Genomic DNA, 56,559 nt, shown 5'->3' on the forward strand with positions numbered 1-56,559 from the left:
CGAGACCCGAAACCACCCCGTTTTACCCCAGATCAGAGCCGTATTCCAATCTCCCGGAATGACGCAGCGAGAGACGCGCGTCATCCCGAAACACGTATAGTGAATAGAGGTAACAATGTAGTAAGGTAACCACTATGGAACCCCTTTTCGTCGACCGCCTCCTCCAGATCACCGATCTGTTTCAGAAGGACATGGCCCGTGCGTTCGCCGGCACAGACCTCACACCGACTCGCGTGCACCTTCTCTGGGTCCTGCAGCACACCGGTCCGTCGACCCAGCAGACGCTCGCCGCGCTCTGCGAGGTGACGCCTCGCAACATCACCGCTCTCGTGGACGCACTCGAGGGCTCCGGCCACGTCCGTCGCACCCCGCATCCCTCCGATCGCCGTGCCGTGCTGGTCGAGCTCACTCCGGCCGCAGTCGAGACCATGGCCCGGATGCAGGAGGAGCACGCCCAGCTCAACGAGACACTGACGAATGCGATCGCCCCCGACGACCGCGCCGCGGTCGAGCGCGGCCTGACAGCCGTCGCCGCACATCTCGAAAACCTCGTCACCTCCGCAGCGAGCGCACAAGGACAGACCCAGACACAAGCACAGGCACAGGCACAGGCACAGGCACAGGACGGCACTCCATGACCGAGCAGCTGCGCGACAACACGACCGGCACCCCGACGCCGCTCGCGCGCGTCCTCAACTTCCTCCATCGCGCATGGATCGCCGAGCTCCGCGTCTACTCGAGCATCGCGCGGGCGATCGCCCGACGTCCGGCGGTCCCACAGGGCAGCACCGGCATCGGCTACCACCGCCCCGTGCTCACCATTCTGTTCATCTTCATCGGGCTCTCCGCAGTCGAGATCCCGATCCTTGACCTGATCGTGCACCGCTGGCCGGCCGTGCGCATCACGCTTCTCATCCTCGGCATCTGGGGAGTCACCTGGATGGTCGGCCTGCTCTGCGCGATGCTCATGCGTCCGCACACGGTGGGGCCCGACGGCATCCGCGTGCGCAGCGGTCTCGAGCTCGACGTGCCGGTCAGCTGGGCCGACGTCGCGTCGATCGCGATCAACCGCCGGGTCGATGAACCCAAGCAGCCGCGGGTCACCGGCTCGGAGTACGCCGAGCGGATGCAGGACGAGACCAACATCGAGATCGAGCTCGAACGCCCGGTCGCGATCCGGCTCCCCGGTCTCACTCCGAAGGGTGGGACGCACCAAGTCGACCGCATCAGGCTCTGGGCCGACGACCCGCGGGCCTTCCTCGACGCCGCTCGGCCGTTCCTCATGGCAGTCTGAGACGGAAGCCTGCGGTGAGTCGACCGCACTCAGATGACCGGGGGACGAGATGGCTGAACCGATGCCGATGAGGACTGTCGCCAGATCTCCCCGCATCGTCGACGGCTCACGGCTCGTGCATCCGAGCGGCCGCTTTCCGACTGCGGCCCTGGTACTCCTCGGCCTCCTCGCGCTTCTGCCCCTGCTGCTCGCTGTGGTCGACGACCGGTCGGGCTTCCGGCTCGTCATGCTGTCACTCGCTCTCTACGCGGGGATGCTGGTCGTCGCCCTCTCCCTCTGGTCGCGATCGCTGCGCGAGCGCCTCATCCGACTCGCGACGACAGGCCCACTGCGCTTCACGCCTCCCGTCCGCGTCCGCGTCGCCCTCTGGCTCGTCCCCACGATCGGGATGCTCCCCGCCGTCGCGAACCTTCTCGTCCAGACGCTCGGCCTCCCGACGATGGGCGGCCGACTGCTCGAGTGGGGGCCGTACGCCCTCGGCCTCGTGTCTCTCGTCGGGCTCGGACGGGAGCTCGCCGCGCTCCGCACCCCGCTCGGTCTGCTCGTCGACGAACGGGGTCTGCGCGGTGTGCGCGGGTCGGCGTCGATCGAGGCGTCGTGGGACGAGATCGGCACCGTCGACGTCGTCGGACCGCACGGCCCGAAACTGGCGATCTCGATCGTCGGTCAGACGCCCGTGATCATCGACGCGCATCGTCTCGGCTCGGATCCGGCATCGGTCGTGAGGGTCCTCGCCTTCTTCCGCGACCATCCGGACCGCAGGCACGTCTTGTCAGACGGCACGACGGCCATGCAGACCGTCAGCGGCGAACTGCAGCCCTGACGCCGGGCCCGGGCGGATCCTGATCAGTCCAGCCCGCGCTCCGCGAGCCACTGCTTCGCGACGAGCACGGGTGCGCGCACGAGCCACGCATCCGCGATGATCTCCGCGAGCCGATCCCTCTCGACGGTGTCGAGCTGCACGAGCAGCCCCGGGTACCCGTCGAAATGAGGGATGGAGAACAACCCATCGGGCTCCGCAGCGAGCAGCGCCGCCTTCTCCTCCAGGCTCGCCACCCGCACGCCGAGCACCAGACCTTCGGGCCATTCGAGACCGAGGTCGGCGAGCTGGCGGAGGTCCATCTTGCTCGGCCCCCGGATCCACGCGATCTGCCCGCTCGGCAGGCGCCACGACGGCTCGCCGGTGTGACCGCCGAGGCGCTCGGTCACACCGGGGAGCGCGAGCGCGATCTCGCGCACGTCGTCGAGGGTGACCATTCGCCTATAGTCCTCCCTGCACAGCGGCCGCCACAATGGCCTGCGTCACGCCGACTGCCACGCGCGGGGTCGGAAGAACATACCCGCTCGGCGATTCCGATGCACTCAGCGCACGACGCGCAGCGTCCGCACTTCGAACGGCCGCAGGCGCAGCTCTCCACCCACGCGCCCATCGTCGAGCGCATCCTCGATCAGCGACACCTCGCGGATCTCACGGTGCTCGAAATCGGCCGCGATCGAACCCACCGCACGCCGCCCGAGTGCCTCATACAGCCGAACGATCACATCGCCGGATCCGTCATCCGCGAGCTTCACCCCCGAGACCACGATGCCCTCGCCCGTGACTGTCACGAGAGATTCGACCTCGCGGGCGCCGCGCACGAGCGTCGCCGGACTGTTGAGCGCGATCCCCTCGGCGGTCGCGATCGCTGCGTCCGCGCCGACGACGAAGCCGATCTCGATCTGGTGGTGCCCGTGATCGGTGTCGGGATCGGGGAATCGCGGCGCGCGCAGCAGCGAGAGCCGCACGGTCGTCGAGACCGCGTCATCCGACACCTCGCGCGACGTGTCATAGCCGTAGATCGAGTCGTTCACGAGCGCGACGCCGAAGTCCTGCTCGCGCACCAGCACGAAGCGGTGCATCGAGGTCTCGAACTTCGCCGCCTCCCAGCTGGTGTTCGTGTGCGTCGCCCGCGACTGGTAGCCGAACTGCGTCTCGGCCTCGGTGTGCGTGGCCTGGATGTCGAGTGGGAACGCGAGCTTGAGCAGCTTCTCGGTCTCGTGCCAGTCGATGTCGCACCGCAACGCAACCGTGCGCTGACCGGGCGCGAGGGTGATGGTCTGCTCGATCGTCGATTCGGAGAACGACCGGGTGACGGTGACGCTGGCTAGGTCATCGACGACGGATGCCGAGATCGAGTCGACCGCGGTGAGGTCGTCGACGCTGTTGCGGTAGTACTTGTCGATGTCCCACGCGTCCCACATGTTGGGGAAGTCCTGGTGCAGCTGGAACAGGTTCGCCGCGCGCCCCTCGGCCACAGCCTCTCGACCGGATGCCTTGTCGATCGCCGAGACGATCAGCCCTTCCGCAGACACCAGCACCGAGACGAGCTCGTTCTCGAGGCGCCAACCGCCGTTCTCGCCCGAGAGCAGGACGGATGCCGGGGCTGGCGCCTCGACGAACGCGGCACCCAGAGCGCGACCGCCTCCGACTGAGGTCGGCACGAACCGCAGCTCGCGCTCTCCCTCACCGGCGAGCGAACGACGGGCGGCGTCGGCGAGATCCTGCGCATCCGAGAGCACACCCGAGAGCACCTCGACGGCTTCACGATGCACCCACGCTATGGATGTTCCAGGCAGGATGTCGTGGAACTCATGCAGCAGCACGGTCTCCCACAGGCGGTCGAACTCGGCTTTCGGGTACGCGGCGCCGGTGCGCACGGCATCCGTCGCCGCCCACAGCTCGGCCTCGACGAGGGCGTGCTCCGACCAGCGGTGCAGCGCCTTCGTGGCGTGCTGGCTGGTCAGGGTTCCGCGGTGCAGCTCGAGATACAGCTCGCCGACCCAGACCGCCGGATTCGAGATCTCGGCGCGAGCGGCCTCGAAGAAGTCATCGGGGTGCTCCCACTCGACGCGCGGGCTGCCCTCGAGGTTCTGCAGGCGCTTGGCCTTGCCCGTCATCTCGCGGGTGGTGCCGCCACCGCCGTCGCCGTAGCCGACCGGGGCGATCGACCGCGAGCTGACGCGGTTCTCCTTGAACTGCCTCGATGCCTTCGCGAGCTCCTCTCCGCTGAGCTGAGAGTTGTAGGTGTCCATCGAGGGGAAGTGCGTGAAGACGCGGGAGCCGTCGATCCCCTCCCATAGGAAGCTGTGGTGCGGGAACACGTTCTGCTGATTCCACGAGATCTTCTGCGTGAAGAACCACTCGAATCCCGCGCGGCGCATGAGCTGCGGCAGGGCCGGCGAGTAGCCGAAGCTGTCGGGCAGCCAGACGCCCTTCGAGCGGATGCCGAACTCGCGCTCGAAGAACCGCTGACCGTACGAGAACTGCCTCACGAGCGATTCACCCGACGGCATCACGGTGTCGGATTCGACCCACATGCCGCCGAGCGGCAGGAAGCGCCCGTCGGCCACGGCGGCCTTGACGCGCTCCCACACCTCGGGGCGGTGCTCCTTGAGCCACGCATACTGCTGCGCGCTGGACATGCCGTAACGGAACTCCGGCTGCTCCTCGATCAACGTCGTCATCGACGACGTCGTGCGGGCGACCTTGCGGATCGTCTCGCGCAGAGGCCACAGCCAGGCCGAGTCGATGTGCGCGTGCCCGACGGCCGAGATGCGATGGGCACTCGCCTCGGCCGGGGTCGCGAGCGCGGGGGCAAGCACCGCACGGGCGCCGGATGCCGTCGCCGCGACGTGCTGCAGATCGAGCACGTCGAGGGCGTCGTCCATCGCCTGCAGGATGCGCATGCGACGAGGAGAGGTCTCCGGCAGCTCGGCCTGCAGCTCGAACAGCACCTCGAGGTCGAGGGACAGCTCGTACACCTCGGTCTCGAACACCGCGAGGTCGAGGCGTCGAAGGCGGTACAGCGGCTCTCGCGACGAGGTGCGGATGTCGCCCTCCTGCGTCGGCGCGAACGACGGGAAGTCGAGGATCAGCGGGTTGGCTGCGGCCTCGAGGTAGAAGACGACGGCCTCGTCGCCTGCGGCGGCATCCGCGATGGCGATCCACTGGTTGCGAGGGTTGATGCTCTTGATCGGCGTGCCGTCGGGGCGGTAGGCAAGCGCCTCGCACTGGAAGCCGGGCATGTGATCGCTGAAGCCGAGATCGATCAGAGCCTCGACCCGGCGGCCCGCCCACTCGGCGGGAACACGCCCCGAGAGCCGGAACCACGTCGTCGACCATGCCGGACCCCACATGCTCGGGACGGCCGCGGGCGAGAAGTCGAGCGTGAGTCCTGCACTCGGGCTGATCGGCTCCCCCGGCAGCTCGTTGACCTCCACCTGCAGCGGCACGGATGCCGAGTGGATCGCCGGGCGGATGCGCTCATCGAGCACCCGTCTGACGCGGCCTACGGTGAGCGAGGTTCCATCATGCATGCGGTGTTCTCCATCGAAGCCGGGTTTCTCAGCCTAATTTACTAAAGCGGTATAGCTGCGAGAGCCGAATCACGTTAGAGTCTGTGCACCGACCCTCCGAAAGGACAGCGATGCCCTCCTCTGACGCCCCTCTTCGCTTCGGCGCCAACTACACGCCCCGCTCGCAGTGGATGCACGCGTGGATGCCGCTCGACCTCGACGAGGTGCGCCGGGACTTCGCCGCCCTCGCCGAGCTGGGTCTCGATCATCTGCGGATCTTCCCGCTGTGGACGGTGCTGCAGCCGAACCGCACCCTGATCCGCGCCGAGGCGGTCGACGACGTGCGTGCGGTGGTCGACGTCGCCGCGGAGTTCGGGCTCGATGCGAGCGTCGACGTGATCCAGGGGCACCTGTCGAGCTTCGACTTCATCCCGTCGTGGCTGTTCACGTGGCACGACAAGAACATGTTCACCCACCCCGATGCCCTGAGCGGCCAGGCCGAACTCGTCACGCGTCTGGGCGAGCGGCTGGGCGACGCCGACAACTTCCTCGGTTTCACGCTCGGCAACGAGACGAACCAGTTCTCGGCGCGGACCCACCCCTCCCCCTGGCCGGTCACCGAGGCCGAGGCCGCGAACTGGATCACCACGCTCCTCGATGCCGCGCACAGCTCGGCACCGAGGCAGCAGCACGTGCACAGCGAGTACGACGCGGCCTGGTACATGGACGGCCACGGGTTCACCCCGGCGCTCGCCTCGCGCCTCGGCGACATCACGACCGTGCACTCGTGGATCTTCAACGGCACTGCTCAGAAGTACGGCGGCCGCTCCGTCGCATCCGATCGCCACGCCGAGTACATGATCGAGCTCGCCCGCGCCTTCACCACGGAACCGGGAAAGCCGATCTGGCTGCAGGAGGTCGGCGCCCCCTCGAACTGCCTGACGCCGGAGCAGACCCCCGACTTCCTCGAGGCCACCCTGCGCTCGGTCGTGCGCACCGACGACCTCTGGGGTGTCACGTGGTGGTGCTCTCACGATGTGAGCCGCAGTCTCGCGGACTTCCCCGAACTCGAGTACACCCTGGGCCTGGTCGACCAGAACGGCGAGGCGAAGCCGATCGGACGCAGGTTCGCCGAGCTGATCCCCGAACTGCGGGAACGACGCGAGACGCCGACGCGCACCCTCGGGATCGTCGTCGAGGTCGACGAGTCCGAGACTCCCGTCAGCCGCGGCGCGATGAGCCCCGGGGGCTCGATCTTCCAGGCCTGGGTCGATGCGTGCGAGGCCGGAGCCGACCCCGCGTTCATCACCTCGAAGGATGCCGCAGATCCGTCGGCGCTCGCGGCGCGCGGCATCACCGAAGTCGTCCGTCCGACCGTCGAGCCCTGGTCGTACGAGTCGCAGAACACGGTGGTCGAGCACCGGGCAGAGTAGCCGGGAACCGCAGGCGCGGGCGCGGTCTCAGCGAAGCAGCCGGGCCTCAGCGAACCAGCCGGGCCTCAGCGAACCAGCCGGGCCTCAGCGAACCAGCCGCACCTCATCGAACGAGCGACGTGCTCTCGCGCACTGTCAGCACAGGCACCGAGCCGCTGCGGTCCGGCAGCGGCGCGGGCGCGGCGATCTGCTCGATCAGGAAGTTCGCGGCATCCGCTCCGAGTCCGAAGGTGTCTCTCGTCATGGCCGTGATCGACGGATGCACGAGTGCGGCCACCGTCGAATCGTCGAACGACGCGATCGACAGATCGGCGGGCACGGCGATGCGGCGCTCCTGCGCGGCGCGGAGGCCCGCGATGGCCATCACATCGCTGTCGAAGACGACGGCACTCGGCGACGCCTCGTCCGCGAGCATCCGGACGAGAGCGGCGGACGCCGCGGCCGGTGACGAGTCGGTCGGGATCACCGCACCGGCTATTCCCCGGGCGGCCAGCTGCGACAGAGCCTCGGAGCGCAGCCTGGTGTGCTGGAATTCGGCCGGGCCCGAGACGTAGGCGATACGGCGATGGCCGAGATCGACGAGGTGCGCGAACAGCGTGTGCGCGACTCGCCGGTCGTCGACCTGCAGAGTCGCAGGATGTCCGGGCTCGGAACGGACGCTGCCGATCACGATGGCGGGTAGGCCGAGATCGCGCAGCACCGGCATCCGCGGATCATCGTCACGGGGATCGATCACGACCACCCCGTCGACCTGGTGCGAGCTGCGCCAGCGCCGATAGGTCGCGATCTCGTCGTCGATCGACGGCACGAGCACCGTCTGCAGCGCGAGACGATGCGGCGCGAGTGCCGACTGCACGCCGGCCATCAGATCGGTGAAGAAGGCTTCGGCGCCCAGCGTGCGGGCGGGCCGGTTCACCGCGAATCCGATGACCCCGGCACGCGCACCCGCCAGCGCCCGGGCCGTGAAGCTCGGCAGCCAATCGTGCTGCGCAGCGACCTCGAGGATGCGGGCGCGCGTCTCGGCACTCACCCCCGGGCGACCGTTCAGAGCGAACGAGACCGCACCGGGCGAGACCCCGGCGAGCCGCGCGATGTCGTTGATCGTCACGCGTCTCGCCGGGCTCATCCCCTCACTGTAATGATCCGCAGGCCCGAAGCCCGCAGCCCCCTCGCTCAGATCGCGACGTCTCCGACCAGGTTGACCTTGATCCCCATGCCGGCGAACATCGCCGCCTTCGCGATGAGGGCCTTGTCGGCCGTCTCGGCATCCGGCGCGTAGACGAGTTGCGCGTGGTTGGCCTTGTGACGGGCCATGAACTGATCGCGCGAGACACCGTGCAGCACCACGTGGGCGATCGGCCACTCGGGGTTCGTCGCGTCCTTGCGCCGCTGGGTCTCCTCGGCCGGCAGCTCGACGACCGAGGCTCGGAAGATGTCGGCCTGCAGGATGCCGTCGGCGATGAACACGCGCGACAGCACGATCTCTCCCGGCTTCGAGACGCCGTTGATCGTGGCGCCGCCCGCGGGGAAGAAGACATGACCCTGACGCCATCCCTCGGCGTTCTGCCACCCGCCGAGGTGCGACGCGGGCACCGAGCCCGAGATCTCGTAGACCCAGACGAACTGCCCGTCGAAGTCCTCGCCCCAGCGCACGTCGTGCAGCGTGTTGTCGGGCACGAGCCCCATCGCGCGCCACACCCGGTCGGTGACGAGCGCGTCGACCGCGACTCCCTCGTCGGCCTCGTTGAAGTGCGGGAAGGCGCGACCCTCGTGCAGCACCCGCGAGCCGTCGCGTGAGGTCACCGGAGGACGCTCGGTCGAGTTCAGGATTCCCTCGGCGAGGTCGGAGGCCGGCACGAGGTCCTTCAGACCCTGCTGATACTGGATGCCGACCGCATCGAGCCCGAAGTCGTCGGCGATGCGGAGTGCGGCGATGTACATCTTGAGCTGCCACTGCACCTGCTCGCGCGTCAGCTCGGTCTCGGCGTCCTCGCCGTACCGGAACGTCATGCCCGCATCCGTGAGCCAGGTGTAGGCGGCATCCGCCTCGTCATCGGTGACGTTCAACATCTCTGCGTAGAGCGCCGACTGCGAGAGACGCTCCTTGTAGATGCCCGTGCGGTTCAGCAGCTCGTCGTCGAAGATCGCGTTGTACATGCCCATGCAGCCCTCGTCGAAGACGCCGATGATGGCCTTCTCAGCGAGCAGCTCTGCGGCGAGCGCCTCTCCCAGCGCCTTCTCGGGGCTGTCCGGCAGCTCGGGCAGCGGACGCACGTGGGACGCGTCGTGCGTGATCGATCCTGTCTCGGTCCACTCCTTGATGCCGCTCTTGAACCACTCGTCGGTGAAGTCGACCGACCAGATCGTGGCGTACGGCTTGTCCATCTTGGTGAGGCCGGCGTTCAGGCCGAGCAGTCCGACGAGTCCCGGCCAGTCGCCGGCGAAGTTCGCGACCGTCAGGATCGGGCCCTCGTGCGTGCGGAGCCCCGCGAGCACGTGGTGCGAGTACTGCCAGACGGCCTCTGCGACGATGAGCGGAGCGTCCGTGGGGATGTGGGTGAAGACCTCGAGACCCATGCGCTGGCTCGAGATGAAGCCGTGCCCGGTCGCGGGGTCGACGTCGTTGGCGCGGATGACGGTCCAGCCGAGATCTTGGAAGACGCCGGTGACACCCGCCTCGAGTTCCACCTGCACGGGCCAGCCGCCGGTGTTCGCCGCTTCGCGCAGGTCGCCGGAGGCGATCAGATACGCGGTCTTCGGCGCGGCTGCAGGTCGGGATGCCGGTGTGGGCAGGGTGTAGGTGGTCATGATGCCTCTCCGATGGTGCTGGTGGTGCTGGTCGGTCGAATGGTCTGGGAGTCTCCGAACGGGAAGCTCTGCGTCTCTCCGGCTCGGAGGCGGATGCCGCGGCCGATGCTGCGCTCACGCAGCCGCAGGTCGTCGAGGTCGAGAGCGCCGCCGTCGAGATGCAGCGTCAGCGTCTCATCGTCGATCTCGACCCGACCCCAGCCGGCCCCCGTCGTGAACAGGCTTCGGAAGGGCCCGTCGGTCGCGGGTGCGAAGGCCAGTGTCGCGGCAGGCGCATCCCACTGCGCTCCGCTCGCGCCGAGCAGCAGCGCCCACGATGCGAGCGAGCGGGCGTAGTGGTTGCCGCACTCGATCTCGTTCCACGGGCTGCGGTGGGTGCCGTCGTAGCGCGAGCGCAGTGCCCGTTCGATGCGCAGCGCCTCGTCGACCCGTCCGGCGAACAGCAGCGACGCGGCGACCTGGTGCTCGATCCCGGTCCAGACCTCGTCGGAGTAGACGAACGGGATCGCCGGGCGCCCCCCACGCGGCCAGGAGGCGAGCAGCAGCCCGCCCTCACCGTTGAGGGCGTACACGCGCTGGGTGCTCTCGTGCGCGGTGAGATCGTCGCGGAAGTTGTGCGCGACGACCGCTGCGAGAGCCGACTCGATACGCTCCGGGCGCAGGATGCTGCCCAGGCCGTTCACGGAGGCGTGGAACTGACCGAGAAGCTGATCCGACAGCACTCCGTCGCCGTACTGGTAGCGATGAGAATCCGGGTCGTCGATCACCTGTCGGTAGTACTCGCCGTTCCAGAGCGTCTCGTCCATCGCGGCGGATACGTGGTCGGCGCGCAGCGCCCAGGCCGCGGCGCGCTCCGTCTCGCCGAGGTGCCGGGCCATCCTGACGCCTGCGCGGAGCGCCGCCAGGTACACGCCGTTCGCGAGCGGCTCCGCCCCGTGGAATTCGATGTCGTAGGTGTTGTGCATCTCTCCGTCGAGCAGGCCGTCGCCGTCGCGGTCCCACTCACGGATCGCGTAGTCCAGAGTGCGGGATGCCGCCGGCCACAGCTCACGCAGGAACCCGTCGTCCCCGCTGAACCGCCACTCGCGGTGCAGGCGCAGCAGTGTGCCGAGCTGTCCGTCGACCGCGGGCCCCATGAACCACGAGGGTCCACCGAAGACTCGGTTTCCGCGGAACTTCTGCGCACCGGATTCGTCGGTCTCGAGCAGGTACTCCACGCGGCGGGCGCTGCGCTCCAACGCGGGGAAGAGCCAGGCGAGCGTCTGAGCGTAGGACCAGACGTGCGTGCATGTTCCCTCGCAGGAGCCGCCGTGGTCGAAGGACCCCTCCCACGCGGCGAACACCGGGCCCTCTCCCAGTTCGGCGTTCGGCGACTCGAGGACGAAGCCCGTGGTGGATCGCGCAGCCGCGATGTTGGCCCCGATCGCATCGGCGAGGACCGGGTCGAGGCTTCCCCCGTAGAGTGCCTCGACGAAGGCATCCGTCGTGGCCTCGAGACCCGTGAGGTTCGCGTGCAGGTGTGTCGCCGCCGCCCAGGCGTCCGGCCAGAGGGTCGCGTAGTGGTTCTTCACGATGTCGTCGCCGGGCGGATCCGCGAACACGATGTGCCCGTGCCACCCGCGGCGACGGTTCGGGAAGCTCCAGGACAGCACGAACTCGAAGTCGCGGCTCTCGCCAGGCGCCAGAGTGTGCCCGATGCCGAGAGACCCTGTGCGCAGGCGAGGCAGCTTCGCGAGCATCTGCTCCTCGGTCAGGGGCGCGGCATCCGGGTCGGCGTCGAGTTCGGCGAACAGGCCGCGCGGCCGGTCTTCGAGCGTGAGGCGCGGTTCTGCCTGCAGCAGTCCGTCGTCGGTGAGGTCGTTCCAGAACAGTCGCGCGCCGTCCGGCCAGTAGCTGGTGACCCATTGCGGCTTGGCCGTCGTCGCGGGATCGGTCGTGGTGAGGCTGAGCGTTCCGTGCCCCGGGTCGTCGTCCGGCAGGTCGATGCCGAAGTCGAGGCCCCGCACATCCCCGTCCTCACGCCAGCGCACGTTCTGCGTGGCGCGCATGCCCCAGGGCGCATCGGGACCCGGCGTCCCTCGTCCCGCCGTGTGCGAGACGCTGCCGACCACGGTGACGGCCACGTTCTCGTCGCCCGGGTTCGTGACGCGATAGCGGAGCACCGCAGCGGGGATGCCGGAGGCGTCGGCGTCCAGAGGCACCAGGGGCGTGAACGCGCGCAGAGAGACGTCGACCGGGAGCACCGCGTCCGTGAAGTCGATGTCCACGACGGGGTACTCGCCGTGCAGTGTCGCGGCGTCGAGGCGCGGGAGCCCGGCGAGCTGATCGAACGCATAGCCGGCATCCGCATCATGCCGCCCAGTGAGCCGCGCCTCCAGCACGCGCGTGACGGCGGGCTCGCCCTCGGGCGCGGCATGTATCGCGAAGAACGAGTGCGGGTTGCGCCTGCCTTTGTCCGGCAGGTTCTCGAGCTCCCAGTCGCGCAGTTCGCCGCGGGCGCCCACCGAGACGTTGCCGGTGCCTATCCCCCCGAGCGGGAAGGCGGTCGCCTGGGAGGTGTGCGGGATGCCCGGTGCCCGACGGGTCATGCCGATGCTCCCGCCCGCGTCACCGCGACGTCCGCCCCGAAGGTGCAGCACATGGCGTCCTCCTTGAAACCGATGCCCGTGATTCTGAAATCTCTCGCAACTGTACGCGAAATCGATTTCAGCGCGCAAGAAGATGACGCGACGATTCCCGCACGACCCCCATGGGCCGCGGAATATCGTCAGACCCTGACGACGCTCGCCGGTTGGATCTCGTTGCGCAGGACCACCGTGCGCGAGGGCTGGGAGTCGCCGCCGATGCGTTCCAGCAGCATCCGCGCCGCGGTCACTCCCATGTGCCGCGCGGGCAGTCGCACCACCGTCACCGCAGTCGGTGACAGCGTGGTGAAGGGCAGCGATCCGATCACGGCGACACCGATCTGCGGCGGGGTCAGGCCGTGCTCCGTCAGCACCTGGATCGCGCCGACGCCGATGAGGTTGTTGCCCGCGACCACCGCATCCGGCGGCTCGGGGAGGGCGAGAAGCTCCTCCATCGCCTCGCGCCCGCCGTCGACGCGGAACGTGGCGAAGCGCTCGAGCTCGTCGAGATCGAGGCCCGGCTGTGCCGCACCGAGCGCCGCCCGCCAACCGGCGGCTCGCTCGGCCGCCGTGTCGATGTGCTCGGGTCCGCCGATGTACGCGATGCGTCGATATCCGGCGCCGAGCAGGTCTTTCGCAGCCGATGTGCCCGCCGCCCTGTTCGCCATGACGACGCCGTCGATGTCGTAGGTCGTGCTGCGGTCCACCGCGACGACGGGCCGACCGGTCGAGAGGATGCTGTCGAGGTTCGACGTCTCGTCGGCGGTCGCGATGATGATGCCCGACATGTGCTCGGCGATCGCGATGCGCAGATACGTCGCCTCCTTCTCGACCTGAGCGTCCGAGTTGCACAGGACGACCGAGTAGCCGGCTTCCGATGCGACGTCCTCGACGCCGCGGGCCATCTCCGTGAAGTACGGGTTCTCGATGTCGGGGATGACGAGCGCGATGACCTCGGAGCTCTGGCGACGGAGCGTCCTGGCCGTCCGATTCGGCGTGAAGTTCAGCGTCGCCGCAGCGGCGCGCACCGCGGCGACCTTGTCTTCAGAGACGCTCGTGCCGTTGAAGACGCGCGACACCGTGGCGGGAGAGACCTTCGCCAGCTCCGCGACGTCGTAGATCGTGGCCATTCGAACCTCACTGCTTCGTCCGGCAACGCCGGATCTGAAGCAACAGTATCGCGCACGCATCCCGTCTATGGCGTTCTCTTCTGAAATCGATTACATTGGCGGCCATGACTTCTGCTCCCTCCGATCTCGCAAACCTCGCAGCGCTGCGAAGCGTGCAGACGCGCTCCATCTCTCCCGAGAACTTCGACGGATCCGCTGGGGGCGGAGGCCGGGCGACCGAGGGCACGGGCGCCACGTGCGCACGAGACCTCGGCCCCGGCTGGAAGATCTCCCCCAGCGTCGACGTCAAAGCCGGCGAGACCTTCGACCTCGCGAACATCGGAGGCGCGGGCAAGATCACGCACATCTGGATCACCACGCACACCGACAACTGGCGCACCCTGCTGCTGCGCGCGTACTGGGACGGAGCCGAAGAGCCGGCCGTCGAGGTGCCGTACGGCGACTTCTTCTGCAACGGGTGGGGCGTCTTCGCCCAGGTGAACTCGCAGACGATCGCGGCGAATCCGCACGGCGGCTTCAATTCGTACTGGCCGATGCCGTTCAAGGACGGCGCACGGCTGACGATCGAGAACACCTCTGTCGTGGACGTGCGGATCTACTTCCAGGTGACCTACGAGATCGGCGGCGACTACTCGAACGACGCGTACTTCCACGCCCAGTGGCGGCGCTCGAACCCGCTCGAGGATCTGACACCGCATGTGATCCTCGAGGGCATCGAGGGCCAGGGCCAGTACGTCGGCACCTACATCGCCTGGGGCGTCAACTCCAACGGCTGGTGGGGCGAGGGCGAGATCAAGTTCTATCTCGACGACGACACCGATCACCCGACGATCTGCGGTACCGGCACGGAGGACTACTTCGGCGGAGCCTGGAACTTCGACATCCCCGGAGAGGGATACACCGCGTTCTCGACCCCGTACCTGGGAATGCCGCAGGTCATCAGGCCTGACGGCCTGTACGTGAGCCAGCAGCGCTTCGGCATGTACCGCTGGCATCTGCTCGACCCGATCCACTTCGCGACCGGCATCCCGAAGGTCGACATCCAGGCTCTCGGATGGCGGAGCGGTTGGCGCTACCTGCCGCTGCGCGACGACATCGCCTCGACCGCTCTGTTCTACCTCGATCGGCCCACTGCCCGGCGCCCCCGGACTCCCTCGCCCGACGACCTGGAGGTCCACCTAGGCACCGCTCCGGTGCCTGACCTCGGGGCCACTCCTCCGAGATGATCGACGTCCTCGTCGTCGGGGCCGGATTCGGCCGCGACTTCGTGCCGCTCTATGCGCTGCATCCCGAGGTCCACCGCGTCGGCCTCGTCGAGCCCGACGCGCGGCGCAGGGAGACGGTGTCGGCCGAGCTCGGCGTGGACGCCGAGCACTCGTCGCTCGACGAGGCGCTCGCAGGCGGGCTCTGGGATGCGGTGCACCTGCTGTCCCCCGTGCGCTTCCACGTCGAGCAGACCCTGCAGGTGCTCGCTTCCGGCCGATCCTGCGCGAGTGCGGTACCGATGGCGACGACCCTCGACGACATCGCCCGCGTGATCGATGCGGCGTCCGCCTCCGCCGGCCGCTACATGATGATGGAGACGGCGCTGTACCAGCGGGAGTACCTGCACGCGCTGCACCTGCGCGAGACCGGCGCTCTCGGACGGCTCACGTATCTCAGCGGCGCGCATATGCAGGATCTCGACGGATTCGCCCCGTACTGGATGGGCTACGCGCCGATGGAGTACGCGACGCACATCGTCGCTCCGCTGCTCGGCATCGCCGGCGTCACGGCCCGCTGCGTCCGCTGCCTCGGCTCGGGCGCGCTGCAGGATTCTCACCGCGGCGCGAACGGCAATCTTTTCCCTCTCGAATCTGCGCTCTTCACCCTGTCCGGCCGCGAGCCGCTTGTGGCGCAGGTCACGGTGTCGTTCTTCGAGAATGCGCGCTCCTACACCGAGGGTTTCAACGTCTACGGCGAGCGCGGCGCACTGGAGTGGCCGTCGATCGAGGGCGGTCCGGTCGTGATGCACGCCGCCGGCCCCTCGGATGGCGCAGCGCATGGCCGACCGATCACGCGTGCGGAGATCTCACCGCCCGACCGGTACGGCACGATGCCCGAGGCCCTTCGCCCACATACGAGGCGGCATCTCTATCGCCCACCCGACGGTCGCCCCGCGGTCCAACTGCACGCGTGGCACGGCGGATCGCATCCGCATCTCGTCCACGAGTTCGTGTCCGCGGTCGCTCACGGCCGCCCGCCGAGCATCGACTCCCGCCGCGCGGCCACCATCACCGCGCCGGGCGTCGTCGCGCATCTCTCGGCGCTGCGCGGCGGCGCGGAACTGTCGATCCCGCAGTACTGATCCGCCGCGCAGCACCGACGCCCTATTTGAGACCCGCCATCTTGATGTTGCCGATGATCTGGCGCTGGAAGATCAGGAACAGGATCATCACGGGTGCGGCGGCGAGCACCGAACCGGCCATGAGCAGCCCGAGCTCGGTGGTGCGTTCAGACCGGAACGTCGCCAGGTACTGCTGCACGACGAATCGCTCGGGTGTGGTGATCGTGAGGATCGGCCAGACGTACGAGTTCCAGTACGCGAGGAACGCGGTGATCCCCATCACCACGAAGGGCGGCTTGGACAGCGGCAGGAAGATCCGGACGAAGATCGCGAAGCGGCCGCATCCGTCGAGCATCGCAGCCTCTTCGAGGCTCGCGGGGATGTTCAGGTAGAACTGGCGGATGAAGAACACGGTCCCCGCGCTCGCAGCCCCGGGGAGCACGAGCACGGCGAGGGTGTCGAGCATCGACAGCCTCGTCACGACGATGAAGCTCGTGAGCAGGATCGTCATCCCCGGGATGAACATCGTGGTGATCACGATCACCCAGAGCGTGCGCTGGAAGCGGAAGTCGAGTCGCGCGAAGGCATAGGCCGCGAGCGAGTTGACGGTGAGGGTGAGCAGGGTGAAGAGCACGGCGCCGCCGAAGGTCCACAGCATCGTGCGTGTGAACGTCGGATCGGCGAGGATCTGCGCGTAGTTCTCCCACTTCCACACCTCGGGGAAGAACTGGAACGGTGTCTGGATCACCTCGGTCTTCGACTTGAACCCGGCGATCACCATCCAGGCCAGGGGGAAGAGTGCGGCGACGAGGAAGACGGCGCCGGCGATGAACTTGCCGACCACGGTCATCCATGAGCCGGGGGTGCGCGGAAGGCGAGCGCGGCGCGACGGCTCCTTGCCGGCGAGCACGATCGTGCGCGTGGTGTCTGCGGGCATGACGGCGACCATCTCAGTCCACCAGCCTCTCGGAGTTGACGAACTTGAAGACGATGGCCGAGACCGAGCCCAGCACCACGAACATCACCAGCGCCGCGGCGATCGAGTAGCCGACGTTGATGTCGTTCCGGAAGTGATTGAAGATGAACAGGTTGGGCAGGGTGGTGGAGTCCAAGGGGCCGCCGCCCGTCATCACGAGAGGCAGCTCGAACTGCTGGATGGCCGCGACGAATCCGGTGATCAGCAGGTAGAGCAGGATGTTCTTCATCTGCGGCAGCGTGATGTACGCCGTCTTCTGCCACCAGTTGGCACCCTCCATGGCGGCGGCCTCGTAGAACTCGGTGGGGATGTCGACCATCGCGGCCACCATGATCAGCGACGTGAGTCCCATCCCGAGCCAGATCGCGGGGATGGCGATCGCGAGCAGCGCCCACTTCGGGTCGCCGATCCAGGCCACCGGATCGATTCCGAACGACCCGAGCACCCAGTTGAGCAGTCCGCCGGAGTAGTCGTACATCAGCACGAAGATGATCGACGTGATCACAGAAGAGATGATCGTGGGGATGTAGATGCTGACCTTGAGGATGCCCGCGAACCGTCGCGAGACGCTGACGACGAGACTGGCGAAGAGGAACGCCAGAAGGAGCATCGGGGGCACCGTCATCAGGACGAACATGAATCCGCGTCCGACCGAGGCCCAGAACAGCGGGTCGTTCAGCACCGCGATGAAGTTGCGGAGCCCGACGAACTCGGGCTCCTTGTAGAAGCTCCAGTTCTGGAAGGCGAGGAACCCCGCATAGATCGCCGGCCATATCACGAAGATCGTGAGCAGGGCGACGAGCGGGAGGAGGAGGAGGTAGGCGACCTTCGTGTCGCGGTGTCGGCGGTTGCTCGCTCTCACCCGCGCGGCGGGTGGGCGCTCGGTGACTGCACTGACCATCGTGGGATCCCGTTTCTGTCGTCAGCGGACGCTGACCGGGGCGGGCGGACGATACGCCGCCCGCCCCGGTGCACCTGCTACTTGCTCGGCGCCTTGTCGGCCAGGCCCTCGCGGTCGATGACCGTCTGGATCGCCTTGTTCGCCGTGTCGATCGCAGCGTCGGGAGACGCGGAGCCCTTCATCACGGATTCGAACGCCGTGCCTACGGCGAGGGAGACGTCCCAGGGGTAGGTCGGCTCGGGGATCGCGTTCGGTGCGATGTCGTCGACGATGACCTTCGACCAGGGCGCGTCTGCGGCAGCCGGGTCGGCGGCCACAGCATCCTGCACGGACTGGCGAACCGGAGCCTTGGTGAACTGGGTGTCGACGAAGAACGGCACCAGGTTCTCAGGATCCCCGGCGATCGCCCAGGACAGGAACGTCCCCGCGGCCTCAGCGTTCTTGGTCTTGGCGTCGACGACCCACTTGAAGTTGCCGAGTGTGGTCGCGGTACGACCGTCGGCTTCGGCGGAGTTCACCATCGGTCCGATACCGGTCAGTCCGAGCACGTCCGGGTAGTCCGAGCCGATCTCCGACAGCATCCAGGATCCGGAGACCTTGAAGGCGACCTTCTGCTCGCCGAAGTCCTTGCCTCCGCCGTAGTCGGCGAGAGGCTGCTTGGGCATGTAGCCCTTGTCCCACAGCGTCTTGTACTGCTCCATCATGTCGCGGTACCCCGCGTCGTCGATGTCGGCCTTCGTCCAGTCGTCCGTGAGCGCGGTGTGGCCGGCGAAGTTGTACTGCTGGCCGACGGTCGACCACGCTAAGGTCGCCGCGTCCTGCGCCGGAGAGATGCAGTACTGGCCGTCGGCGAGGGTGGGCTGGATCTTGGCGCACGCGTCGAGGAGTTCGTCCCACGTGGTGGGCCCTGCGGTCGAGTCCACTCCGGCCTTGTCGAGCATGTCGGTGTTCCAGAACAGAACCGCCTGAGGCTCGAGCAGCAGCGGGTAGGCGTAGTACGTGCCGTCGACCTCCGAGACGGGCTTCGCCGCGTCCGAGATCTCGGCGAGCGCATCGGCGGGAACGATCGAGTCGAGCTCGTGCAGCTGTCCGGCGTTGACCGCGTCCTGGATGCTGCCGGGGTGCGTGTAGATGTCGGGCGCCTTGCCCGCGGCCTGCGCCGCCTTCATCTTCTGGTCCCACGCGTCGCCCGGGACCTGGGTTCCTACGACCTTGATCTCATCCTGCGACTCGTTGAACTTCTTGATGATGCCCTCGTACCACTCGTTCTCCACGGGGGTGAAGTTGCGGTGCCAGAACTGGATCGTCGTGACGCCCTCCTCGTCGCCGCCGCCTGCCGCTTCGCCGGGGGTGCCGGATCCGCAGGCTGCGAGCATCGCGCCGACCGTCAGTGCGCCGACGGCGGCGACCGCCGCCCTCCGCGTGCGTGTGGTGATTCTCATTGGTTCCTCCTCAGGAACGGACTCCTCATCGAGTCGCTGCTGTGTGCTCGGCTCTTCACCGAAGGACACCGGCCGTGCCAGACGATCCACGGTGACCGGGTATGCGCCAGAGTAGGCGAAATCGATTTCATACGCAAGGGATCCGGGACGCTCTCATCACTCGGAGCGTTCCAGATCGGCCGAGAACCAGAACACGTTGTACGGCCCCCACAACGAGAGCGCGAAGTGGATCCGTCGCCCCCCATCGGTGACGTAGCGCGGATTCAGGTACGGCGAGTACAGGCCCTCGTACTCGCTCCCGGACACGAGTTCGATCGGTTCACCCCACGGCCCCCACGGCGTGACGCCCTCACGGATGTACGCATCGCCTGCGTCGGAATAGGTCATGATCCAGCGCTCGAGGTACGTCGACCACATCACCGAGAGCTCGCCGATCGTACCGTCGACGATCGTCTCGGCATCCGCCATGTCGCTGCTCCACCGGGGCGTCTCGCCATCGACCCCCGCGAAATAGGAGTACGCGGACTGGTCTTCGACAGCCGCCTCGGTGGCCGGCACGCGCATGAGCTGCACCCCGCCGAACCGGCCGGACGGGATGGACCAGAAGTAGATCCAGTCCACTCCGCCCTCCGACACCTCTGCAGTCGCGACCTGCACGAAGTTCGAGTCCCCCGGCCACTCCACACCGTCGACCGGTGACCAGCTCTCGCCGCCGTCACGCGAGACGATCAGAGCAGCCTGGTTGGCATCCCAGGCGCCGGGCTCGCCCCAGTACCTCACCGACATGTACGAGACATAGAGCGTCTCACCGATCGCGAACCCGTATGTCGGGATCTTCGTGACCTCGCCACCGGCACCGTTCGCGTCGTGGTCCCCCTCGATCAGGGCGGCGGCCAGGCCGATGTCATCCTCCACCCACCCCTCGAAGTCGATGCCGTCTGTGGGGTCGTCGTCGGTGGTCCAGGCGGCGACGTTCGACCGCCAGAACCCTCCCTGTCCACCGATCGACTCGGGATCCCGCTCGCCGAACGTGTCGCCGAAGAAGAAGAACGTCCGGTCGCCGACGTTCGTCATGGAGCCGAGATCGGTGCCGGCCACAGAGACGGCCGCCGTGTCGTTCATCGCGTCGGGACCGGTGAGCTGGGCGATCTCCGTGAGGTTCGTCACCCCCTGGAGCACGAACGGCTTGTCGGGGTCCGGGTCGACGTTCACGCCGCCACCTCCCGAGCAGCCGGCGAGTGCGAGAGCCACGACCACGGATGCCACGACGGCGGCACGACGACGCGATGCGGATGCGGATGTGGATGCGGACGAGACACGGGGCATGATCCTCCTCGATCAGCGGACTGTGTGCTCCCGAACCTAGCGAAATCGATTTCAGAAAACCAGGGTCATCATGAGGTCCGAGGCATACCCGTCGCGCCGCAGCGGCGGGAGGGCCACCCCGCGCGCGCGACTCAGCCCGCGAGCATCCGATCCCGCACCTGACGACGCAGCACCTTGCCGATGAGCGAGCGCGGAAGATCGTCCATCGCGACGATGCGCTTGGGAACCTTGTAGGGCGTGAGCCTCGTGCGGCAGAAGTCGCGCAGGGCGCCCGCGTCGAGCGTCGCGCCGTCGCGGAGCACCACGGCCGCAGCGACCTCTTCGCCGCTGCTCGAGCGCGGAAGACCGACCACGGCGGCCGCGACCACGTCGGGGTGCGCCTGGAGCGCATCCTCGACCTCGCTCGGCGACACGTTGAACCCGCCGGTGATGATGAGCTCCTTCAGGCGGTCGACGATGGTCACGAACCCGTCTGCCGACACCTCGGCGATGTCGCCCGTGCGCAGCCACCCGTCGGCGAGCAGCACGTCGGCGGTCTCTCCCGGCCGACGCCAGTATCCCTGGAACACCTGCGGGCCGCGCACGAGAAGCTCTCCCCGCTCGCCCACCGGCACGTCGGTGTCGGTGTCTGCCGGATCCACCACGCGGATCTCCGTGCTCGGGAACGGCACACCGACCGTTCCGGGGCGACGACTGCGCCCCATCGGGTTGCCCAGCGCGACGGGCGAGCTCTCGGTCATGCCGTAGCCCTCGACCAGCAGTCCTCCGGTCGCCTCCTCCCACCGTTGCACCGTCGCCACCGGCAGACTCATCGCGCCCGAGATCGCGAACCGCACGGTCGAGAGGTCGATCGTCCCTCGGGATGCCGCCCGCGCCAGCTGGTCGTAGATCGGCGGCACGGCGGGGAGGAAGGTCGGAGGGCTCGTACGCGCCGCCTTCGTGACGAGGTCGAGGTCGAACGTCGGGAACAGCACCAGCTTCGCGCCGATGCTCATGGCGAACGTCAGGCACAGCGTCATGCCGTACGCGTGGAACAGCGGCAGCACCCCGTAGAACGTCTCCTCGCCGGCGACGAGCCCCGGCACCCAGGCCTGACCCTGCATCGCGTTGGCGCGCAGATTCGCGTGGGTGAGGATCGCCCCCTTCGGGACGCCCGTCGTCCCGCTCGTGTACTGCAGCAGCGCGGTGTCGTCGAGAGTCGGGGCGTCGACGCGGCGGGAGAGCGCGCGGTGGTCGACCAGCTTCTTCCAGGGCAGCGCTCTGCGCGCCTTCGGCGTGCTGGTCAGCTTGGCCCGCGACGCTCGTGCCTTCGGGATGGGCAGCCGCAGCAGGAACCGCTGTGAGGCGGGCATGGCCTCCGTCAGATCGACACTGACGATGTGCTCGACCCGCAGGTCGGCGGGGAAGTCCGCGATCGTGTCGACCGTCTTGTCCCAGACGATCGCGACCTTGGCGCCGTGATCCTCGAACTGGTGCCGCAGCTCCCTGGCCGTGTAGAGCGGGTTGTGCTCCACGACGATCGCGCCCAGGCGGAGCGCCGCGTAGAAGGCGACTACGTGCTGCGGGCAGTTGGGCAGCACGAGCGCCACGCGGTCACCCTTGTGCACCCCGAGACGTCGCAGTCCCTCGGCGGCGCGCAGGATCTGATCGCCGAGCTCGCGGTAGGTCGTGACGGCGCCGAAGAACTCGAGAGCCGGTCGTCGGGCGAACGTCCGGACGCTCGCCGCCATCATCTCGGTCAGCGTCTGAGACGGGGTCTCGATGTCCGCGGGGACACCCTCCGCATAGGAGTCGAGCCATGGCCGGGAGTCGTACGGGTTGACGGACATGGTCCCATCCTCCCCCGTGCCGGCTATGAGAACCACCGGCAGGGAGAAGGCGGCCTGACCGAAGCCACGCCGCCCACCCCTCCCCGATCTCTCCTGCCGCTCGCCCTAGCGGTGCGCGGCCACCACCTGGGCGACGGCCTGGCGCTCGGCATCCGTGGGCTCCGCGATCGCCATGCGGCAGTGCGTGTCGACGACGTCGAGCACCCGGTACGCCTCTTTCATGCGCGCCATGTCTCCTCCGATGAGCGAGACGACGTCGTCGACCGCGGCCTGAGCTGCGGCGATCGCGTCGGCATCGCCCGACCGGCCGGCGTCGGCCAGGGCGCGGAACGGCTTGGGGGTGACCGACGAGACTCCCGAGACGACCCCCTGTGCGCCCACCTGCACAGCGGCGATCAGGTCGCGATCGGCGCCCGTGTACAGGTCGAAGTCGGCGGGGACTGCGGCCCGGTAGGCGGCGATCTCGTCGAGCGAGAGCTCGCTGACCTTGGCGCCCACGATGTTGGGCAGCTCGGCGAGGCGCGCGAGCAGCTCGACCGAGACGGGATTGCCGCTGCGGGCCGGGTAGATGTAGACGTAGAGCCGACCGTCGCCGATCGCATCCGACAGCGCCGCGAAGTAGTCGTAGATCGAGTCGTCCGTCGCCTTGAGGTAGTACGGGGTGAGGGCGGCGAACTCCGTCGCGCCGAGCCTCTTGGCGATCTCGACGAGACGCAGCGCCTCGAACGTGCTGGGCTGGCCCACATGCACGACGACGCGCATCCGGTCCTTCAGCTCGGCGAGTGCCGCCTCGACGATCGCCGCGAACTCGGTCGCGTCGACGGCGGGGAACTCGCCCGTCGTGCCGAGGACGAAGGCGCCCTCGTTGCCCGACTCGGCGACGAACCGGAAGATCGCTCGCGACCCCTCGAGGTCGAGTGCGCCGTCGCTGTGGAAGGCGGTGGGCACGGCGGTGAGGATGTCGTAGCGGGTCACTTCTCGTTCTCCTTGGAGTTCTTGCGAGCCCTGCGGGCGGCGCGGGCTGAGGTGTCGACGTTGCGCACGGTGGAGGTGAGCAGGTCGGGGTCGGCGGCGAGTTCGCCGTGTGCCTTCTCGATCTGCTCGCGGCTCTCGGCCTGCAGGATCGAGTCCTCCAGCGAGGCGCGCTCGGCACGGGGTGTGCGGGCGGCGCGGATGGCCGGCATCACGATCGAGAGCACCGCGAGAGCGAGCAGCACGATCGCGATCGGGCTCACGACCTCGAAGAACGGCCGGGTCGGGAGGATCGCCAGGGTGCGAGCCAGGTTCTCCTCGGCGAGCGGGCCGAGGAGAAGGCCGAGCACGATGGGACCCGCGGGCACCTGCATCCGCTTGAGCAGAACTCCGATCACGCCGAACACGAGCATCGTCACGACGGTCGAGAGGCTGTTCGACGTGGCGTACGTGCCGATGATGCAGAAGATCAGGATGCCGCTCCACAGGTAGGGCTGCGGCACGTCGAGCAGCTTCACCATGCCCTTCATGCGCACGAGGCTCAGGCCGAGCGAGAGCAGTGTCGCCACGAGCATGATGCCGACGATCGAGACCACGAGGTCGGGGCGGTTCGTGAACAGAGTCGGCCCGGGGGTGATGCCCCAGATGATCATCGAGCCGATCATCACGGCCATCACCGAGTCGCCGGGGATGCCGAGCGCCATCGTGGTCGTGAGCGAGCCGCCGAGCGTCGCGCTGGAGGCCGTGTCGGAGGCGGCGACGCCCTCGATCGAGCCCTTGCCGAACATCTCGGGGTGCTTCGACGCCTTGCGCGCACGCTCCCAGCCGATGAGGCCGGCGATGTCGCCACCCGCTGCCGGGATGAGACCGACGCCGAGTCCGACCGCGCCGCCGACGGCGGTCGCGCGACCGCTCTGCTTCAGCTCCGACCGATTCGGCCACCAGCGGCCGAGGCTCGAGATGGGGCGCACGTTCGACTTGCGGTGGGTGAGCAGCTGATCGAAGAGCTCGGCGATGCCGAAGAGGCCGATGATGACGGCGATGAAGTTGACGCCCTCGACGAGTTCGAGCACCCCGAAGGTGAAGCGCTGGTCTGCGGTGGCGGCGTACGTTCCGACAGTGCCGAGCATGAGGCCGAAGAGACCCGCGAGGATGCCCTTGAGCATCGACTTCGACGAGATGCCGATCATGATCGAGATGCCGAAGATCACCAGCGCGAACAGCTCGGGCGACTTGAAGTAGTCGCGGGCGAAGCTGGCGATCGGCACGGCGGCGACCGCGAACAGCACCAGTGAGGCGAGGATGCCGACCGCCGAGACGATCGCCGAGATCGTCAGCGCGAGACCTGCCCTCCCCTGCTTCGCCATCGGATAGCCGTCGAGCGTGGTGGCGATCGACGCGGGCGTGCCGGGGGTGTTGATGAGGATCGAGGGCACCCGGTCGCCGAAGTTCGCGGCGACGTAGATCGTCAGCAGCACGGCGAGGCCCTGCACGGGCTCGAGAGTCAGAGTGAATCCGGCGGCGAGCGCCACGGCCATGGTCGCGGTGATGCCGGGGAAGGCTCCGACCATGAAGCCGAGCAGGAGCCCGACGAGCATGTACAGCAGGATCGAGATGTCGAGGAGCGAGTTCAGCCCCTCCATGAGCGCGTTCACAGCGGGATCCTCAGGAGCATGCCGAACACGACGTAGACGAACGCCGTGACGGAGACGGAGTAGATGATCAGGCTCAGCCAGCGGCGGTGACCGTAGAGGAGCATGAGGGCGGCCATCAGCACGGCTGCGGCGATCGGGAAGACCTCGATGCGGTAGCCGAAGAGGATGACGGACCCGAGCGACCAGACGGCGATGAAGGCGCCGGCGATCGCGAGGGTGGCGATCACGCGGACCGTGCCACCCGGCTGGATGCGGTCGAGATCCTCACGGCCGGGAGCGGGGCGGGTGATCGCGATCGCGAGGATGGCGAGGGAGATGACGACGGCCGTGACGGCGATGACCATGGGCCAGAAGCGTGCGTCGATCTGCCCGGGGAGCGCCTCGCGGCGAAGGGGGACCTGCGTGGCGAGGAACAGGTAGCCGGCGCTGAAGGCCAGGGAGACGACCCCGAAGACGATCTCGAGCGGTCTGGACGCCGGTGCGCCCTGGTGTTCGTCCTGTTCGACCCGATCGGTGTGCTCCACCGCGGGGGTGGACTCGGCGTGGGACATGGTTCTCCTTCCCTGGTCTGACATGCGGCGGAGATGGTGCGGGGCCGGTGATGAGACCGGCCCCGCGTTCCCTGGCCGGTCAGCCCAGGAGGTCCTTGAAGAGGTCGAACTGCTCGTTCACGAAGGTCGTCCACTCGGCCGAGTCGCGGTAGACCACGAGGTTGCCCGCATCCTTCTGGAACTGCTGGTAGGTGTCGGACTCGACAGCCTCCTTGACGGCGGCCTCGAGCTCGCTCTTCACGTCGTCCGGGAGGCCCTTCGGAGCGTAGATGCCGCCCCAGCCGCCGAAGACCACGTCTTCGCCGATCGCCTCGTCGGCCGTCGGGACGTCCTCCGCATCGGGGTGGCGCTCATCGTTCAGAACCGCGAGGATGCGTACGGCCTCGCCCTGCGCGAGTGCTTCGCCGAGGCCCGACACCGCAGCGATCGTCTCACCGGAGGCGGCGGCAGCGACCGCTGTGGCTCCACCGTCATAGGGCACCGGGGTGAAGGCGGCACCGGTGGCGTCGCCGAGTCCGATGGTCGCGGCTTCCCAGATCGAGCCCGCACCGGAGTTCGCGACCGTGACGGCCCCGGACTCCGCCTGGGCGACGAGGTCTTCCAGGGTCTCGATGCCGCTGTTGGCACCCACCGTGACGACACCGGGAGCGAGCATGATCTGGCCCAGCAGGTCGAAGTCCTCCGGCAGCACGTTCGCGCTCTGCGTGGTGTTGAGCATCGCGATCTCGACCGGAGCGAAGCCGATGACGTACCCGTCCGGATCCTGCGAACCGACGTACTCCATGGCGAGCGCGCCTGCGGCACCCGGCATGTTCTCGGGGATGACGCTGACGCCGAGGATTCCCTCGAGCTCGGTCGCGAGTGCACGCGACGACAGGTCGGACCCGCCGCCGGGGTTCGCCTGGATGATCAGGCGGATGTCGCTCTCGGGAAAGGTGGATTCCGCTTCTTCACCCTCTTCGACCTTCGTGCAGGCCGACAGGACGAGAGCGGTGGCGGCGACGGCCGCGAGTGCGGCGGCGGCACGGGTGATGCGCGTGCGGGGCATCTTTGCTCCTCTACGTGGGTCGACCTTGTTGTCGACACCCTGACAGTAACAGTGTTGACTGTTAACAGTCAACACTGAGCGCGATTCTGTCGGCCGTGACCAGGGCCGGCAGCGGGAGATCAGGCCTGCCTGTGCGCGATCAGGCCTGCGTGTGCGCTCTCAGTCCTGTCGGCTGGCGAGCTCGCTCAGCATCCGATCGCGGGCACCGTCGAGATGGGCGGTCAGCACCGAGGCCGCCTCCTCCGGGGCGCCGGAGCGCATCACGTCCATGAGCTTCATGTGATCGTCGGATGACTCGTGGAGGTCGTCATCGTGGTTGATCGTGACCTCGAGGAGGGAGGCGAAGGTCGGCAAGTACTGGCTCCAGGCGCCCTGCAGTCGCGGGTGGTCTGCCAGCGCGTAGATCTCCGAGTGGAACTCGAGGTCGGCGGCGACGAAGGCCGCATGATCCCCGCTGTCTGCCGCAGCTCCCATCCGCCCGACCGCGGCGGCCATAGCCGCCCAGCGCGCGTCGTCGTCGACCCTCATGGCCCGCGAGAGCGCCAGTTGCTCGAGGGCGCCGCGCAGGCTGTAGAGCTGATCGACATCGTCCTGCGAGAGTCCGGTGATGTACACGCCGCGCGGGCGCTGCACCTCGACGAGCTTCTCGAAGCTCAGCTGGGTGAGCGCGTCACGGATCGGCCCTCTGCTCACCGAGAACTCCTCGGCGAGCGCCTCCTCGGTGATGCGCGCACCGGGCGCCAGCTCTCCGCGGACGATGCGCTGGCGCAGAACCTGCGCCACCTGCGCGCCGAGGGACTCTCCGCGCTTGACGGTCTCTGTCACGGTGACCTCCTGTTAACTGTTGACAGGATACACACGGGTGAGACAGCAGAGGGAGCGCCGCGACGACGCTCCCTCCCTCGGCTCCCGCCGAGCACGACCTCGCGGTCAGCTGAGCCAGGCCGGCACGCGACCGCGCAGGAACGCGCCGTCGAGTGAGAAGCGTCCGGCGCCGGTGAACGCCAGCGCGAGTGCGGCGACGCCGAGCACGGCGACGAACTCGTAGCCGCCCTCGCCGACCCAGAGTCCGGCAGGAAGGTGCACGGCGAACAGTGCCACGACCATGTCGACCGCGAGCAGGATGCCGACGGGGCGCGTGAAGAGGCCGAGCGCCAGCAGGATTCCACCGATCAGCTCGATGAACGCGACGACCGGTGCGGCGATCTCGGGCAGGGGCACACCCATGCCGGAGAAGCTGCCGATGGTTCCCGGAATCGTGTATTCGAAGATCTTCTGCGCTCCATGAGCGGCGAAGACGGCGCCGACCACGACGCGGAGGACGAGGAGTCCGAGCGAAGTGGCGGCAGAGGGGGCGGTGGTGTTCGTCATGAGGAGATGTTCCTTCGTGGCAGGACACCGCGCGCCAGGCGCGGAGCAGGGTCGATCCCTGCTCTCACGCTAGGAAGAGCACTTTTCCATCTCCTGAATGCGGGTCGTCTCAGCCCCGCCCCCGCGGGCTTCCGTAGACTCGCCGGATGGCGCGATTCGCGCTCGGGAGGACGATGGGCGCAGCCGGGAAGGGGCAGGGGCGAAGGTGAGGGCACGATCGCTCTTCGGCGTGCTGCGCCTGGCCACGGCCACCGTCTGCACGGTCGCACTCGTGCACCGACTCTTCTGGGGACTGAGCTCGCGGACCATCGCGGGCGAGAACTTCTTCGCCTACCTGACCGTGCAGTCCAACTGCGCACTCGTCGTGGTGCTGCTGATCGGGGCGGTGCTGGCCTTCATCCGTTCGACGGATCCGCGGTGGTTCACCGTGTCGCTGGCTCTCGTGCTCACCTGGACGATCACCGCCGGCCTCGCCTTCGCGCTGATCGTCTGGCAGGCAGGCCTCCGCGGCATCCGGGTCGACGTGCCGTGGTCGGATCAGGTGCTGCACTTCTGGCTGCCCGCGTGCACGGCGCTGGCCTGGGTGCTCACGCCGGGGCATCGCGGAGTGCCGTGGTGGGTGGTGCCGACCGCGCTCGCTTTCCCACTCGCATGGGGTGGCGTGACACTGTGGCGCGGCCCCTCGGTGGGCTGGTATCCGTACTACTTCCTCGACCCGCGGCAGGTGTCGGGACCCCCGGAGTTCCTGATCACCAGCGGTATCGCACTCGCGATCTTCGCCTTGGTCGCCGCCGTGATCGTGCTCGTCAGCAGGATGCAGCGGCGAGGGCACGAGCGCCCCGAGGTCTGAGGGCTGCGGTCTGAGAACTGAGGCCTCGCGCCTGAGCCGGGGCCTGCCGAGGCGCCGGTCAGGCAGGCGTCTCGAGGAACGGCGCGAGCGACGCGATGGCCGCCTCCAGCGCCTTCTGGTCGTCGAGCTCGGCGAAGTCCGCCGCCGCGTCTCCACCGACGATGCCCACCACGACGTTCTCGCCGGTCGCCGGAGCGAGGTTGATCCAGGTGCGGATCGACACGTCGCCGCCGACGATATGCCAGATCGCCGGTTCGACGGCGGCATCCGTCTCGGCATCCGTCTCGCCTTCCGCCGGCGGGGCCGCCGCGGTGAGCGGATCGTCGAAGCGCAGCCACACGGTCTCGATGCGGCCCATGCCCAGGTCGTCGATCGCGCCACGGTGGCCGAACGGCAGCGCGGGGGCGAACTGCAGCCCCTCGCTCTTGAGCACGCCGAGCGGCACCGTGATGAGCACCCGGTCGAACGACAGCGATTCTCCCGAGGCGATGCCGAGGCTGACCCCGGCCTCGTCGTACGCGACCCGGCCGACAGGCGACGACAGGCTCAGCTTGGCGCCCTCGAGCAGGCCCTCGATGACGGGGGTCAGATCGCCGAGAGGTGCGCTGTACTCGTCGGCGGGGAGGACCGGCGGGAACCAGGTCGACGCCTCGTCGGCGTCGGCCCCGGACGATGCCGAGATCGAGGCGAGCAGGGCCGCGAGCCCGGGTTCGGTCGGATCGGCGCCGGCCGCGATGAGCGCATCCTCGAGCGAGGTGTCGGTCAGCCCCTGCTGGGCCGTGGCGATGGCGGCCTGCACGGGCTCGGCGGACACCTCGTCGACGTCGCCCTCGCTCGATCGCCACAGCGATCCGGCGATCGGCGCGGTGCGGATGTCGAGCGCGTTCAGGGAGTCGAGCAGAGCGCTGTCGGAGGCGCCGAAGAGCCAGCCTCCGAGCTGCGCCGGGAACGGCCACGCCTTGTCGTCGACGACCGAGTGGATACGGCCCCCGACACGGTCGCGCGCCTCGAAGACGGTGACCTGCAGCCCCTCGGCGACGAGCCTCGCGGTCGCGGTCGCACCCGCGAGCCCCGCGCCGATGACCGCGATGCGTTCACCCGCGTCTGCCGCGCGCAGAAGCTGCTCGGCAGCCCGTTCACCCGAGCGGAGGGCGGCGGCCATCGTGCCGGAAGCCTCGGAGTCGGTCGCCTCGCCTGACAGGAACAGGCGGCTATCGATCGGCTCGGCCAGCGCGTCGCGGGCGGTCGCCTGGGTGCCCACCGGCGTGAAGCTCGCGGCGCCGAGCGCGAAGGGGTCCGTCGACCACGAGCTGCGGGCGAACGCGGCCGGGGTGATCGCGTCGCTCGTCGGCTTCGGAGTCGGCGAGCGGTCGGGCGTGGGCGACGGCGCCGGCTCGGGCGTGCAGGAGGCCAGCAGGACTCCCAGGACACCGGCTCCGGCGCCGATCAGCAGTGTGCGACGCGTCATCCTCATCGTGTCGCAACGATACCGCGCGCGGATGGATGCGAGGGTGCGGCGATCCCTTCTGCACCGCAGCGCATCCCGTTCGATCTGTCCTCAGGACCGCAGGATCGCGCATGGGCACACGGCGCCGGACGACACAACACTGCCATTCTGGCGCCACGCTCACAGGATGGAGTCATGACGATGAACGAGCCTCAGGTCTGGACACTCATAGGGGTGTTCGGCGCTGCGCTCCTGGGCGGCTTCACCCTCGTGACGACGCATTTCGGCAGGGTGGTGCGCGCCGAGATCGGCCGCCTCGAGGGAACACTGACCGGGAAGATCGAGGCGCTCGATGGAAAACTGTCCGGCCAGATCGAAGCGCTCGATGGAAAACTGTCCGGCCAGATCGGAGCCCTGGATGCGCGTCTGAACGGTCGCATCGACACACTCGACCACCGACTCGACACACTCGACAAGGAGGTCGCGAATCTCGCGACGAAGGTGTGGCGGTCGTCTTAGCTGCAGTCGAGCGGGAGGTCAGTCCCGCCCGCCACCCGGATGCCAGAGGACGACCTCGGCGGAGCGGCGCATGCGGCGACCGTTCGGCATCGGGATGACACCCGCTGCACCGGCGGCGAACACACGGACACCGGGGCGGCTCTCTCGCTCGGCCCGTAGGGCGGCATCGAGTTCTACGACGCGGCGGCGCAGCATCCGGTTCTCATCCTCCAGATCGAGGAGTCGCGCGATCGCCGGAAGGCTCACGCCTTCAGACGAGAGCTGGGCGACCTCACGGAGCTGCTCGATGTTGCGTGTGGAGTAGCGGCGCGAGCCGCCGGATGTGCGACCGGGCACCACGAGTCCGATGCGGTCATACTGTCGCAGAGTCTGCGGGTGCATTCCCGAGAGCTCGGCGGCGACGGCGATCGCGAACACCGGGGTGTCGGCATCCATGCGCTGGTCAGCCACTGTGGATCACCTCTTCCTCGGTGTTCGCGTTCGTCATCATCGTTCTCATCGCGGCTTCTTTACCGGCGGGCCTTGGCGATGAGGTCGGCCCGCGGGTTCTCGGCGGGTTCGAGGGACTGGAACTTCTCCAGCGCCTCGCGAGCGGCCTCGTCGAGGTGCGACGGCACCGCGATCTGCAGCTCGGCGAGCAGATCGCCCGTGCCCTTCGCTGTGGTCACGCCGCGTCCCTTGACGCGCAGCACGCGTCCTGACGGGGTGCCGGGGGCGACGCGCAGCTTGACCGTGTCGCCGCCGAGCGTCGGAACCTCGATGGTCGCGCCGAGCGCGGCCTCGGTGAACGTCACCGGCACGACCACCCGCAGATTCAGCCCTTCACGGGTGAACACCGGATGCGGTCGTACCGCGATCTGCACCACGACGTCGCCGTTCTCCCCACCGTCGGGCGAGGGGCGGCCGCGTCCGCGGAGCCTGATCTTCTGACCGTCGGCGACACCGGCGGGGATCTTCACCTTGAACGGCTTGCCGTCGTCGCCCTGCAGGCTGATGGTCTCACCCTGCACGGCGGTGGCGAAGTCGAGCGTGGTGCGCGCCGTGACGTCGGCTCCCTTCTGGGGGCCTCCGAAACCGCGGTATCCGCCGGACGTCTGCCCGAACCGACCGGAGCCGAACGAGCCGCCCTGACCCTGGTTGAACATCGCGAAGATGTCCTCGAAGTCGGCGGACTGCTGCTGCCCGCGGCCCTGCTGCCCGAACCGGCTGAAGACGTCTTCGAAGCCGCCTGCACTCGAACCGCCCGCCGTGAAGCGTGCGCCCGAGCCCATCGCGCGGATCTCGTCGTACTCCTTGCGCTGTTCCGCGTCGGAGAGCACCGAGTACGCCTCGCTGACCTCCTTGAACTTCGCCTCAGCCTTCTCATCACCCTGGTTGGAGTCGGGGTGATACTTGCGAGCGAGCTTTCGGTACGTCTTCTTGAGATCGGCGTCGCTGACGTCCTTCGAGACCCCGAGGGTCTTGTAGAAGTCCTTGTCGAACCAGTCCTGGCTAGCCATCGATCACCTACTCTGCAGGTACGGCGACGACGACCTTCGCGGGACGCAGCTCGACATCACCCAGGCGGTAACCCACCTCGACGACCTCGAGCACCGTGGTCTTGTCGGCGCCCGGCGTGGGCTGCTGGAAGATCGCCTCGTGGCGCTGCGGGTCGAATTCCTCGCCCTTCTCACCGTACGAGACGACGCCGAGTCGCTCGACCACCGTGCGCACCTTGCCGGCGATCACGGCGAAGGGCGTGCCCTCGACCAGATCACCGTGCTGGGCGGCGCGGTCGAGATCGTCGAGCACGGGGATGAGGCCCTTGGCGGCCTCGCCCTTCGCGCGCTCGATCTCGACCTGGCGCTGCTCTTCGGTGCGTCGGCGGTAGTTGGCGTACTCGGCCTGGAGACGCTTGAGGTCGTTCAGGAGCGTCGACTCCAGGTCGGCGAGCACGGCATCCTCTGCCGCGGCCTCGCCGGTCTGAGTGGCGCCGAGGATGTCGTCGACCGTCAGATCGTCTGGGGCGCCGTCGACCGGCGTCTCGTCGGATCCTTCGGCGGCCGCGGCCTCGCGCGAGTCGGGGTTCTGCGGCGCGGGGCCGGATGCCTGAGCATCCGACCCCTCGCTGCGAACCTCGTCGTCACCTTCGAAGTTCTTGTCCGTCATGATTACTTCTTCTCGTCCTCGTCGTCGACGACCTCGGCGTCGATGACATCCTCGTCAGAGGAGGTGTCATCGGCCGGAGCCTCGCCCGCGGCGTCGGCGCTCGGAGCACCCTCGGCCTGGGACTGTGCGTAGATGGCTTCGCCGATCTTGCCCTGCGACTGGTTCAGCTTGTCGAACGCGGTCTTCACGGCCTCGTCGTCGTCGCCGGCCAGAGCCGTCTTCAGAGCGTCGACGTCGGCCTTGACCTCGGTCTTGACGTCTTCGGGCAGCTTGTCGTCGTTCTCGGTGATCAGCTTGTCGATCGAGTACGCGAGCGTCTCGGCCTGGTTGCGGACCTCGGCTGCCTCGCGGCGAGCCTTGTCTTCGGCTGCGTTCTCCTCGGCCTCGCGCACCATGCGCTCGATGTCTTCCTTCGAGAGCGACGAGCCGCCCGAGATGACGATCGACTTCTCGGTGCCCGTGCCCTTGTCCTTGGCGGACACGTGCACGATGCCGTTGGCGTCGATGTCGAAGGTGACCTCGATCTGCGGGATGCCACGGGGAGCCGGGGCGATTCCGGTGAGCTCGAACGTACCGAGCGGCTTGTTGTCGCGGGTGAAGTCGCGCTCGCCCTGGAAGACCTGGATCGCGACGGACGGCTGGTTGTCGTCTGCCGTGGTGAAGGTCTCGCTGCGCTTGGTCGGGATGGCCGTGTTGCGCTCGATGAGCTTGGTCATCATGCCGCCCTTGGTCTCGATGCCGAGGCTGAGGGGCGTGACGTCGATGAGCAGAACGTCCTTGCGCTCACCCTTGAGGACACCGGCCTGGAGGGCCGCGCCCACGGCGACGACCTCATCGGGGTTGACGCCCTTGTTCGCCTCCTTGCCGGTCTCGCGCTTGACGAGCTCGGCGACGGCCGGCATACGGGTCGATCCACCCACGAGCACGATGTGATCGATGTCGGCGACCTTGATGCCGGCTTCGCGGATGACGTCTTCGAAGGGCTTCTTGGTGCGGTCGAGCAGGTCCTTGGTGAGGTCCTCGAACTTGGCGCGGGTGATGGTCTCGGAGAGCGAGACCGGACCCGACTCGGTCAGCGACAGGTACGGGAGGTTGATGCTGGTCGAGGTCGAGGAGGAGAGCTCCTTCTTGGCCTGCTCCGCAGCCTCCTTGAGACGCTGCAGGGCGATCTTGTCGCCCGAGACGTCGACGCCCGTGGTCTCCTTGAACTGCTTGATCAGGTGGTCGACGAGACGCTGGTCCCAGTCGTCACCGCCGAGGCGGTTGTCACCCGAGGTCGAGCGCACCTGGATGGTCGAGAAGTCGTCGTCCTTGCCCACCTCGAGCAGCGAGACGTCGAACGTTCCACCACCGAGGTCGAAGACCAGGATGAGCTCGTCTTCCTTGCCCTTGTCGAGGCCGTAGGCGAGAGCTGCGGCGGTCGGCTCGTTGATGATGCGCAGGACGTTGAGGCCCGAGATCTCACCGGCCTCCTTGGTGGCCTGACGCTCGGCGTCGTTGAAGTACGCGGGGACCGTGATGACCGCATCGGTCACCGTGTCGCCCAGGTAGGACTCGGCGTCGCGCTTGAGCTTCTGGAGGATGCGCGCGGAGATCTCCTGCGGCGTCCACTTCTTGCCGTCGACGTCGAACGTCCAGTCGGTGCCCATGTGGCGCTTGACGGATGCGATGGTGCGGTCGACGTTCGTGACGGCCTGGCGCTTCGCGGTCTCGCCGACGAGCACCTCGCCGTCCTTCGTGAACGCGACGACCGAGGGGGTCGTGCGGAAGCCCTCGGCATTGGCGATGACCTTCGGCTCGCCACCCTCGAGGACGCTGACGACGGAGTTCGTCGTACCGAGGTCGATTCCAACAGCACGTGCCATGTGATTCTCCTTTGTTGCTGAGGTTGATGTGGTCTGGAAATCCGGGGCGATCAGGGAAACCTGAGTCGCGATGACTCAACTGTACTCCGACCTCCGGATGCTGTCAAACAAAGTTGATATGAACTGGCTCAACTTTGGATTCCGGGTGCGGAATCAGACCGCCGTGCAAGAATCCCCGCGTGAGCCACCCTCCCCTCGACATCCCCGGCCTCGCGAACGCGCGCGACCTCGGGGGCCTTCAGCGCCAGGACGGCAGTGTCACCCCGCATGGCGTCTTCATCCGCTCCGATGCCCCTGATCTCGTGTCGCCCGAGGGATGGGACCTCCTGCGCGAACGCGGGATCGCCACAGTGGTCGACCTGCGCCGACCCGAAGAACGCACACCGGGCGTGCCGGATGACATCGACCTCCTCACCGTCGATCTCGACGGAGTGGAACGCGACTTCTGGGAGCCGCTCGAGGCGGATGGCCGCTGGGGCACTCCTCTCTACTACGTGCCGCACCTCACCGACCTGCCGCATCGCATGGCGGGGGTGCTGCAGGCGCTCGCGACGGCTCGCCCAGGCGGCATCCTGTTCCACTGCGCGGCCGGATGGGACCGCACCGGTCTCGTCACGATGATGCTGCTACGAGCCCTCGACGTGACCACCGAAGCCGCGCGGCGCGACTACGCGACCTCGTTCGTGAACGCGGCCGCGATGGAGGCGCTCCGCAGCAGATCGCAGCACGCCGAGGAACGCCGAGCGGTGCTGACGCGCTTCGGCCACACACCGGAGTCCGCGTTCGCCGACGCGTACGAGTCGCTCGATCTCGAGGACTGGTCGAGGACGGCTGACCTCGACCCCGATGTCCTCCTCGCGCTCCGCACGTGGCGGAGCTCCGTGCCCGCCACCTGACCGGGCGACTCCAGGCCAGGCGCTCGCCCGGCAGACCCGCACATCCGCTCGTGCCACGAGGCGAGATCCTCGAAACACCGTCGTCACACGGCTCGCCTACAGTCTCAGCATGCGCCGCCCGATCCTGCTCGCCGTCTCGCACGGGACCTCGGACGCCGAGGGCGCCCGGGCCATCGCCGACCTGGTCGACGCCGTCGCGACGACCCTCCCCGACGTCGAGGTGCGCAGCGCCTTCGTCGACGTGCAGCAGCCCGACGCGGCCGACCTCCTGCCGACGATCGACGGTCCGGTCGTGATCGTGCCCCTGCTGCTCTCGCGCGGCTTCCACGTGCACCACGACCTGCACGGCATGGCGGCGAAGAAGGCGGATGCTGTGGTCAGCGACCCGATGGGGCCCGACCCGCGTCTCGCCGAGGTGCTGGCAGATCGCCTCGCTGCAGCATCCACCGAGACACCCGCGGTCGATCTCGACTCCCGTGAGCCGGTGATCCTCGCGGTCGCCGGCTCGCGCGACCCCGCCTCGTTGACGGACGCCGAGGCCATGGCCTCGCTGCTCTCACTCCGACTCGGTGCGCGGGTCGAACTCGCCTACCTCGCCGCACGTCAGCCCGACCTGCCCGGCGCACTGCGAGAGCATCCCGACGCGGTCGTCTCGACGTATCTGCTCGCACGAGGCTTCTTCTTCGACATGACCGCGAGCCAGGCCGACGGCCGCACGGTCACGCCTCCCCTGCTCGACGGCGTCACCGTCCCGCAGCAGCTGATCGACCTCGTCATCGCCCGCTACGACCAGGCGTCTGCGCGACTGCTCGAGAGCGCCACCCCGATCTCCGGCCCGATCACGGGCCCGATCGCCGGCTCGACCGCTGGCGCCGCACGCCCATGATGACCGGATCCGTCATCCTCGTCGGCGCAGGCCCGGGTGATGCCGGGCTGCTGACCGTGCGGGGACTCCGCGCACTGCAGGAGGCCGACGTGATCGTCGCCGACCGCCTCGGAGCGCGGGCCGTGCTCGCCCAGCTCGCCGACGACGGCGTGCGGATCGACGCCGAGGTCATCGACGTCGGCAAGCTCCCCGGCCACCACCCGGTGCCGCAGGACGGCATCAACGAGCTGCTCGTCTCGCTCGCCCGGCAGGGTCGCCGCGTGGTGCGTCTGAAGGGCGGCGATCCGTTCGTCTTCGGCAGAGGACGAGAAGAGCAGCTGTTCTGCGAGGCCGCCGGCATCCGGGTCGAGGTGATTCCCGGAGTGACGAGCGCCGTCGCCGTGCCGGGCCTCGCCGGCATCCCGCTGACGCAGCGCGGCGTCGCGGAGACGTTCACCGTCGCCAGCGCCCACGATCAGATAGAGGCTCTCGGCGGGGGGCGCGACCACACCGTCGTGCTGCTGATGGGCGTGAATACGCTCGGGCATTCCGCGCATGTCCTCGCCGCAGGGCCGCGCGGCGCCGACTGCCCCGTCGCGATCATCGAAGACGGATTCGGTGAGCGCCAGCGGGTGACCGTCGGCACGCTCGGGACGATCGCGCACCTCGCCGCCGCCCGGCAGGTGCGCTCTCCCGCCGTCGTCGTGATCGGCGACGTCGTCACCCTGAGCCAGTATCGGGAGTCCTTGGCGCGGTCGACCGAGACCACCGTGCGGTCACCGGAGAGCACAGCATAGTTAGGCGACCCTCAGCCGAGAGATGGCAGACTGGTACCGGTGGGTCCGTGCTCGGCAGAGCCGCGTGACCGCCGGCGGCGCCGCCAGGATCGGCGCTCGCGCGTCCGACCGCAGGGTGAGCACCGCTCTTCTCGAGGGAGGATGCGCATGAGTGACACCGACGCCTACGACGTGCTCGTGATCGGCGGTGGCCCCGCCGGGCTCTCCGCCGCCCTCAACCTCGGACGCTCACTCATGCGCGTGCTCGTCGTCGACGCGGACCGCCCTCGCAACGCCGCCACTCTGAACTCGCACGGGTTCCTCACTCGCGACGGGGTGCCCCCGCACGAGCTGCGGCGCATCGCCCGCGAGGAGCTCGCCGCCTACCCGAACATCGAGGTGCGCACCCGGGTGCGAGTCCTCGATCTCGCACGGCGGGAACCGGGAGTCGATGTGGATGCCGATGCCGATGCCGATGCCGATGCCGATTTCGCGCCGCCTGCCGGCGAGGGGCGCCCCCGGTTCACAGCATCCATCGGCCGCAAGGATCCGACCGACATCGTCACCGCGCACTCGGTGCTGCTCGCGACCGGGCTGCGCGAGACCCTCCCCGACGTGCCCAACCTGCGCGGCTTCTACGGCATCAGCCTGTTCAGCTGCGCGGCCTGCGACGCGTGGGAGATGCGCGGGAGGCGACTCGCGCTCATCGGCACGACCGAGGACCTCGCCGACCGCGCCCGACTCATCGCGCGCTGGACCGAGGATCTCACCGTCTTCACGCTCGGCGCCGACACCGTGACGAGCGCGCAGGAGGCCGAGCTGGCCGCAGCGGGCGTCGCGGTCGCGCGGCATCCGATCTCCGAACTCGTCGGCGATCGCGGCCGCATCGAGGCGATCAGGCTCGACGACGGATCCGTCATCCCGGTCGAGGGCGGGTTCGTCCGGCCGGAGTGGGAGACCGATCTGTCGTTCCTGCGTGGCTTCGCGCCGTCGATCGATCACGACGGACATCTCGTGACGGATCGCTCGGGGCGCACCGACATCCCGGGGCTCTATGCCGCCGGCGATGCGGCGATCCCCGGCCCCCAGCAGCTCATCGTCGCGGCGGGAGCGGGGGCGCGCGTCGCGTCGGTGATGGTGCAGGATGCCGTCGGCATCGCATCCGCGCACTGACAGCCCTGCCCCGCCATCCCGCAGGATCGCGCGGGCCCCGGCTAGGCTGACCCGCATGACGCGCATCTCGCAGGTTTCTCCGCTCGTCCGCCTCGCCGCCGCCTCGGTGCTCGCTCTGGCAGTGCTGCCGCTCAGCGGGTGCCTGTACGCGCAGATCCCCGTGAACACCCCCGACGGCGACGGCCCCGACCCGGCCCCCACCGCGAGCCCGACCGAGCAGCCGTCCGGAGACGTGCCCGCATCGCTGACCTTCGCTGAGGGGGCCGACCTGCCGGCCACGGCCTACATCCAGTGGGGAGACGGCTTCGTGGTCGACGACGGCTGGAAGATCGTCAAGCCCGACGACGGCAACGGCGGCTGGACCTACGGCACGATCGACGACACGTGCACCGCGCAGTTCTGGCAGGGGCTCATCCCCGATGTGCCGACGGTCGCGGGCGATGACAGCGTCAGCTCGGATGCGATGCTCGCCGTGATCCTGGGTGAGGCGGATGCGGCGGCCATCACACCGCTCTCCTCGACCGGCGCCTTCAGCTACCAGATCGGCGGCAACACCGACGTCGAGAACCGGCAGGTCGAGGGCGAAGCCGGCGAGCGGAAGTGGAGCATGGCCGCGCGGGCCTTCACCGCGACCGGCGTCGGGCTCTATGTGATCGTCGACTGCACGGGTGGCGACATCGACGCGACGATGGCCGAGGTCATCGACAAGAACGCCGTCGTCGTGCAGTGATGCCGGGCGGGCGTCACTTGCCGCCGGGTGGGCGTCACTTGCCGCCGGGCGGACCGACCAGCAGCAGGATCACGTACAGCGCGACGATTCCGACGACGAGCAGGATCGCGAGCACCCACGGACGGCGCAGGAACCACCGCATGAGCCGGTCGTACCAGCGGGCGTCACGCGGGTCGGCGGTCTGCTCGAGCCGCCAGTCGCCGGCCAGGCGACCGGTGCGGTGCAGCCAGATCTCCATGGGGATCGTCGCGTAGGGAACGATCGCGCTGACCACGGCGAGGATCGCGACGCCCAGGTGCCAGCGCTGGTTCAGCGCGACGAGCACGGCGGTCGCCGCGTACGCGAGGAACACGAAGCCGTGGATGCCACCGCCCACCGTCACGACGACGCCGGGGGCACCGACGGCACGGGCGATGATCGCCGAGATGAGGATGGTCCAGGTGATCGCCTCCGCGATCGCGAGGACTCGGAACAGGCGGTCGGGTGTGCGGAACACGGGACTCCTCGGGTGGGGTCCTTCCAGCGTATCCGGAATAGCTATGAGCCCCCGGGCGTTGCCGAAGGCATGGTGACCGTCGATTCCGCAGCCCTCGGGCAGGTGCTCGACTCCGTCGACCTGCGCGTGGGCATCGCCCGACGCGTCGCGCTGGCGGCAGGCGGCCTCCTGCCACTGCCCTCGGGCGCCGCCACTCTCGTCTACATCGCCGACGGTTCGGTGAGCGGGCATCCGCCCCTCACCACAGGATGCCGCCTCGACGTCGATCGCACGGCGCAGATCGTGCCTGTCGATGACCGGCCCCTGAGTGCGAGTCTCGTCAGGGGCGACGCGTTCCTCACGCTCGGCAGAGCCCCGATCGCTCTCGAAGCGGGGTCTGCGACCGACCTGGTGGTGGTCGACCTCGAGTTCTCGGACAGCGCCTCGATGCTCGCCGCCGTGCTCCCCGACCCGATCACCGTGATGTCCTTCGACGCTCTCGAGCCCGCCGCAGCAGCACTCGCCGGCAGCATGGGTCCCACGGACCCCGCCACGTGCCCGACTCGTCAGGGCGACCCCGTGATCTGCCGCATGATGGCGCAGACCGTGCTGCTCAGCGTCATCCGCGCCTGGGCCGCGAACGGCTGCGCGCCCGCGGGCTGGCCGTCGGTCTCGAAGGATCCGTTCCTCGACCGCGTCGTCGAGGCGATCCATGAGCAGCCCGGTCGCGAGTGGACCGTCGAGCGGCTCGCGAGCATCGGGGCGATGTCGCGCTCGGTCTTCGCCGAGCGCTTCCGCAGCGCGATCGGCCGCTCCCCCGCCGACTACGTCACCGAGGTGCGCATCGACACGGCCAAGCGGATGCTGAGCGCCGGCCGATCCGTCAGCGAGACCTCGCGCAAGCTGGGCTACGCCTCGGACGAGGGTTTCAGCCGCGCGTTCCGCCGCCGCACCGGCCAGACCCCGTCTGCGTGGCGGTCGTCCGAGCTCACCGCCGTCCCCGCCTGAGCCCGGCGACCCCGCACACCGCCACACCCGAGCCCGACGCCGCGCCCCACCGCCGGGCACGACTTCCGAGCCCGCGCCGAGGCCGCGCCCCACCGCCGGGCACAACTTCGGAGCCCGAGCCCGACACGCCGCCCGTTGTCGCCCGACGGTCGGTGTGTCGAAGGCCCGATCCGAATCTGTGCCCGGGTGCGAGTGGAAACGGAGACCACGAGCGAACGAGGCGACGAGCGAACGAGGCGACTCAGGCGAGCGCGGCTGCTGCCGTGCTTCGGCGGTTCGACATTCCGAAGAGCACGGCGCCGACCAGCAGCGAGATGGCCCCGAGAACGTAGACGAACTCGACGTCGAGGGTGTCGACGAGCAGTCCGCCGAGGCCCGCTGCGATCGTGATCGCCCCCTGGAATCCGACGACGACGAGGCTTCCGCCGGCTTCGAGTCGGTCGGGGGTGCGGTGCCCCACCCAGGTGTTGATCACGAGCAGCCACGACGAGAAGAAGAAGCCCCACACCAGCACGACGATGCCGATGCCGAGGACGGACCCGGAGAGGAAGATCATCGACAGCACCGACACGGCGATCACGAGCGGAGCGAAAACGGCGAAGAACGCGAACGTGCGGTCGATGAAGAACCCGAGTCCGAGGTTGCCGGCCAGTCCACCGACGCCGAAGAGGGCGAGCAGCAGGATGATCGTCGACGGCTCGACCGCGGGGATGCGCTCGAGCGCCAGCCGCACGTAGGTGTAGGCGAGGAAGTGCCCGAGCACCACGAGCACGTGCCCGACCATGCCGAGCGCGATGCCGGGGCGACGCAGAGTGTCGACGAGCAGACGGATGCTCGACGCCTGCTCTGCAGGCACCGACGGCAGCATGAATCGCAGCGCCACGGCCAGGAGAACCATGAGCACGCCGGCGATCGCGAACACCGTCTGCCAATCGACGATCTCGCTGAGCATGACGCCGAGCGGCACGCCCGCGACCGTGGCGAGCGAGACTCCGGCGGAGGTGAACATGACCCCGCGCCCGAGGTGCTCGGGGCCCGCGAGCCTCACGGCGACAGTGATCGACATCGCCCAGAACGCGCTGATCGCCGCTCCCAGCAGGAACCGTGCAAGCAGGACGATGAGCAGGTTCGGCGCGATCGCGACGATCAGGTTGGATGCGGCGGCGGCGAGCGCCATCCAGATGAGCAGCGACCGGCGGTCGAGGCGGGGGAAGATCAGGCCGACCGTGGGTGCGACGATCAAGCCGACGAGAGCGGTGACCGTCACGGTCTGCCCGGCCTGTCCTGGCGTGACGCCGAGGGCATCGGCCATCTCGGTGAGCACACCGTTGGGCAGGAACTCCGCGGTGACGAGCAGGAAACCCATCAGCATCAGGACGATGAGTCCGCCATAGCGGATGCTGTGGGTGAGCGAGGTCGTCACGGGTACGGGCGCGGTCGTGGTCATGGTTCAACACTCGCAGGCGCCGGGCTGCGGCACCCGACGCGGCGTCCACGGCATCCGACCATTCGTCCGGACCGGGCCAAGGAAGCATCGGACCGGGCCGTGCAGCAGATCGGGTCTGGACAGCACCGGCCCGCGCCCCCTAGGCTCGACGACGCACCGGGGTTCTCCCGGAAGGTCTCAGCGAGAGGAGTGGATGACATGAACGCCGTCTCTGTCGCGCCCCTCGCCGACTTCCTTCCTCTCGAGGCCGCCCGCTCCTGATCCGCGGTGGCCTCCCTCTCTCGGAGCCACACCGTGTCTGATCTCTTCGCTTCTTCCGAAGCATCCTCTTCCCGCCTCTCCACCCGTTCGTCGACCGCGTCGGCGTTCGACGCCTCTCCCTTCGAATCCGTCCCGACGTTCGCCGATGTCGAACCCGGCGACGGCCAGCGCTGGACCACCTGGCCGGCGATCACCCCGTCGGAGCGCGGCCCCCTGCCGTGGCCTGCCTGGGTCGTGACGAGCGCCGGCGCGCTCGACACCGAGCTCGGCATCCTCAAGACCGGCAAGGAGGCCGACGTGTTCCTGCTCGAACGGGCGGTACCCGACGACCCCGCGCAGCGCACGCTGCTCGCCGCCAAGCGTTATCGCGACACCGACCACAGCAGCTTCCACCGCTCCGGCGTCTACACCGAGGGTCGCAGCACCAGGAACACCCGCGACACCAGGGCGCTCGCCAAGAAGTCCGAGCACGGCAGGGCGGTCGCCGCAGCGCAGTGGTCGTTCGCCGAGTTCGATGCGCTGTGCCGCATGTGGGAACTCGGCGCCCCCGTGCCCTACCCCGTGCAGGTCAACGGCACCGAGCTGCTCATGGAGTTCGTCGGCGATGAGTCGGGCGTCGCCGCTCCCCGACTGGCGGCGGTGCGCAGCGACCGGGCCGAGCTGGCCGACCTGTACGACCAGATCGTCGACCTGATGCGCATCTTCGCCGCGGCCGGCTTCGCGCACGGCGACCTCTCGCCCTACAACCTGCTCGTGCACGACGGCCGGGTGCGGGTGATCGACCTGCCGCAGATCGTCGACATCATCGCGAACCCGCAGGGCCTTGACCTGCTGCACCGTGACTGCGTCAACATCTGCGACTGGTTCACCCGCCGCCGCGTCGAGCGGGACGCTGAGGAGCTGTTCGCCGAGATGCTTGCCGCGTCGTATGCGTGACGCTCAGCCAGGAGGCAGGTCAGACGGCTGCAGGGCCGCGTCGAGCAGATCGTCGAGGGGCCGCGGCATCCGCTCGAGCGGCAGCGCATCGATCACGTCGGCCGAGAAGCGGGCCTTCCTGCCGGCGGCGGTGCCCGCGAAGCGATGCAGCTGCTCGTCGATGGTGCGCTCGCGCTGGGCCGGCTGCCCCCGGAACACCTGGAATCGGGCGAGCTCGCCCCGAGCCGCCAGCGTGTCCAGCACCAGTTCAGGACCGGCCGCCGCGATCACCTCGTCTTCGAGGTCGAGTTCGCAGCCGTAGAAGCCGGCTGCGCTCGGAGCAGCGCCGTCGGCGATGACACCGACATCCACGAGGATCTTCGCGACGTAGTCGCCCTCGGCCGCGTCGTAAAGACCGAGTATGCGCGGAGCATCCGACTCCGCCCGCAGCGCGGCCAGAGTCTTGCGGAGGTTGGTGATTCCGTCGAGGTCGACCAGCTCGAGGGCTTCGATCATGAGGCTCCGACGTCGCGCCAGGGCGATGAAAGCGAGGCTGTCGCTGCGGCCCTCGAACAGGACGACGGTGCGAGGCGGGGCGCGACGGACGACGCGAGGCACCTCCGGCGTCGTCGACATGCCTCGACGGTACCCGAAGGGGTGAGGGGTACCCGAGGAGCCGAGACCGCCGCGCGGCGCGCCGTCACCGTCCGTTCACCCCACGCCGCCAGACTTCGAGCATGAGCGAATCCCCGCAGAGCGGCGCGGTGCCCGAGCCCGCTGCGACGGCCAACAGCGGCGCGGTCGGAGTCATCGGCCTCGACCTGCGCGGCGAGACACCGGCCCCCAAGAAGCAGGTCTACTCGTGGGCGCTGTGGGACTGGGCGACGCAGCCCTTCAACACCGTCATCCTCACCTTCATCTTCACCGCCCTGTACCTCACGACCGAGGCGTTCCTGCCTGCGTCGGTCGCGGGACTCGACGCGAAGGACCCGATCCGCGAAACCGCCGAGGCGGACCTCGCCTCGGGTCTCGGCCTCGGGTCGACGATCGCCGGGATCGCGATCCTCCTGATCGCGCCGGTGCTCGGCCAGCGGGCGGACGCCGCGGGGCGTCAGAAGCTCTGGCTCGGAATCGGCACCGGCGCGCTCATCGCCTGCATGTTCGGCCTGTGGTTCGTCGAGCCGACGCCGGCGCTGTTCTGGCTCGGCGTCGCATTGATCTCGGCCGGCTCCGTGTTCGGCGAGATCGCCGCCGTGAACTCGAACGCGATGCTCATCGGCATCGCGAACCCGAAGACCGTCGGACGCATCTCGGGCCTCGGCTGGGGCTTCGGGTACATCGGCGGCATCATCGCGCTCGTCCTCGTCGTCGTCTTCTACATGCTCGACTGGTTCGGTCTGCCCGAGGACGGCGGCCTGCCGTTCCGCATCATCGCCGTCGGCTGCGCGATCTGGGCGATCGTCTTCTCCATCCCGATCTTCCTCAACGTGCCGGAGCCCTCGCTCGGCCGCCCCGAGCGCAAGGTCGGCTTCTTCGCGTCGTACGGGCTGCTCGTGAAAGACGTCACGGGCCTGTACCGCAATCCCGAGACCCGTCAGACGTTCTGGTTCCTGCTGTCGAGCGCGGTGTTCCGCGACGGACTCGGCGGCGTCTTCGCGTTCGGCGCGGTCATCGCCAGCCAGGTCTTCGACTTCGAGTTCCTCGACCTGGTGATCTTCGGCATCGCGGCGAACCTCATCGCCGGAGTCTCGACGATCATCGCCGGACGCTACGACGACCGCTTCGGCCCGAAGCGGATCATCCTCATCTCCCTCGCATCCATGGTGATCGCGGGCCTCGCCGTGTTCTTCCTGGTGGATGGGGGCACGATCGTGTTCTGGATCGGCGGACTGCTGCTCTGCGCGTTCGTCGGCCCCGCCCAGGCGGCGTCGCGGTCGTTCCTCGCCCGCATCACCCCGGCCGGGCGCGAGGGAGAGATCTTCGGCCTCTACGCCACGACGGGGCGGGCGGCGAGCTGGATGGCATCCGGCGCATGGACGCTGCTGATCGTGCTCTCGGGGTCGACGTCCTACGGCATCCTCGGCATCGTGATCGTGCTGATCGCGGGCTTCCTGCTGTTGCTGCCGGTGAAGGCGACGCAGAACGTCTGAGCGGGCGGCGAGGAGTAGCCTGACCGCGTGACGGTCATCATCGCTTTTCTCGCCAACATCCTCGTCGCGATCGCCAAGACCGTCGCGGCGGTGCTCACGTCGTCGGCGTCGATGGTGGCGGAGGCTGCGCACTCGTGGGCGGATGCCGGCAACGAGATCTTCCTCCTCATCGCCGATCGCCGTGGCGCCCGCGCGAAGGACGAGCGGCATCCGCTCGGGTACGGTCGTGCGGCGTTCGTCTGGTCGCTGATCGCCGCGTTCGGGATCTTCACCGCAGGGTCGATCGTGTCGATCATGCATGGCGTGCAGGAGCTGTCGGAGACCGGACCTGTCGAGAGTCCCGCCGTCGCATACACGGTGCTCGGCATCGCGTTCGTGCTGGAGGGCGCGTCGTTCACACAGGCGATGGTGAAGTCGCGACGGCTCGCGCGTGAGCGCGGATCGTCGACCTGGGACTATGTGCTCGACACCAGCGACACGACGTTGCGCGCGGTGTTCTTCGAGGACATGGCCGCCCTGATCGGTCTCGTCCTCGCCGCCGGGGCGATCGCGATGCATCAGATCACCGGGGTCGCCGCCTGGGATGCGGTGGGATCGATCCTCGTGGGAATCCTGCTCGGTGTCGTGGCGATCATCCTGATCGGGCGCAACATCGCGTTCCTCGTCGGCTCGAACGCGTCGCCGCAGCTGCGTGACCGCGTGGGCCGCGCGCTGCTCGGTTCGCCGCAGATCCAGCGCCTCACCTACCTGCACATCGAGTACGTCGGACCGAACCGGCTGTTCATCGTCGCCGAGGTCGACCTGGCCGGCGATGCCCAGGAGCACGATGTCGCCCGACGCCTGCGCGAGATCGAGCAGCAGATCGAGGCGCACGAGGTCGTCGAGACCGTGGTTCTGTCCCTCTCCGTCGACGACGAGGACTCGCTCGTCTTCGGTGAGGCCGAAGGCGAGCGCGCGAGTGCAGACGCAAGCGCACAGCAGTAGCCGCATCACCGGGCCTGCGTGAAGACAGGCGGTGCTTGCGCATTCGCTTTCGCTTGCGCGTTCGCTCGCGCTTGCGCTTGCGCCCGCGCTGGAACGCTGAGTCGCGGGGTACGCCATCGCTGTTCGGGATCCCACCATCTCGGACCCCGCACCTGCGGGAGACCGTCGTCCATCCGAATCTCCCACCCGGAGGTGCCGAGGGATCGGTGGTGCCACCAGCACAACGGCACACCGTTATCCGTATGCGTCGGCCCACCCCTCGCGTACTCCACTACGTGATGGACTCACACCACGACGCCGGAACGTGACATCCGGGGATCAGACATTCTCTGTCACGGGCGACGATTGCCCGGCGTTGATGCACCGTGAACACGCGGTCGGTGGTCGTGATCCCGATGATCCGCCCCTCATCCATCAGAACCCGTTGGATCGTTCCCGAGCACCCGACGTGCGAGGCGACGCTCACAGGCAGCGGCCCCCAGGCACCGCTGACACTCGCGCGCCCGGTGTTGCTCTCGAGGTCCTTCGCATCGACCGTCACGACCAGTACCGGACCCGCACCGCCGAGCGTGGGCATGTCCCGGTGGCGTGCAGCGATCGCCAGTGCCGCGGCAAGAGCATCGTGCCGCTTCTGCGCGGCCGTGCGGCCGTCGATCACGTTGCGCGGATCCGCGTTGAACGGATCTTCTTCGGCGTCACCATCTTCGGCGTCGCGCTCGTCGTCACCGCGCTCGTCGGCATCACCCTCCCCCTGCGTGAACACCACGCCCGGCTTCGGCGGACCGTCGCCCTTGGGGTTGTTCTGCGCGTCGAGGATCAGCTCCAACTGCGCCGCGACCTCGGGCGTCAGATACCCCTTGATCGAGCGTAATCCGTCACGCACCCGCCCGAGGGTGATGCCTCGTCGACGGGTGGGCTCGTCGCCGGGTTCGTCTCCGTCGGGGTCGAGCAGCGCGACCAGCGTCTCGGCAAGCAGCTTCAGCTCTTCGAGAGTGGGCGCCGGACCCTGAACCTCGTCATCGGGGCCGCCCTCAGGATCAGGTCTGATGCCCCGTGCCGCCCGGGCGAGGCACATGTCGGCCTCGAGCCGATCATCGACGCTGAGGCGATACGACACCTTCTCGAGCGGCTCGGTCGCCGCGAGCATCCCCGCGACTCCGATCGCACCGTCGAGCATCGCCTCTCGCAACGCCGGCCACCGCGCGGGCAGTCGATCGCCGGACACCAGGTTCACGTTCCGTCGGATCAGGGCGATGACCTTCTCGAACCGTGACGCCCCGCGCACGTCTGTCAGCAGGGTGCGCTGCAGCAGTTCGTTCGGCGTGCGGCAGCCCGTGGAATGCGGGAAGTCCACCGCATCCGTCGAGGCGATCGTCTCGACCACCACGGCCTCCACCCGCCGGAACGCCGCGCCGGCCGCCTGCAGCACCTCTACCCGTTCCGCGTCGGACAGCCCCGCGAGCGCATCGTCGGACAGCACCCGATCGAGGTCGGCGACGACCTGATCGACAAGGGTGCGAGTGCGGGATGACATGCCTCCATCCAACTCGGGGCCACCGACATTCGACGCGCAGAGTCAGCCGCTTTTCGACCAGATCAGAAGCATATTCCGGAACACCGGAGCAGCGTTCCGGAATGCCGATCACGAACGCCACGAGCGCCAGCGAGACGCCGATCGAGCGCTCAGCTCTCCCAGTTGTCAGCGAGCTTGTTCAGCAGGTTCGCGAGCTGCTCGCGCTCGTCTTCGGTGAACGCCGCGAGCGCCTTGCCGAGTGCTTCACGTCGCTCGCCCCGCATGCCTCGAGCGACCTTTCGACCCTCGTCCGTCAGCGCGATGCGCGTGCGCCGCGCATCGTCAGGATCCGCCTCGCGTCTTACAAAACCGTGCGCGACCCCCTGCTGCACGAGTCGCGAGGCGCGCGGCTGATCGACGCCGATCGCCGCTCCGAGGTCGCTCACGCTCAAGGGCGTGGCAGCCGCGGCGAGCGCTTCGAGCATCCGCATCCGGGCCGGTCCTCCGAAGCGGCCGGACGGGTCGTTCATCCACGGCGGCATGCCGGGATGCCCCGAGTGCGCGTGACCATGGCCATGATCGTGACCACCCTGCTCGAAATGATCAGGATGAGGACCGCCATGCCAGCCGTGGGGGCCACCCATTCCGCGGGGGCCGCGACCGCGTTCGCCCGGACGGCGTCCGCGCAGACGGGACAGGGCGCGGGCGATGGCCTCGGCGGGGTCGTTCTCTTCGGCGCTCACCCCACGATTTTACATGCGACTTGACATGCATCAGAACTGCATGTCACACTACATATACATGCATAGTGACAATCACATGCTTCATGACATCTAAGGAATCACTCATGAACACCTCTGACACTCAGAACACAGACAGCACTCCCCGCCCGTTCGGCTTCTGGATCAAGGCGGTCGACCGCCTGATGGCCGCCGAGTTCGCCTCGGCCTTCGATGGCGAGCAGGCGAGCCGCCGCGACTGGCGGATCCTCAACGTGATCGACGGCACGGCGCCCGCGCGCCGCCCGCTGAACGCCCACAAGCTGCACGACCTCGTCGAGCGCGGATGGGTCGTCGCCGATGGCGACGGCTGGATGCTCACCGACGACGGTCGCGCCGCCAAGGAACGCCTCGGCGGCATCGTCGACGGCATCCGCGCGAAGGTCACCGACGCCGTGAGCCCTGAGGAGCTCGCCACCACCCTCGCCTCGCTCGAGCAGATCGCCCGCGCATTCGGCTGGGACGAGGAGGCCCCTCTTCCCCGTGGACGCGGCCGTCGCCAGGGCTTCGGCCCTCGCGGGTTCGGACACGACTTCGGCCCCGGACACGGCTTCGGCCCCGGCTTCGGCCGTCGTCACGGCCGCCCGTTCGGACGCGGTCGCGACTTCGGCTCGGGCTTCGGTCCGGGTCACGAGCACGGGCGCGAGCACGGGCATGAGCACGGTGCGGATGCCGAGTTCGGCGCCGACTCCGCCTTCGCCGACCGCGCCTGCGCGCACCGCGGACACCGCGGGCACGACCGCTACGCCGACGAGCGCGGCGGCCACGGGCACGGCGACGGCCACGGCTTCGGTCCCGGCCACCACCACGGCCACGGCTTCGGTCCCGGCCACGGCCACGGCCACAACCGCGGGGACCACCGCACCGCCCGCGCGGCGCAGCACGCCTACGAGCGCGGCTTCGACGCCGGGTTCTCCCGCGGTCGCGACGCCTGACCGCATCCGATCACCGGAACGCCCCGCCTGACCCCGGTCAGGCGGGGCCATTCTGCGTGCGCGCGGGTGAACGACGCGGGATCAGAAGAGGCCCGGTCGCGACCCTGCTGCCTCACTGACCGCGGACATCCTCCGGCCGGAGCAGCCCTGATGCGCCGAGGATCTCGACCCCGAGCAGATGACCGTCGCGATCGAAATCGAGGATGAGTTCGCCGGACACACCGTCGGGCAACGCCACAGGCACCTGCCGCGCCGCCTCGCCGGGCCGGATCGGCCGCCCGATCGTGGCGTAGGCCGCGTCGACCTCGGGGTCGTAGGTGAGGTCCCCCACGTCAACCGGTCCAGGATGTCGCAGCGGCTGCGATCGAGGAGGAGTCGACGGCCGACAGCCCGAAGGTCGTGACCCCGAGGTAGATCGCGCCGATGATCGCCGCGGCGAGGAGCAGCAGGAGGAACGTGAAGATCACGAAGGTCAGCGCGCGGTATCCGCCGGACGTCGGAACCTCGGGGGCGACCGACGGTTGAGCCCAGTCGTCAGCGACGGGGGCGGGCTGGTCGCCCGTGAGGATCGCCGGCTTCGGCCGAGTCCGGCGGGTGGCCGGAAGCATCGCCTCGGGGGGAGGCGGCGGGATCACGACATCCGGAACCGACGACTCCGGCGGAGGCGGCGGAATCACCGCATCCGGAATCGCGCTCTCGAACGGAGGCGGCGGGATGACAGCATCCTCCGACGGGTCGTACGGATCTCTGCTGTCACCGCTCATGTCAGCCCCCTACGGCTCCGACGTCGGTCGTGCCGACGTCCGTCTTGTGGAAGTTCTGGAACGACCGGGATGCCGTCGGCCCACGCTGCCCCTGGTAGCGGTTGCCGTAGGGACCTGAGCCGTACGGGTTCTCGGCCGGTGATGTCAGCCGGAAGAAGCACAGCTGGCCGATCTTCATTCCCGGCCACAGCTTGATCGGCAGCGTCGCGACGTTCGCGAGCTCGAGCGTGACATGTCCCGTGAAGCCCGGGTCGATGAACCCGGCGGTCGAGTGCGTGATGAGGCCGAGGCGACCGAGCGACGACTTGCCCTCGAGGCGCGCTGCGATGTCATCCGCCAGCGAGACCTGCTCGAAGGTCGCACCGAGCGCGAACTCGCCGGGGTGCAGGATGAACGGCTCGTCGGGGTCGACCTCGATCAGCCGCGTGAGCTCCGGCTGATCGACCGACGGGTCGATGAACGGGTACTTGTGGTTGTCGAAGAGGCGGAAGTAGCGGTCCAGGCGCACGTCGATGCTCGACGGCTGGATCATCTCCGGCTCGTGCGGATCCAGTCCGATGTGGCCGGATGCGAGTTCTGCTCTGATGTCGCGGTCGCTGAGAAGCACGGCCCCAGCCTAGTTGCCGCATGCCGCCGACACTTTGGCCATGACGGATCAGACGGGTAGGCTGGCGTCACCTGCTCTTCGGATGCAGGTGCGGGGCTGTAGTTCAATGGCAGAACTTCTGCTTCCCAAGCAGATAGCGCGGGTTCGATTCCCGTCAGCCCCTCCACATGTGACTTCCCGAGCTGTCAGAGGCCGTCCCAGGGGATGAACTCGACCGTCACGTCGTCGCCGTCCACCGTGTATGTGCCGATGAGATCGGTCGTGTAATCGGTCGTGCCGGTCCCCGACGAGGTTCCTCCCTCCGGGCGGTACCAGAAGATGACGTCGACCATGAAGCGGTGGTCGGTGCGAAAGGTGACGTTGTACGGCGCCTGGATGACCCCGGTCGTCGATGGGTCCTGTTGCCTCAAGAGCAGAGGGCAGACGGCATCCACCGAGGTTCCGGGTTCGACACAGGCGTCTGCTTGGACGCTCGCCGCATCCAGCAGAGCCGTCTGCAGCGCCTCTGTCGCCGCCACCGAGAGTTCGGCCGTCGCTGTCGGCGGGATGGCTGCCAGCTCATCGGGTGCGACGGCGAAATACTCACCCAGGTCTGGGCCGGTCACCTCGTAGACGGCGGGATACACCTGCACCGGCTCCGACCGGGAGTTCGCAGACACTCCGGCGACATCTTTCACTGCAAGCTCGAGTTCGGTCCCGGCGAGATCGACCTGCTCCACACCCGTGAGGGAGATGCTGTCCCGCACGGCCACGGTCGCCTCGACCGTCAGCGGCGCGTCTGCGCGCCACCCCGACTGCAGCAGCCAGTAGGCACCCGCATCTCTCGTCATCGTGAACGTATGGGTGAAGGTCTGTGAGGCGAGTTCCATCACCGCCGTCACCTCCGCGGTGTCGCCCTCCCGCGTGGTCGTCGTGACAGACACCACCTCGATGCGCTCGGTGGCGGCGCCGAGCACGTCATCGGTCAGGTAGGTCGCGTCGGTACCGGATGCGTCGGGGTCGACGATCTGCGCGGCGGTGGATGCATCGCCGTCGGCGATCGCCGTGAGGTACGAGCGCACTGCCTCCGACGGATCGCTGGAGTTGGACACCATCGCTGCCGCGGTCAGATAGCCACCGACCGCCAGCACGACTGCCCCCACCGTGATCCAGACGCGTCGGCCGCGCCCTGCCGCAGGCGTCGTCGGCGAACTACCCGTCGTCGAAGTCGTCGTCACCGGTTCGATCCCCTGTCTCTGAGGCACCCATCGAGCTCTCCGACTCAGACTACGGGCGAAGATAGGGTGACTCTTCTCCCATCCGTTTCCTCTTCGGCTCCGAACAGCAACTGATGGGCCCGTTTCCGCGCGCCCGAGAGGAGCCCCGATGATCGAGTCATCGACCCCGCCGCGTGCAGACCTCGACGGGTACCGCAACGTCACCGACCTGCTCGTGGCACGCGTCGCCGCCGCTCCTGATCACGTCGCCTTCGAGGTCGCGGGAGCGGATGCCGCAGCACCCTGGCGACCGATCACGACGCAGGCGTTCTATGACGAGGTGCGCGCCCTGGCGAAGGGCTTCATCGCCTCGGGCATCCAGGCCGGGGACCCCATCGCGATCATGGCGCCGACGCGCTACGAATGGGCCGTCGCCGACCTCGCGTCCTGGTTCGCCGGCGCGGTCGTCGTGCCGATCTACGAGACCTCCTCTGCATCCCAGGTCGACGCGATCGTCGCGGATGCCGGGGTACGTCTCGCGATCGGCGGCACCATGGAGCATGCGGCCCTTCTGCAGGCGGCACTCGTGAAGACGGATGCGGTCACGCTCGGTGCCTGGACGATGGATGTCGCGTCGCCCAGCGCTCTCATCGACCTGGTCGCGCGCGGCGTCGATGTCTCCGACGAGGAGCTCGAGGCGCGCAGGACGTCGGCCTCGCAGGACGACCCCGCGACGATCGTCTACACCTCGGGCACCACCGGTGATCCCAAGGGCGTCGTGCTCACTCATCGGAACTTCCTCGGGCAGGTTCTCAACATCGCCGCCGCGTACCACGAGATCGTGAACGAGAGCGGGAACACCGTCATCTTCTTGCCGCTCGCCCATGTGCTGGCGCGCGGGCTGCAGCTGATCTGCCTGGCCAGCGGCATGCGCATCGCGCACCTGTCCGACCCGTCGACGGTCGTCGCCACCCTCGACACGCTGCGCCCGACGTTCCTGGTCGTCGTGCCACGCGTGCTGCAGAAGATCCAGGCGGCCGCAGGCGACAAGGCCGCCGAGAAGAAGCTCTCGGCGGTGTGGGCGAAGGCCCGCTCGACGGCCATCGCCTGGGGCCGCCGTGCCGAGCGCGTCGACGCCGGCCGCCGTGTGCCGAGGGACCGCGGGCTCATCCTGCGTCACCGCTTCTTCGACGCGCTCTTCTACCGGCGCCTGCGCACCGTGATGGGCGGACGCGTCGGCTACATCCTGTCGGGTGGAGCAGCGCTCGACACCGAGCTCTCGCTCTTCTTCCGCGGCATCGGGGTCCCCGTCATCGAGGGCTATGGCCTCACCGAGACGACGGCACCCCTCACCGGCAACCTGCCCGGTCGCATCTCCTCCGGCAGTGTCGGCTCTCCCCTGCCGGGGCTCACGGTGCGCATCAGCGACGAGGGCGAAGTGCTCGCCCGAGGCCTCGGTGTCTTCGGCGGATACCGCAATCCGGCCCACGACGAGGGTGCCTTCGTGGACGGTTTCTTCCGCACCGGCGATCTCGGGCGTCTCGACGACCAGGGCAGGCTGATCCTCGAGGGCCGCCTCAAGGATGTGATCGTGACCTCCAACGGGAAGACGATCGTGCCGACCCGCTGGGAGAGTGCCGTCGAAGCGGATCCGCTCGTCTCGCACGCCGTGATGGTGGGCGAGGGAAAGCCGTACCTCTCGGCGCTGCTCGTGCTCGACCCCGAGCAGACCCTGGCATGGGCGGACGCGCAGGGCACCATCATCCCCGCCGTCACCCAGCCCGACATCCGCGAGGTCACCGACCCCGCGCTTCGCACCCACCTGCAGCGTGCCGTCGACGCCGCGAACGCGCTCGTGGCACGCAGTGAACAGGTGCGTCGCTTCAGCGTGGTCTTCGCCGACCTCGAAGACCGCGGCCTGGTCACGCCCACCATGAAGCTCAAGCGGAGCGTGGTTCTCGATCGCGCCGGCGCCACCGTCGAAGACCTGTACCTCTGAGAACCGGAAAGAACACGATGTCCTCCCCCACCCCCACGAAGCCCAAGTCCTCGCGCGCCTCGCTCATCGCGATCATCGTCGCACTCGTCATCGGGGCGCTCGTCGCACTCGCCGGCAGTCAGGGAGGTGCGACGCTGGGCGGCATCCCGCTGTTCGCCCTGGCCGTCGCCGCGGCGTACGCGATCCAGATCCTCGCCTTCATCCCGGCGATGATCCTGCGCACCGAGCGGTTCTTCGACCTCACCGGCAGCCTCACGTTCCTGGCGATCTCCGTGGCCCTCGTGCTGCTGACTCCCATGCCCGACGCCCGCAGCTGGATCCTCGCGGCGATGGTGATCCTGTGGGCCGCGCGCCTCGGATCGTTCCTCGCCATGCGCGTGCACAAGGCCGGGTCCGACGGACGCTTCGACGAGATCAAGGGCTCCCCCGTGCGCTTCCTGCAGGTGTGGGTGATCCAGGGCGCGTGGGTGTCGATCACGGCAGCCGCGGCGTGGATCGCGATCAGCACGGATGCCGGTGCGCGGGCCCCCATCGGATGGCTGACGATCGTGGGCATCATCGTGTGGGCGCTCGGCCTGGTGATCGAGATCGTCGCCGACGCGCAGAAGTCGGCGTTCCGTGCAGACCCGGCCCACAAGGACGAGTTCATCCGCACCGGCCTGTGGTCGCGCTCGCGCCACCCCAACTACTTCGGTGAGATCGTGCTCTGGGTGGGCGTCTTCCTCACCGCTGCACCCGTGCTCGCCGGATGGCAGTGGGTCGCGATCCTGTCGCCCCTCTTCGTGATCCTGCTGCTCACGCGAGTCAGCGGCATCCCCCTTCTCGAAGCACGTGCCGAGAAGAAGTGGGGCGACCGCGCCGACTACATCGCGTACCGCGAGAACACGCCGTCGCTGATCCCGCGTCTCACCCGGCCTGCCGTGCGCGAGAGCGCCGCGTAGGGGTTGGCGCGCTTCAATCCTTGATGCTCGGGAACGAAGCGCGCTTCCCATGTCATCCCCCAGGTCCCCCGCGAGGGGGATGCCCTCGCGGGACTCGGACGGTTTGATCGGATCATGCACCAGAACAGGGCAACCGATCCGTACCGAACTCGACGGCTGCGCACGACATTCAGGCTGATCTCCGTCGGAGCCATCGTAGGAATCGGCGTTGCCGTGGTGTGGTTCGTCGTATCGGCCATGACGGAGTCCGGCGCGCACATGACGGCAGCCAGCGCGATGGCCGCCGGAGTAGGTGCAGCGTGGTCGGCAGCGTTCGCCGCAGTCAGATCGCGGCAGAAGGCGGCGGACGAAGAACCGTCGCAAAGCACCGTCTGAGCCCAGCGGGTTCCGGCGGTTCCGGACAGCAAGGCCCGGACCTCGTCATCGAACGACCGCTAGAGACCGGGTGCCCGCTCGTGGGGAACTCTCTGTACTCTCTGCCGCAGGCCAGCGTCGCGCCGACGTCACGCAGGAGCCCTCCGCCGCCTGAGAATCAGATCGCACACGGTTGCCAGTGCGGCGCCCACCGCATAGGCGATGAGGTCGCGCGCGTCGAAGCCGGCACCCAGCACTAGTCGCACGGGCCAGAACGCGTGTGCCCACACTCCGGGGAGACCGGTGAGCTGGAACACCTCGATCAGGGTGCAGACGACTACTGCGGCCGCGCCGACGACCCAGGAGGCGACGCGCGCGAACACGATGGCGATGACGAGGTAGATCATCACGGCGTAGAGCGCGTCGCCGGCGAAGTCCGCCACCGGGCCGCTGCCGATCAGGTGCACGGCGAGGCCGACCACGATGACCAGGACGGCCGCGATCAGAAGCCGTCGGCGCCGCGTGCGCACGGCCGAGTCGGGGCGGGTCGAGGGCTGCACCCCCTCACCCTAGGCGAGGGCTCAGAGCACGTCCTCGAGGACTCCGAACACCCGCTCGGGATCTTCCAGGTGCATGTCGTGATGGATGCCGGAGATCCGACGGATGCCCCAGCCTTCGCGCTCGAGCCCGGCCGCCATCTCATCGGACAGCACGGCGGGCGACTCGTCGGAGAGCACGATCGTCGACGGCACCGCGGGAGCTGCGATCGCGACCGGGTGGAACGCGATCTCGCGGAACACGCCGATCGCCATCTTCGAGTCGAAGCGCCGCTGGCTCTCCTTCATCGACTCCCGGATGCTCTCGGAGTAGACAGCGCGCTGCGACGCGCTGCGACGCGCCTGCCGTGCACCGACGACCCCCAGAGTGAGCGCCGGAACCGC

Annotated in this window: 54 protein-coding genes and 1 tRNA gene (1 of these 55 only partly in view); 22 read left to right on the forward strand and 33 right to left on the reverse strand. The window is 68.5% G+C overall.

The features are described from left to right. Positions 1-134 precede the first annotated feature (134 nt). From RQG77_RS17595 to RQG77_RS17605, 3 genes are all read left to right on the forward strand, one after another. On the forward strand, positions 135-638 hold the full coding sequence (locus RQG77_RS17595) for a MarR family transcriptional regulator (RefSeq protein ID WP_311245890.1): 504 nt from the start codon (positions 135-137) through the stop codon (positions 636-638). Further along, entirely contained in the window at positions 635-1,294 is a 660-nt protein-coding gene (locus RQG77_RS17600) for a hypothetical protein (protein ID WP_311245891.1), read from the forward strand. The genes RQG77_RS17595 and RQG77_RS17600 overlap by 4 nt, the downstream gene beginning before the upstream one ends. Before the next feature lie 61 nt (positions 1,295-1,355). Next, complete coding sequence (locus tag RQG77_RS17605) at positions 1,356-2,117, forward strand: hypothetical protein (protein ID WP_311245892.1); 762 nt, start codon at positions 1,356-1,358, stop codon at positions 2,115-2,117. Positions 2,118-2,140: 23 nt separating this feature from the next. On the opposite strand, the gene RQG77_RS17610 is transcribed toward RQG77_RS17605, so the two are convergent. Further along, on the reverse strand, positions 2,141-2,551 hold the full coding sequence (locus tag RQG77_RS17610) for a hypothetical protein (RefSeq protein ID WP_311245893.1): 411 nt from the start codon (positions 2,549-2,551) through the stop codon (positions 2,141-2,143). Between the two features lie 105 nt (positions 2,552-2,656). Next, complete coding sequence (locus RQG77_RS17615) at positions 2,657-5,650, reverse strand: glycoside hydrolase family 38 C-terminal domain-containing protein (RefSeq protein ID WP_311245894.1); 2,994 nt, start codon at positions 5,648-5,650, stop codon at positions 2,657-2,659. Between the two features lie 110 nt (positions 5,651-5,760). On the opposite strand from RQG77_RS17615, the gene RQG77_RS17620 reads away from it, so the two are divergent. Further along, positions 5,761-7,062, forward strand: a complete 1,302-nt coding sequence (locus RQG77_RS17620; protein ID WP_311245895.1) for a glycosyl hydrolase — start codon at positions 5,761-5,763, stop codon at positions 7,060-7,062. Positions 7,063-7,165: 103 nt separating this feature from the next. Here the strand turns inward: RQG77_RS17620 and RQG77_RS17625 are convergent, their stop codons facing one another. The 4 genes from RQG77_RS17625 to RQG77_RS17640 form a co-directional block, all read right to left on the reverse strand. Continuing rightward, entirely contained in the window at positions 7,166-8,188 is a 1,023-nt protein-coding gene (locus RQG77_RS17625; protein WP_311245896.1) for a LacI family DNA-binding transcriptional regulator, read from the reverse strand. A gap of 47 nt (positions 8,189-8,235) precedes the next feature. Then, complete coding sequence (locus RQG77_RS17630; protein WP_311245897.1) at positions 8,236-9,870, reverse strand: fucose isomerase; 1,635 nt, start codon at positions 9,868-9,870, stop codon at positions 8,236-8,238. Next, positions 9,867-12,458 carry a GH116 family glycosyl-hydrolase gene (locus RQG77_RS17635; RefSeq protein ID WP_311245898.1) on the reverse strand — a complete coding sequence of 864 codons (2,592 nt, stop codon included), beginning with the start codon at positions 12,456-12,458 and terminating at the stop codon, positions 9,867-9,869. The genes RQG77_RS17630 and RQG77_RS17635 overlap by 4 nt, the downstream gene beginning before the upstream one ends. Before the next feature lie 179 nt (positions 12,459-12,637). Then, complete coding sequence (locus tag RQG77_RS17640; protein ID WP_311245899.1) at positions 12,638-13,624, reverse strand: LacI family DNA-binding transcriptional regulator; 987 nt, start codon at positions 13,622-13,624, stop codon at positions 12,638-12,640. 104 nt (positions 13,625-13,728) lie between these two features. On the opposite strand from RQG77_RS17640, the gene RQG77_RS17645 reads away from it, so the two are divergent. Beyond that, positions 13,729-14,850, forward strand: a complete 1,122-nt coding sequence (locus tag RQG77_RS17645) for a glycoside hydrolase family 172 protein (RefSeq protein WP_056311450.1) — start codon at positions 13,729-13,731, stop codon at positions 14,848-14,850. Next, positions 14,847-15,971: a Gfo/Idh/MocA family oxidoreductase gene (locus RQG77_RS17650; protein ID WP_311245900.1), complete on the forward strand. Its 1,125-nt coding sequence runs from the start codon at positions 14,847-14,849 to the stop codon at positions 15,969-15,971. Before RQG77_RS17645 ends, RQG77_RS17650 begins: the two co-directional genes overlap by 4 nt. Positions 15,972-15,993: 22 nt before the next feature. Here RQG77_RS17650 and RQG77_RS17655 read toward each other — a convergent pair whose 3' ends face one another. The 11 genes from RQG77_RS17655 to RQG77_RS17705 form a co-directional block, all read right to left on the reverse strand. Then, entirely contained in the window at positions 15,994-16,887 is an 894-nt protein-coding gene (locus RQG77_RS17655; protein WP_311245901.1) for a carbohydrate ABC transporter permease, read from the reverse strand. Between the two features lie 13 nt (positions 16,888-16,900). Further along, positions 16,901-17,827 carry a sugar ABC transporter permease gene (locus RQG77_RS17660; RefSeq protein ID WP_311245902.1) on the reverse strand — a complete coding sequence of 309 codons (927 nt, stop codon included), beginning with the start codon at positions 17,825-17,827 and terminating at the stop codon, positions 16,901-16,903. Positions 17,828-17,904: 77 nt separating this feature from the next. Continuing rightward, the gene (locus RQG77_RS17665; protein ID WP_311245903.1) at positions 17,905-19,269 is read right to left on the reverse strand and encodes an extracellular solute-binding protein; all 1,365 of its coding nucleotides are present in this window, start codon (positions 19,267-19,269) and stop codon (positions 17,905-17,907) included. A gap of 156 nt (positions 19,270-19,425) precedes the next feature. Further along, positions 19,426-20,595 carry a DUF4185 domain-containing protein gene (locus tag RQG77_RS17670; protein WP_311245904.1) on the reverse strand — a complete coding sequence of 390 codons (1,170 nt, stop codon included), beginning with the start codon at positions 20,593-20,595 and terminating at the stop codon, positions 19,426-19,428. A 131-nt stretch (positions 20,596-20,726) separates the two neighbouring features. Beyond that, on the reverse strand, positions 20,727-22,424 hold the full coding sequence (locus RQG77_RS17675) for a long-chain-fatty-acid--CoA ligase (protein WP_311245905.1): 1,698 nt from the start codon (positions 22,422-22,424) through the stop codon (positions 20,727-20,729). A 105-nt stretch (positions 22,425-22,529) separates the two neighbouring features. After that, positions 22,530-23,399, reverse strand: coding sequence for a dihydrodipicolinate synthase family protein (locus RQG77_RS17680; protein WP_311245906.1), 870 nt, complete (start codon positions 23,397-23,399; stop codon positions 22,530-22,532). Continuing rightward, positions 23,396-25,051, reverse strand: coding sequence for a tripartite tricarboxylate transporter permease (locus tag RQG77_RS17685; protein WP_311245907.1), 1,656 nt, complete (start codon positions 25,049-25,051; stop codon positions 23,396-23,398). The genes RQG77_RS17680 and RQG77_RS17685 overlap by 4 nt, the downstream gene beginning before the upstream one ends. Continuing rightward, positions 25,048-25,602 (reverse strand): tripartite tricarboxylate transporter TctB family protein, encoded by a 555-nt coding sequence (locus RQG77_RS17690; RefSeq protein WP_311245908.1) that lies wholly within the window; start codon positions 25,600-25,602, stop codon positions 25,048-25,050. Before RQG77_RS17690 ends, RQG77_RS17685 begins: the two co-directional genes overlap by 4 nt. A gap of 79 nt (positions 25,603-25,681) precedes the next feature. Then, entirely contained in the window at positions 25,682-26,650 is a 969-nt protein-coding gene (locus tag RQG77_RS17695) for a tripartite tricarboxylate transporter substrate binding protein (protein ID WP_311245909.1), read from the reverse strand. Between the two features lie 159 nt (positions 26,651-26,809). Then, complete coding sequence (locus RQG77_RS17700) at positions 26,810-27,475, reverse strand: GntR family transcriptional regulator (RefSeq protein ID WP_311245910.1); 666 nt, start codon at positions 27,473-27,475, stop codon at positions 26,810-26,812. Positions 27,476-27,580: 105 nt separating this feature from the next. After that, positions 27,581-28,021, reverse strand: a complete 441-nt coding sequence (locus tag RQG77_RS17705; RefSeq protein WP_311245911.1) for a DoxX family protein — start codon at positions 28,019-28,021, stop codon at positions 27,581-27,583. Between the two features lie 205 nt (positions 28,022-28,226). On the opposite strand from RQG77_RS17705, the gene RQG77_RS17710 reads away from it, so the two are divergent. Then, entirely contained in the window at positions 28,227-28,871 is a 645-nt protein-coding gene (locus RQG77_RS17710; protein ID WP_311245912.1) for a Pr6Pr family membrane protein, read from the forward strand. A gap of 58 nt (positions 28,872-28,929) precedes the next feature. Here RQG77_RS17710 and RQG77_RS17715 read toward each other — a convergent pair whose 3' ends face one another. Beyond that, positions 28,930-30,339: an FAD-dependent oxidoreductase gene (locus RQG77_RS17715; protein ID WP_311245913.1), complete on the reverse strand. Its 1,410-nt coding sequence runs from the start codon at positions 30,337-30,339 to the stop codon at positions 28,930-28,932. Positions 30,340-30,513: 174 nt separating this feature from the next. Between RQG77_RS17715 and RQG77_RS17720 the strand changes: the two genes are divergently transcribed. Continuing rightward, positions 30,514-30,837, forward strand: coding sequence for a hypothetical protein (locus RQG77_RS17720; RefSeq protein WP_311245914.1), 324 nt, complete (start codon positions 30,514-30,516; stop codon positions 30,835-30,837). An 18-nt stretch (positions 30,838-30,855) separates the two neighbouring features. Here the strand turns inward: RQG77_RS17720 and RQG77_RS17725 are convergent, their stop codons facing one another. The 4 genes from RQG77_RS17725 to dnaK are packed head-to-tail and all read right to left on the reverse strand — an operon-like array spanning position 30,856 to position 34,850. Next, complete coding sequence (locus tag RQG77_RS17725; protein WP_311245915.1) at positions 30,856-31,287, reverse strand: heat shock protein transcriptional repressor HspR; 432 nt, start codon at positions 31,285-31,287, stop codon at positions 30,856-30,858. Between the two features lie 59 nt (positions 31,288-31,346). Further along, a complete protein-coding gene (locus tag RQG77_RS17730; protein ID WP_311245916.1) occupies positions 31,347-32,336 on the reverse strand; it encodes a DnaJ C-terminal domain-containing protein in 990 nt (329 codons plus the stop codon). A 7-nt stretch (positions 32,337-32,343) separates the two neighbouring features. Continuing rightward, complete coding sequence (locus RQG77_RS17735; protein ID WP_056311413.1) at positions 32,344-32,985, reverse strand: nucleotide exchange factor GrpE; 642 nt, start codon at positions 32,983-32,985, stop codon at positions 32,344-32,346. 2 nt (positions 32,986-32,987) lie between these two features. Next, positions 32,988-34,850 (reverse strand): molecular chaperone DnaK, encoded by a 1,863-nt coding sequence (dnaK, locus tag RQG77_RS17740; RefSeq protein ID WP_311245917.1) that lies wholly within the window; start codon positions 34,848-34,850, stop codon positions 32,988-32,990. A gap of 179 nt (positions 34,851-35,029) precedes the next feature. Here dnaK and RQG77_RS17745 point away from each other — a divergent pair, with 179 nt between their 5' ends. The 5 genes from RQG77_RS17745 to RQG77_RS17765 all read left to right on the forward strand — a co-directional run bounded on the left by RQG77_RS17745 (position 35,030) and on the right by RQG77_RS17765 (position 39,290). Then, on the forward strand, positions 35,030-35,746 hold the full coding sequence (locus RQG77_RS17745; RefSeq protein ID WP_311245918.1) for a tyrosine-protein phosphatase: 717 nt from the start codon (positions 35,030-35,032) through the stop codon (positions 35,744-35,746). Between the two features lie 109 nt (positions 35,747-35,855). Continuing rightward, complete coding sequence (locus tag RQG77_RS17750) at positions 35,856-36,632, forward strand: CbiX/SirB N-terminal domain-containing protein (RefSeq protein ID WP_311245919.1); 777 nt, start codon at positions 35,856-35,858, stop codon at positions 36,630-36,632. Continuing rightward, positions 36,629-37,408, forward strand: coding sequence for a uroporphyrinogen-III C-methyltransferase (gene cobA / locus RQG77_RS17755; protein WP_311245920.1), 780 nt, complete (start codon positions 36,629-36,631; stop codon positions 37,406-37,408). Before RQG77_RS17750 ends, cobA begins: the two co-directional genes overlap by 4 nt. 147 nt (positions 37,409-37,555) lie before the next feature. Then, positions 37,556-38,560, forward strand: coding sequence for an NAD(P)/FAD-dependent oxidoreductase (locus RQG77_RS17760; RefSeq protein ID WP_311245921.1), 1,005 nt, complete (start codon positions 37,556-37,558; stop codon positions 38,558-38,560). 55 nt (positions 38,561-38,615) lie between these two features. After that, entirely contained in the window at positions 38,616-39,290 is a 675-nt protein-coding gene (locus RQG77_RS17765) for a hypothetical protein (protein ID WP_311245922.1), read from the forward strand. A 34-nt stretch (positions 39,291-39,324) separates the two neighbouring features. On the opposite strand, the gene RQG77_RS17770 is transcribed toward RQG77_RS17765, so the two are convergent. Beyond that, positions 39,325-39,786, reverse strand: coding sequence for a DUF3817 domain-containing protein (locus RQG77_RS17770; RefSeq protein WP_311245923.1), 462 nt, complete (start codon positions 39,784-39,786; stop codon positions 39,325-39,327). A gap of 69 nt (positions 39,787-39,855) precedes the next feature. Between RQG77_RS17770 and RQG77_RS17775 the strand changes: the two genes are divergently transcribed. After that, positions 39,856-40,773: an AraC family transcriptional regulator gene (locus RQG77_RS17775; RefSeq protein WP_311245924.1), complete on the forward strand. Its 918-nt coding sequence runs from the start codon at positions 39,856-39,858 to the stop codon at positions 40,771-40,773. 241 nt (positions 40,774-41,014) lie between these two features. Here the strand turns inward: RQG77_RS17775 and RQG77_RS17780 are convergent, their stop codons facing one another. Further along, entirely contained in the window at positions 41,015-42,220 is a 1,206-nt protein-coding gene (locus RQG77_RS17780) for an MFS transporter (protein ID WP_311245925.1), read from the reverse strand. A 294-nt stretch (positions 42,221-42,514) separates the two neighbouring features. Between RQG77_RS17780 and RQG77_RS17785 the strand changes: the two genes are divergently transcribed. After that, positions 42,515-43,417, forward strand: coding sequence for an RIO1 family regulatory kinase/ATPase (locus tag RQG77_RS17785; protein ID WP_311245926.1), 903 nt, complete (start codon positions 42,515-42,517; stop codon positions 43,415-43,417). Positions 43,418-43,420: 3 nt separating this feature from the next. On the opposite strand, the gene RQG77_RS17790 is transcribed toward RQG77_RS17785, so the two are convergent. Further along, positions 43,421-44,032: an ATP-dependent endonuclease gene (locus RQG77_RS17790; protein ID WP_311245927.1), complete on the reverse strand. Its 612-nt coding sequence runs from the start codon at positions 44,030-44,032 to the stop codon at positions 43,421-43,423. A gap of 101 nt (positions 44,033-44,133) precedes the next feature. Between RQG77_RS17790 and RQG77_RS17795 the strand changes: the two genes are divergently transcribed. Next, positions 44,134-45,546 carry an MFS transporter gene (locus RQG77_RS17795; RefSeq protein ID WP_311245928.1) on the forward strand — a complete coding sequence of 471 codons (1,413 nt, stop codon included), beginning with the start codon at positions 44,134-44,136 and terminating at the stop codon, positions 45,544-45,546. Positions 45,547-45,573: 27 nt separating this feature from the next. Next, positions 45,574-46,530, forward strand: a complete 957-nt coding sequence (locus RQG77_RS17800; RefSeq protein ID WP_311245929.1) for a cation diffusion facilitator family transporter — start codon at positions 45,574-45,576, stop codon at positions 46,528-46,530. Positions 46,531-46,801: 271 nt separating this feature from the next. On the opposite strand, the gene RQG77_RS17805 is transcribed toward RQG77_RS17800, so the two are convergent. After that, positions 46,802-48,064 (reverse strand): DUF222 domain-containing protein, encoded by a 1,263-nt coding sequence (locus tag RQG77_RS17805; RefSeq protein WP_311245930.1) that lies wholly within the window; start codon positions 48,062-48,064, stop codon positions 46,802-46,804. Between the two features lie 149 nt (positions 48,065-48,213). Next, the gene (locus RQG77_RS17810; protein WP_311245931.1) at positions 48,214-48,786 is read right to left on the reverse strand and encodes a MarR family winged helix-turn-helix transcriptional regulator; all 573 of its coding nucleotides are present in this window, start codon (positions 48,784-48,786) and stop codon (positions 48,214-48,216) included. 104 nt (positions 48,787-48,890) lie between these two features. Here RQG77_RS17810 and RQG77_RS17815 point away from each other — a divergent pair, with 104 nt between their 5' ends. Next, entirely contained in the window at positions 48,891-49,757 is an 867-nt protein-coding gene (locus RQG77_RS17815) for a hypothetical protein (RefSeq protein ID WP_311245932.1), read from the forward strand. Positions 49,758-49,869: 112 nt separating this feature from the next. Here RQG77_RS17815 and RQG77_RS17820 read toward each other — a convergent pair whose 3' ends face one another. Genes RQG77_RS17820 through dcd form a run of 3 tightly spaced genes read right to left on the reverse strand, consistent with a single transcriptional unit; the run spans position 49,870 to position 51,128 of the window. Next, positions 49,870-50,088 carry a DUF2283 domain-containing protein gene (locus RQG77_RS17820; protein ID WP_311245933.1) on the reverse strand — a complete coding sequence of 73 codons (219 nt, stop codon included), beginning with the start codon at positions 50,086-50,088 and terminating at the stop codon, positions 49,870-49,872. 1 nt (position 50,089) lies between these two features. Next, a complete protein-coding gene (locus RQG77_RS17825) occupies positions 50,090-50,521 on the reverse strand; it encodes a hypothetical protein (RefSeq protein ID WP_311245934.1) in 432 nt (143 codons plus the stop codon). A 1-nt stretch (position 50,522) separates the two neighbouring features. Then, positions 50,523-51,128 carry a dCTP deaminase gene (gene dcd / locus RQG77_RS17830; RefSeq protein ID WP_042536862.1) on the reverse strand — a complete coding sequence of 202 codons (606 nt, stop codon included), beginning with the start codon at positions 51,126-51,128 and terminating at the stop codon, positions 50,523-50,525. Positions 51,129-51,220: 92 nt separating this feature from the next. On the opposite strand from dcd, the gene RQG77_RS17835 reads away from it, so the two are divergent. Next, positions 51,221-51,294 (forward strand) — tRNA-Gly (locus RQG77_RS17835). Positions 51,295-51,313: 19 nt separating this feature from the next. Here the strand turns inward: RQG77_RS17835 and RQG77_RS17840 are convergent. Continuing rightward, a complete protein-coding gene (locus RQG77_RS17840; protein WP_311245935.1) occupies positions 51,314-52,345 on the reverse strand; it encodes a hypothetical protein in 1,032 nt (343 codons plus the stop codon). Between the two features lie 148 nt (positions 52,346-52,493). Here RQG77_RS17840 and RQG77_RS17845 point away from each other — a divergent pair, with 148 nt between their 5' ends. The 3 genes from RQG77_RS17845 (at position 52,494) to RQG77_RS17855 (ending at position 55,639) form a co-directional block, all read left to right on the forward strand. Then, positions 52,494-54,323, forward strand: coding sequence for an AMP-dependent synthetase/ligase (locus tag RQG77_RS17845; protein WP_311245936.1), 1,830 nt, complete (start codon positions 52,494-52,496; stop codon positions 54,321-54,323). Between the two features lie 17 nt (positions 54,324-54,340). Further along, on the forward strand, positions 54,341-55,264 hold the full coding sequence (locus tag RQG77_RS17850) for a DUF1295 domain-containing protein (protein WP_311245937.1): 924 nt from the start codon (positions 54,341-54,343) through the stop codon (positions 55,262-55,264). Between the two features lie 114 nt (positions 55,265-55,378). Continuing rightward, positions 55,379-55,639: a hypothetical protein gene (locus tag RQG77_RS17855; RefSeq protein WP_311245938.1), complete on the forward strand. Its 261-nt coding sequence runs from the start codon at positions 55,379-55,381 to the stop codon at positions 55,637-55,639. Between the two features lie 128 nt (positions 55,640-55,767). On the opposite strand, the gene RQG77_RS17860 is transcribed toward RQG77_RS17855, so the two are convergent. Beyond that, positions 55,768-56,178: a DUF2809 domain-containing protein gene (locus tag RQG77_RS17860; RefSeq protein WP_311245939.1), complete on the reverse strand. Its 411-nt coding sequence runs from the start codon at positions 56,176-56,178 to the stop codon at positions 55,768-55,770. A 21-nt stretch (positions 56,179-56,199) separates the two neighbouring features. Beyond that, positions 56,200-56,559: the final stretch of an alpha/beta hydrolase gene (locus RQG77_RS17865; RefSeq protein ID WP_311245940.1), read on the reverse strand. It continues 372 nt past the right edge of the window; 360 of the gene's 732 nt are visible here — the last part of the coding sequence; the start codon falls outside the window, past its right edge — the gene reads right to left on this strand; the stop codon is at positions 56,200-56,202.

Source organism: Microbacterium sp. WCS2018Hpa-23 (assembly GCF_031843845.1).
In the GTDB taxonomy this organism is placed as follows: Bacteria; Actinomycetota; Actinomycetes; order Actinomycetales; family Microbacteriaceae; genus Microbacterium.

Coding starts and splice junctions, on each gene's coding strand:
- RQG77_RS17605 (WP_311245892.1), top strand. CDS start 1,356: ATGCCGATGAGGACTGTCGCCAGATCTCCCCGCATCGTCGACGGCTCA.
- RQG77_RS17650 (WP_311245900.1), top strand. CDS start 14,847: ATGATCGACGTCCTCGTCGTCGGGGCCGGATTCGGCCGCGACTTCGTG.
- RQG77_RS17620 (WP_311245895.1), top strand. CDS start 5,761: ATGCCCTCCTCTGACGCCCCTCTTCGCTTCGGCGCCAACTACACGCCC.
- RQG77_RS17640 (WP_311245899.1), bottom strand. CDS start 13,624: ATGGCCACGATCTACGACGTCGCGGAGCTGGCGAAGGTCTCTCCCGCC.
- RQG77_RS17615 (WP_311245894.1), bottom strand. CDS start 5,650: ATGCATGATGGAACCTCGCTCACCGTAGGCCGCGTCAGACGGGTGCTC.
- RQG77_RS17855 (WP_311245938.1), top strand. CDS start 55,379: ATGCACCAGAACAGGGCAACCGATCCGTACCGAACTCGACGGCTGCGC.
- cobA (WP_311245920.1), top strand. CDS start 36,629: ATGATGACCGGATCCGTCATCCTCGTCGGCGCAGGCCCGGGTGATGCC.
- RQG77_RS17730 (WP_311245916.1), bottom strand. CDS start 32,336: ATGGCTAGCCAGGACTGGTTCGACAAGGACTTCTACAAGACCCTCGGG.
- RQG77_RS17655 (WP_311245901.1), bottom strand. CDS start 16,887: ATGCCCGCAGACACCACGCGCACGATCGTGCTCGCCGGCAAGGAGCCG.
- RQG77_RS17635 (WP_311245898.1), bottom strand. CDS start 12,458: ATGACCCGTCGGGCACCGGGCATCCCGCACACCTCCCAGGCGACCGCC.
- RQG77_RS17610 (WP_311245893.1), bottom strand. CDS start 2,551: ATGGTCACCCTCGACGACGTGCGCGAGATCGCGCTCGCGCTCCCCGGT.
- RQG77_RS17845 (WP_311245936.1), top strand. CDS start 52,494: ATGATCGAGTCATCGACCCCGCCGCGTGCAGACCTCGACGGGTACCGC.
- RQG77_RS17735 (WP_056311413.1), bottom strand. CDS start 32,985: ATGACGGACAAGAACTTCGAAGGTGACGACGAGGTTCGCAGCGAGGGG.
- RQG77_RS17625 (WP_311245896.1), bottom strand. CDS start 8,188: ATGAGCCCGGCGAGACGCGTGACGATCAACGACATCGCGCGGCTCGCC.
- RQG77_RS17690 (WP_311245908.1), bottom strand. CDS start 25,602: ATGTCCCACGCCGAGTCCACCCCCGCGGTGGAGCACACCGATCGGGTC.
- RQG77_RS17760 (WP_311245921.1), top strand. CDS start 37,556: ATGAGTGACACCGACGCCTACGACGTGCTCGTGATCGGCGGTGGCCCC.
- RQG77_RS17765 (WP_311245922.1), top strand. CDS start 38,616: ATGACGCGCATCTCGCAGGTTTCTCCGCTCGTCCGCCTCGCCGCCGCC.
- RQG77_RS17630 (WP_311245897.1), bottom strand. CDS start 9,870: ATGACCACCTACACCCTGCCCACACCGGCATCCCGACCTGCAGCCGCG.
- RQG77_RS17750 (WP_311245919.1), top strand. CDS start 35,856: ATGCGCCGCCCGATCCTGCTCGCCGTCTCGCACGGGACCTCGGACGCC.
- RQG77_RS17775 (WP_311245924.1), top strand. CDS start 39,856: ATGGTGACCGTCGATTCCGCAGCCCTCGGGCAGGTGCTCGACTCCGTC.
- RQG77_RS17815 (WP_311245932.1), top strand. CDS start 48,891: ATGAACACCTCTGACACTCAGAACACAGACAGCACTCCCCGCCCGTTC.
- RQG77_RS17780 (WP_311245925.1), bottom strand. CDS start 42,220: ATGACCACGACCGCGCCCGTACCCGTGACGACCTCGCTCACCCACAGC.
- RQG77_RS17665 (WP_311245903.1), bottom strand. CDS start 19,269: ATGAGAATCACCACACGCACGCGGAGGGCGGCGGTCGCCGCCGTCGGC.
- RQG77_RS17660 (WP_311245902.1), bottom strand. CDS start 17,827: ATGGTCAGTGCAGTCACCGAGCGCCCACCCGCCGCGCGGGTGAGAGCG.
- RQG77_RS17600 (WP_311245891.1), top strand. CDS start 635: ATGACCGAGCAGCTGCGCGACAACACGACCGGCACCCCGACGCCGCTC.
- RQG77_RS17595 (WP_311245890.1), top strand. CDS start 135: ATGGAACCCCTTTTCGTCGACCGCCTCCTCCAGATCACCGATCTGTTT.
- RQG77_RS17805 (WP_311245930.1), bottom strand. CDS start 48,064: ATGTCATCCCGCACTCGCACCCTTGTCGATCAGGTCGTCGCCGACCTC.
- RQG77_RS17695 (WP_311245909.1), bottom strand. CDS start 26,650: ATGCCCCGCACGCGCATCACCCGTGCCGCCGCCGCACTCGCGGCCGTC.
- RQG77_RS17645 (WP_056311450.1), top strand. CDS start 13,729: ATGACTTCTGCTCCCTCCGATCTCGCAAACCTCGCAGCGCTGCGAAGC.
- RQG77_RS17675 (WP_311245905.1), bottom strand. CDS start 22,424: ATGTCCGTCAACCCGTACGACTCCCGGCCATGGCTCGACTCCTATGCG.
- RQG77_RS17795 (WP_311245928.1), top strand. CDS start 44,134: ATGAGCGAATCCCCGCAGAGCGGCGCGGTGCCCGAGCCCGCTGCGACG.
- RQG77_RS17825 (WP_311245934.1), bottom strand. CDS start 50,521: ATGAGCGGTGACAGCAGAGATCCGTACGACCCGTCGGAGGATGCTGTC.
- RQG77_RS17705 (WP_311245911.1), bottom strand. CDS start 28,021: ATGACGAACACCACCGCCCCCTCTGCCGCCACTTCGCTCGGACTCCTC.
- RQG77_RS17715 (WP_311245913.1), bottom strand. CDS start 30,339: ATGACGCGTCGCACACTGCTGATCGGCGCCGGAGCCGGTGTCCTGGGA.
- RQG77_RS17850 (WP_311245937.1), top strand. CDS start 54,341: ATGTCCTCCCCCACCCCCACGAAGCCCAAGTCCTCGCGCGCCTCGCTC.
- RQG77_RS17790 (WP_311245927.1), bottom strand. CDS start 44,032: ATGTCGACGACGCCGGAGGTGCCTCGCGTCGTCCGTCGCGCCCCGCCT.
- RQG77_RS17720 (WP_311245914.1), top strand. CDS start 30,514: ATGACGATGAACGAGCCTCAGGTCTGGACACTCATAGGGGTGTTCGGC.
- dnaK (WP_311245917.1), bottom strand. CDS start 34,850: ATGGCACGTGCTGTTGGAATCGACCTCGGTACGACGAACTCCGTCGTC.
- RQG77_RS17670 (WP_311245904.1), bottom strand. CDS start 20,595: ATGCCCCGTGTCTCGTCCGCATCCACATCCGCATCCGCATCGCGTCGT.